We start from the raw sequence: 57275 nt of genomic DNA on the forward strand, positions 1-57275 counted from the left end.
CCGGCGGCGCGCTCATCGCTTTCCGCGCATTGCAGGGCGTCGGCGCCGCCGCGATCGTCCCAGCCTCCCTGGCAATACTCTCCCTCATCCATGATCGCTCCGCCGACCGGGCCCGAGCCATCGGCCTGTGGGGAGGAGCCGGTGGTATCGCCGCGGCCGTCGGTCCGGTGGCCGGGGGACTGCTCGTGACCTTCACCGGCTGGAGGCTCGTGTTCTGGGTGAACCTTCCCCTCGTCGCAGCCGCCCTGTGGCTCACCGCCCGCAGCCTGCCCGCGCCGGAGACGCGGTCGCTGCGACGACGCGAAGGCGGCGACCTGCTCGGGCAGGTTCTCTCCGTCGCAGGGCTCGCGGTCGCCACCTACGGGATCATCGCCGCGGGCGAGCACGGGTGGAGCCCACCCGTTGTCGCTTCAACCCTCGCCGGACTGTGCCTGTTGGTGGCCTTCATCCTGGTTGAGCGCAACGCGAGCCGACCGATGCTGCCGACGGCGGTGTTCTCCCGACCGCGTTTCGCCGTGGCCGCCGCGGTCGGGTTCGCGCTCAATACCGGCTTCTTCGGCCAGCTCTTCATCCTGGCTCTGTTCCTGCAGCGCTACCTGGGCTATGAGCCATGGCTCGCCGGTCTGGCCCTGGCGCCGCAGGCGTGCAGCGCCGTCGTCGCCTCCCCGATGGGAGGCAGGATGACCGCCAGAACAGGGGCGTTCCCCACGATGCTGACGGGCCTGCTCACCGGTGCGGTCGGGTTCTTGGGGCTCGCTGCCGTCACGGCCTCGACGCCGTACCCGCTGGTGGCGGCCCTGACCTTCCTGGGCGGTTTCGGCACGGCACTGACCATGCCCGCCGCAACCTCGGCCGCCGTCGCCTCCGCGCCGGTGGGCTACACCGGCATCGCCGGCAGCGTCATCAACGCGGCCCGGCAGACCGGCAGCGTCGTCGGTGTGGCCGTTCTTGGCAGCCTGATCGCTTCAGGCGACTTCCTGACCGGCTTCCACCGGGCAGTCGTCGGGGCGTCGGCCGTCTTCGCGGTGGCCGCGATCCCCGTCGCCATCGTCGTCCTCAGGGCTACCGGCCGCCCGGAGCGCGAGGACGCACCGTAAGCCTCGACCACTGCGTCCCAGGGGGCCGCCCGCACGCCCTACAGTGCGTCCTCGGGCCTCCAGCAGGCCGCGAGCGGGCACGGTCCCCGAGGCCTTGGCGGCGCCCAGTTGCTCTTCAGTCGATGTCGGCGGGCCGGGGCTTGGTGGCGCCGACGACCTGGGCGACGAGCCTCCCCTGGGCCAGGACGCCCTCGATGAGGTCGCCCTTCTTGACGTCCTCGGCGCTGGTGATGACCTTGCCGCCGGGGGTGCGCAGAATCGTGTAGCCGCGGTCCAGGACCCCCTGCGGCGACAGTGCCGTCAGCCGGGCGTGGTCGGCGCGCAGGTCCGCGGCCGCCAGCGACAGACGATGCTCCACGGCCCGGCGCATCCTGTCGCGGGCCTGACCCAGCTCGATGACCCGGTCGCGCACGATCGAGGTGGGGTCGGCCATGACCGGCCGGGCCCGCAGCTGGTCCAGGGCCGCCTGCTCGGCGTCCAGCCGCGAGGCGAGCACGCTGCGCAGGCGCTCGCGGGCCGAGTCCAGGCCCACGGTCTCCTGAGCGAGGTCGGGGACGATCCGGCGGGCGGCGTCGGTGGGGGTGGAGGCCCGGTAGTCGGCCACCAGGTCCAGCAGGGGGCAGTCGGTCTCGTGGCCGATCGCGGAGACCAGCGGCGTGCGGCAGGCGGCCGCGGCGCGCACGAGGCCCTCGTCGGAGAAGGGCAGCAGGTCCTCGACGGCGCCGCCCCCGCGGGCCACGACGATGACGTCGATCTGCGCATCGGCGTCGAGCTCCTGGATGGCCCGGGTGACCTCGCCGACGGCGCGCGCCCCCTGGACGGCGACCTCCCGCACCTCGAAGGGCAGGCCGGGCCAGCGCAGGCGGGCGTTGACCAGCACGTCGTCCTTGGCCTTGGCCTGGCGCCCGCACACAAGACCCACCTTGCGCGGCAGGAAGGGCAGGGGCCGCTTGCGCTCGGCGTCGAACAGGCCCTCAGCGGCCAGGATGCGGCGCAGCTGCTCGATGCGGGCCAGCAGGTCGCCGACGCCGACGGGCCGGATGTCGTCGGCCTGCAGCTGGAGCGAGCCCCGCTTGGCCCAGAAGGTGGGCTTGGCGCGCACCACCACGCGGGCGCCCTCGCCGAGCTCGGCGCCGGTGCGGGCCAGAACGGCGTCGAGGACCCGGGCGTAGATGGACACCGACATGGAGATGTCGGCCTCCGTGTCCCTCAGGGTGAGGAAGGCCATGCCGGCGCCGGGGCGGCGGTTGAGCTGAATGACCTGCCCCTCCACCCACACCTGGCTCATGCGGGCCACGTACTGGTCGATCTTGGAGGACAGCAGCCGCAGCGGCCACGGGTTCTCCGCGGTGGTGAGGTTCGCTCGCGGCGCCAGCTCCCGGGGGCCGTCGGGGCTGCCGGAGTTGCCGGGGCCGCCGCCCGCGTCGAGACCGGACGCACGGCCGGCACCGGGGGAGGGCTGCGGGCTGGGCTGGGAGGGGCTCTGGCCTGTCACATGCACCACTGTGCCACGTCCACCACTGGGGACCTGGGTCCCACTGTGGCACAGTGGTGACCGTGACGACCATCGAGCTCGCCAGTGAGCACACCGACGCCGCGGCCCCCTCTCCCAAGGGCGGCAAGCGGATCCTCATGGCCTCCCCGCGCGGCTACTGCGCCGGCGTGGACCGCGCCGTCGACGCCGTAGAGCAGGCCCTGGCCCACTACGGGGCGCCGATCTACGTGCGCAAGGAGATCGTCCACAATAAGTACGTCGTGGAGACCCTCTCCAAGCGCGGCGCCATCTTCGTCTCCGAGACCGACGAGGTGCCGGTGGGCGCCCGCGTCGTCTTCTCCGCCCACGGCGTCTCCCCGGCGGTCCACGCCGAGGCCGCCGAGCGCCGGCTGGACACGATTGACGCGACCTGCCCGCTGGTGACCAAGGTGCACAAGCAGGCGGTGCGCTTCGCGGACAAGGACTACGACATCATCCTCGTGGGCCACACCGGCCACGAGGAGGTCGAGGGCACCCAGGGCGAGGCCCCCGACCACATTCAGGTCGTCAACGGCCCCCACGAGGTGGACCAGGTCGAGGTGCGCGACCCCTCCAAGGTCGTGTGGATCAGCCAGACCACCTTGAGCGTCGACGAGACCCTGGAGACGGTGCGCCTGCTGCGCGAGCGCTTCCCGGAGATGATCGACCCGCCCGGCGAGGACATCTGCTACGCCACCCAGAACCGTCAGGCCGCGGTCAAGAAGATCGCCCCGAGGGTGGACCTCATGATCGTGGTCGGCTCCGGCAACTCCTCGAACTCGGTGCGCCTCAAGGAGGTGGCCCTCGAGGCCGGTGCGGGCGCCGCCCACCGGGTGGACTTCGCCAGCGAGATCGACCCGTCCTGGTTCGACGGCGTCGAGACGGTCGGCCTGACCTCGGGCGCCTCGGTGCCGGAGATCCTGGTGCGCGAGGTGGTGGAGCGCCTGGCCGAGTTCGGCTTCGACGACGTCGAGGAGGTGCGCACCACCACGGAGAAGATCTCCTTCTCCCTGCCCAAGAACCTGCGTGCCGACCTCATGGCGGCCCAGGGGGCCGCCTCGGCGCACAAGCGCCGCGAGCCGGCCGCCGACCACACCTGCTGAGGCTGCGCCGCCCGCCCCTTCCGCCCCGGCCGCAGGGCCTTCCATAGGGCTGGCCGCAGGGCCGGCCGTGAGCGTCAGCACACGCCCGGCTGCGTGAGACAGGCCGAAGGTGAACGCCGGGTTGCATGCGTGACGGTTACCCTCAGTCGGGTGACACACTCTCATGACGAGTCGGCCCCCAGTGGCCATGCCCCCGCTGCGTCGGGCGGGCGGCCCGGCACCAACGGCGCCGATGCTGCTGACCCTGTGACCTCCGCAGACCCCGTGGGCGCGGTGGTCTCCGGCGCCTCCGGCCAGGTCTCCAACGAGGCCCTGGAGGAGGACGGCGGCCTGCACCGGAGCCTGACCAGCAGGCACATGCAGATGATCGCCATCGGCGGCGCCATCGGCACGGGGCTGTTCGTGGCCTCGGGCGCCACGGTCTCCACGGCCGGCCCGGGCGGAGCCCTGGTCGCCTACGCCGCCATCGGCCTCATGGTGCTGCTGCTCATGCAGTCCCTTGGCGAGATGACGGCGCACATGCCCGTGGCCGGTTCCTTCCAGACCTACGCCACCCGGTTCGTCAGCCCCTCCTTCGGCTTCGCCATGGGCTGGAACTACTGGTTCAACTGGGCGATCACGGTGGCGGCCGAGCTGGTGGCCGCCGGAATCGTCATGGGCTACTGGCTGCCAGGGGTGCCCTCGTGGATCTGGGCGGCACTGTTCCTAGCACTGCTGACGACGCTCAACGCCCTGTCCGCCCGCGCCTTCGGGGAGGGGGAGTTCTGGCTGTCGGCCATCAAGGTGGTCACGGTCGTCGTCTTCCTCGTGGCGGGCCTGGCCATGATCGCCGGCATCATCGGTGGGACGTCCCCGGGCTTCAGCAACTGGGTCGTCAAGGACGCGCCCTTCCACGGCGGGATGCTGGCCATTGTGTCGGTGTTCATGGTGGCCGGGTTCTCCTTCCAGGGCACCGAGCTGGTGGGCGTGGCGGCCGGTGAGGCCCGCAACCCGCGCCGGGACGTGCCCAAGGCGATCCACACGGTGTTCTGGCGGATCATGATCTTCTACATCGGGGCGATCACGGTGGTCGGCTTCCTGGTTCCGTACACCGACCCCAACCTGCTGCGCTCGGATACCTCCGACATCTCCTACTCGCCCTTCACCCTGGTCTTCGAGCGGGCGGGGATCGGGATCGCGGCCGCCATCATGAACGCGGTCATCCTCACCGCCGTGCTCAGCGCCGGCAACTCGGGCCTGTACGCCTCGACCCGCATGCTGCACTCGATGGCCCTGCAGGGCCAGGCACCGGCCTGGTTCGCCTATGTCAACCGCCACGGGGTGCCGGTGCGGGCCCTGGGGGCGACGGCGCTGGTGGGGGCCGCCGGCTTCCTGACCGCCGTGGTGGGACAGGACACCGCCTACACGTGGCTGCTCAACGTCTCCGCCCTGTGCGGCTTCATCGTGTGGTTGGGTATCGCCGTGTGCCACTTCCGCTTCCGGCGCGCCTACGTGCTCCAGGGCAACGACCCGGCCGACCTTCCCTACCAGGCGCCCTGTTTCCCGCTCGGGCCGGTCCTGGCCTTCACCCTGTGCGCCCTGGTGATCCTGGGCCAGAACTACGAGGCGATCTTCAAGGGCCAGCTCGTGGAGGTGCTCTCCTCCTACATCGGCCTGCCGGTCTTCGGGGCCATCTGGCTGGGGCACCGCCTGGTGACCGGGTCGCGCGTCGTGCGCCTGGAGGAGGCCGACGTCTCGGGCGCCGTTGTTCGTGAGAGCCACTGAGCCCGGCTCGTACCAGCTGAGCCCGGCGTCTGCCGGGCTCATGCCCTTCACCCCATGACCGATGTCGGGGCACCGATCATCTGACCGGTGCCCCGACGTCGACTCGTGCTGGAACCTGCACGAGGCTGGAGCTGCTGTGGGGCTGGTGCCTACAGCAGGGACTGGACCCGCACCGTGACCTGAGGCGCGCTCTGCTCCCCGACGTCGGAGGAGTCGGAGCCCTCCCGGGCCTCGGAGGGGGCGCCCGACTCGCCCGCCTGGGACAGGGAGCGGATGATGGTCTCCTGGACGTCGCGCACGATGTCCTTGATGGGCCGCGAGCCATCGATACCGATCTCGATGACGGCCCGGCTCGAGCCCTCCTCGACGATCACGCCGAAACGGGCCTGTTGAGGATCCTGCTGGCGCATGTGGCTACCGAGCGCCCTCAACGTGCTGCCGATCCCCGGCTCGATTGCTCGGACGCCGGGGACAGCAGTGACCAGGTGGGCCAGCTCGGCCGCTGAGAGGCTAGTCGTCATCGTGGAGATCCTCGATGTGGACGTTGACGGTCGGGGACACCCCAAGGTTCTCATGGCAGGCGGCTCGAACGGCGTCGCGGACCTCCTGGCCGAGCTGCGGCAGGTTGGCCACGCTGAGGTGGGCGGAGATCCGGCAGGAGATGGTCTGCGGAACCCCGAGGCCGCGGTGACCCTCGCCTGAGGGCGCGTGCTCGAAGGTCGAGCGCAGGGCGCGTGCCCCGGGCACGCCGTCCACGGTGCGGCGGATGAGTGCCCGCAGCGAGAACTCGGACATGCTGTACGGCCCCAGGTCGGTCGCGGGCATCTCCACCTGGGCGCCGTGACGGGTCTCGGCGAGGATGGCGTCCATCAGGTGGCGCTTGGGCATGACCGAGGCGCTGGCCTGAGACTCCAGCCGATCCCACTCCTCGTGCAGGGAGGCGATCAGACGCTGGTACTCGCGCGTGTCGGCGTCGTCCTGCTCATGAGACCGGGCGAAGGACTTGGAGGCCGACGCCGTCGCGCGTCGGACGCTGTGTGAGAGCTGGTTGACGGTGCTCATGCCCACTCCTTCATCTGGCGCATGACGAGAGAACGGGCGCGTGCCAGCCTCCCTCGGACGGTGGACTCGGTCAGGTTCAGGGTCTGGGCGATCTCTTCGTAGGACATGTCGTCGACCTCTCGGAGCACCCAGACGATGCGCAGCTCGGGCTGCACGGAGGCCAGGAGGTCGGCCAGCGCCTCGATCTGGGCGTTGACCTCGCTGGACTCGGCCGGGTCGGCGGTGCTGCTCGACGTCGTCTCCGCGATGGCGCTCGCAGTCTCCAGGCCTTCGGCGTCGTAGGGGTCGGTGGCCCGGCGCTGACGCTTGCGCGTCATGCTGGTGGCCTTGTTGGTGCAGATCCGCATGAGCCAGCCTCGGAAGGCGGCGGGTTCCCTGACGAGGTGAAGACTGCGCCAGGCCTGGATGAGAGTGTCCTGGACGATGTCCTCACTGTCGTGACGGTTGCGCACGATCATGTAGGCGGTGCGGAACAGGCGCCCCTGGTAACGCTCGACGAGCTGCTCGAAGGCGTTGATGTCCCCGTCCTGGGCGCGCAGGACCAGGCAGCGGTCCTTGTCGGGCGACGCGCCGGACGAGGCGCTCGGTTGTGCGGCGTGGTCTGGACGCGGGCGAGGCGCCGCCGTGGCCTCGTCCCGCGTCTCACGCGCCATCGCCGTTCCCGATGGTCTTGGGCGAGTGCTGCCCCGTGATGGTCTGCGAGACGCTGCGCTTGCTCGTGGAGCGCTCCAGCCCCACCAGGACGTCGATCTGCCGGGGGCGCGTGCCCAGGGACGTGGTCACGTCATCCTCGAGCCGGCCCCTGAGCTCCGCCACGGCCCATGCGACCTCGCAGTCCTGGGACACGGTGGCGTCCGCCTGCACCCACAGACTGCTCGGGGAACCGGTGACCCACACGGCGCACTGCTCCACCACCCCGGGAACGTCCTCCGCCCGCTCGGACAGGGCCTGTGACAGGACCTCGGGGGCAACGGTGGCCATGAGGACTCCCTCGGAGTCGCTGAACCTCAGGGGAGAGGCGGCCGCCTTGCGGGGGATCTGCATGGCGAGTAGGACCAACCCGGCGATGACGGCGAGCACGGAGACCAGCGCGGCCACCGGCAGGAGCCAGTGCGCCTGGGCTGCGATGAGGCTGCCGACTCGGTCCTGCGCCGTGGCCAGGTAGGGGGCGGCATCGGGCCAGGACCGACCGGCACTAAGGCCGGAGGCCAGGACCCAGGATGACGCCGCCGCGATGAGAAGCCCGCAGCCGGCCAGGGCCGTCCGGTTGAGGACACCAGAAACTGAACGCATGATCGTATCTCCTTCAGCTCGTGCGCTTGATCCGCACGCGGCTGCGCGTGATGCCCGCGGGCTGGAGCGTCTCCAGGGCCTCGTCGGTCGTCTTACGGGCGGCTTCCTGCACCGGCTCGAGGTCGTCCAGGACACTGAGGACGACGACGTCGACCCGGGAGCGACGGGTGGTGACGGTGGCGGAGTGGACGCCGCCGATCTGCTCGACCTGGTTCCTCACCAGGGTGGCCAGGTCACGGCGCCTCACCGCGGTCTGGCCCGGGACGGTGTCGGGCAGGAGCGTGACGCGCTCGGGCAGCCCAGGCCACAGGGCCGCGAGGATCATGGCTAAGGCGCAGGCTGCGGCGATCCCGGCGGCGGCGAGCACCGCGACGGAGCCGAGGGCGGTGGAGCCAATGGTGTCGAGCGTGGTGACGGTGCGGTCCGGCCAGGTGCCGGTGACGATCCGGTGCCCCGTCAGCCAGGCCCCCAGGCCTCCGGCCGTGAGCAGCAGCAGTGCCAGGAGGACACTGGGCGTGCTGCGAGAGGGGCGACGAATGAGTTTCGGGACGGGTGTTCTCATTTCAGGCTCTTCCTGACGTGGCTGCTCGGATTGAGCCAGGAGATCTCGATGGTGATCTTGCCGACGCTCAGCCCGGTGAGGTGCTCGACGCGGCCGCGCACGTGCGCGCGCAGATCGTCAATGGTGGAGGACAGTGGCGTGGGAAAGACCAGGCCGAGGTCCAGGTGGAGGACGGCGACCCGCCCGTAGAGCTCGCACTGGGCCTCGGGCCGGGAGGCGAAGTTGCGGCGGGCGCCGATTCCCAGGAGCCCCCCGGCATTGGAGCCGACGTTGCCGGTCTCATAGGCGGCCTGGGCGGCGATCTGGGCGACGACCTTGGCCGGAATGGTGGTGGTGCCGCGTTGCTCCCAGGAGGAGGCCTCGTCCTGGGCGGGACCCGGCTGCGTGATGGCGGGCTGGGTGGCGGTCGCCATCGTCACTTCTTTCGCCGATCCAGGATGCTGTGGACATCGACCCGGCCCTCCAGGTAGAGACCCACCCCCAGTCCGGCCGCGCCGCACAGGGCCACCAGGACGAAGTCGGCGAAGGAGCCGAAGGCGAGAATGGTGCCAAGGAACAGGCCCACCAGGAGGGCCAGGTACGTTGTCTTCATTGAGAGCTCCTCAGATCAGGGCGTCAGGATGGGTCACTTGAGGTCGGCGGCCTCGGAGTTGTTGGAGTCGTCGTCGGGCAGGTGGACGTCGGTGACGTTGATGTTGACCTCGACGACTTCCAGGCCGGTGGTGCCCTCGATCTGCTCGATGATGTTGCGGCGGATGGCGTCGGAGACCTCGACGATGGAGACGCCGTACTCAACGACCACGGTGACCTCGACGGCGGCCTGGGTCTCGCCCTTCTGGACGCTGATGCCGCCGGCGACGTTGGTCTGGGCGTTGGGGATGCGGTCGGTCACGGCGCTGAAGGCGCGGCGAACGGCGTTGCCCATGTCGTAGACGCCGGGCACCTCACGAGCAGCCATACCGGCGATCTTGGCGACGACGTTCTCCTCGATGGTGGTCACGCCGTGCGAGGTCTGGAGGGGGCCGCGGGGGGTCTTGTCCTCCTCGGCCTGCTCGTTGCGCTCGCGCTGCTGACCGGTCTGGGGGATGGCGTTGTTGCTCATTGGAGCCTCTTTCGTTAATCCGTGAATGGATGGTGACGGGATGTGTGGTGCGCGGCCCAGCAACTGGTCCGTCACGGCGCCGTAGTGGCTGCCGTGGCCCGCTCGCGTGAGTGGCCGACGTGACTGACTGGTATTGCTACCCGTCTTGATTGCCGCGCTGTAGGTAGGACGCCGCAGGCCGGGGAATCCTCACGGCCCCAACCCATGGCTTGCGTCACAAAAATTGAAGCGGGTTCCGCGGAGGCGGTGAGTGCCTCTGCGGAACCCGCTTCAGGGCGTTAGAGGGCTACTTGCGGCCGGTGACGCCCAGGTAGACGGAGATCGCGACGATGGCGGCGATGAGGGACAGGGCCCAGCGGATCCAGTCGATCCCGTCGGTGTGGGCGACGCCGAAGAGGCTGGCGACCGCGCCTCCAACGAGTGCGCCCACGGCGCCCAGCACGATGGTCCACAGGACCGAGATGTTCTGCTCGCCCCGCATGACGAGGCGGGCAAGGGCGCCGAGCACGGCGCCGGCGATAATCATTCCGATGAATGACAGCATGATGTCTTCCTCCGAGAAGGTCCGATGAGGGGAGGCATCCGCCCATCGGGTATGGAAACGTTCTGGCAGCGTGTCAGCTAGTCATGAGACAGCAGGCAACGCTGCCTGATAGACGCCATGGAAGCGTCAATCGTCACGGACTGAGAGTGTGGCATGCGTTACGCCGTGGTGGAGGCCGGGTGCCTGTCGGTGGTGAGTTCGGGCGCTGTGAAGGTGCGTACCTGGGCGGCGTCGGCACTGATGAGCGTGGGGGAGTCCACCTGCTCCCCGAGAGTCTCCAGGGAGCGGGCGGTCACCAGGAGACGGTTCTCCATGGAGCCGACCGCCTTGTTGTAGGCGGTGACGCTGCGCCGCAGGGCCCCGCCCAGGGCGTCGAGGTGACCGGCGACGGTCCCCAGGCGCTCGTAGAGGGTGCGACCGAGCTCCAGCAGCTCGCGGGCGTCGTCGTTGACGGCGGTGCGGGCCCAGGCCGTGGCGCAGGTGCGCAGCAGGGTCAGCAGCGACACGGGTGAGGCCAGGGCGACGCCGCGCCCCAGCGCGTGCTCCAGGAGCGCGGGGTCCGCCTCCAGGGCGGCCGAGAGCACCGCCTCCGCCGGGACGAAGAGGACCACGAGCTCGGGGGAGTCCCCCAGGGCCCGGTCGTAACGGCGCGCGGCGAGCTGATCGACGTGCCCGCGCAGCGCCCGGGCGTGAGCCTCCAGAAGCCGCCCGCGCCGCTCCTCGTCCTCGGGGCCGGAGCCCTGGACGGCGGTGGCCGCCAGGTAGGAGTCCATGGGCGCCTTCGCGTCCACGGCGAGGTAGCCCTCCCCGGGCAGGTGGACGACGACGTCCGGACGGGAGCGGCCTGCCGCCCCCTCACCGGCGGCCGAGCCCACTGAGCCCGCTGGGACCGCTGAGCCCGGTGGGCCGGCCGAGCCGCCGCGCCGCTGGACCAGCGCTCCGATGGTGCGCTGCTCGGAGAAGTCCACGTGCCGCATCATCCCGGAGGCCTCCAGGACCCGGGCCAGCTCGACCTCACCCCACATGCCGCGTGCCGAGCGTGAGCGCAGCGCCCCCTCCAGAGAGGCTGTGGAGCGGGCCAGGTCCTGCTCGCGCAGGGCGGTGGCCCTCAGCTGCTCGGCCAGGGCCGCGTGCTGCTCCGCCCGCTGCTTCTCCAAGGACTCCACCCGGGCCCCCACCTGCTCCAGCTGGCTGCGCACGGGTGCGAGCGCCCGCAGCACGGAGCCGTCCCGCTCGGCGCGCTCCTCGGCCACCTGGGTACGCGAGGACAGCTCCTCGGCCCGGGCCTGCCACTGGGCGGCCTGCGCCCGCAGCTCGGCCACCTGCTCGCCGTCCGACTGGTGCGCGGTGGTGCGCCGGGCGAGCGCACCGAGGTAGCCGATGACCGCTCCGATCGCCAGGCCGACGAGGAGCAGCAGGATGGGAAGCAGGACCGCTGAGGAGTTCATGAACCAATGGTGCCCGTTAGGTGCGACATCTATTCGGTGCCCTTAAGCCCCACGGAGTCCCGCTGGCGCAGATCGCCCCGGCTGGCTGGTTCGGCCGGCCCGTCCGCCCGCCGAACGGACCGGCACGACCCCGCCTCGCCGATCCGGCCCACCGGTCCTGTTCTGCTGAGCCTGCCCACCGGCCCGCTCCGGCGTCGTCGTCGGGCATATTTCTCCCGGGCGTGCGGAAATCGACCGTTCGGACCTGGGGCGACAGTCCTGCTTCCTGCCCGATCCTGCCTACGGCGGAGGGGAGGAGACCAAGAGCACGGTCCTTCTGCGACTTCTGGATGATGGGTATGTGGGCAGGTGGTGCCATGCTTATCGGACGTGAGCCTCTTGCGCAGCATCCCGCTGACCAGCCTCCGAACGATCGCAGTCGTGCTGGTCCTTGCCGTTCTGACCACCCTTGTCGCCGCGGTTCTTCTGCCGCGAACTGTTCCGGCCACCACGCGCGCCAGCAGCGCGGACCGGCCCACCCGACTCGCCCGCCCCACGCTGCGCACGGTGCTGCGGGCGGTGGGCCGCTATACGGCGCGTACCGTCATGGTGGGCGTGCCGGTGGTGCTCGTCATTGTGCTTGGGGGCCTGCTCATCAACCGGCCCATGCACTACGTGCGCAACGTCGGCGATGTCGTCAAAGCCCTGGCCCCTCGCACTCAGGTCACCTCGCGCATTGCGCCCCTGCCGCAGGCATCCGCCTACGATGCCGTGCCGGCCGCGGCCTGGAAGGCTTCTTTCCACGACGTCGGCGACGGCTCGCAGGAGGCCACCTGGACCGGCCCGGTCAGCGGCATCAAGCTGCCGGTGCGTGTCGTCGTGCCGGCGGGCTACCGGCCCGATGACGGCCGCACCTACAACGTCCTTGAGGGGCTCCACGGCTGGGTCGGCGACCCGCAGTCCCTGGTGACGGGCATCGCCTCACCCCAGCGGCTCCAGGAGGCGATCGACGCCGGCCGTATCCCGCCGTCGATCCTGGTGTTCCCCTCGCTCAACGTGGACGGCGGCCAGCCCGACTGCGTCAACATCGCCGGCCGCCCGGCCGTGGGGACCTGGACCGCAGAGGAGATTCCCCGCATGATCCAGGCGACCTTCCCCAACGTCACCACGCAGCGGGCCGGCTGGATGATTATGGGGATCTCGGCGGGCGCCTACTGCGCGGCCCGGACCGCCTACGACGTCCCGCAGCGCTTCGGTGCGGTGGGGGTCATGTCCTCCTACGACCTGCCCGGTGAGGGTTCGCTGGCGCACAGCGGCAAGACGCTCCAGGCGCAGAACGGGCTGTCCACCATGCTGGGGAAGCGCGAGCCCGACGGCATGCGCTTCTACGTCCTGGGGGCGCAGGACGACTCCTCCGGTGCGGCCCGGGCGGCCTGGCTCATGGATGACGCGGTGCGCAAGCCGGACTCGTTGACGGTCGATACCCCGGCCTCGGGTGGGCACTCCTGGACCCTGTGGAACAACTATTTCCCGTCGCTGCTGACGTGGTGGGGCTCGGACCCGGCGGTGTTCAAGGCGGCCGGTGTCACGGCGCCCCAGGGCGATACGTGGGCCAAGGCCACCGCCGCCGGCGTGAAGCCCCTGTCGGAGACGCCCAAGGACCAGCGCGTGGTGGGGTCAGTCTCGCCGGTGCGCGCCAGGCCCTTCGAGATCAACGGCCTGGGCACGATCATCGTGGCCGTGGTCGCCTCGCTGGGGGCGCTGGGGGCGGTCATGTTCTGGTCGCCCCGCTGGGGCCGACGGCGCGACGGTGGTAAGCGGTCGGTGGCGCGGCTGGGCGGCGCGATCCTGGGGCGGGTCGTGGTGATCCTGGTGGCTGCGGGCCTGGTTGCGGTGACGGCCGGGATCGGGGCCAACGCCAGCGGGGGCTTCTACACCTCGTGGCGTGATCTGCGGGCCTCGGTCCGGGTGAACGAGAGGGCCGGTAAGTAAGCGGGGTTGCCGACGGCGTGACCCGGCCTTGGGGGCGCCGTCGGGGCGCACGGTGTCACAGGGGCCGTCTAAACTCTGCTGCGTGGCACTTACCATCGGAATCGTCGGACTGCCCAACGTCGGCAAGTCCACCCTGTTCAATGCTCTGACCCGCGCGACCGTCCTGGCCGCCAACTACCCGTTCGCGACCATTGAGCCGAACGTGGGGGTTGTGCCCCTGCCGGATGCGCGCCTGGACAAGCTCGCCGAGCTGTTCCACTCCGCGAGGGTGGTGCCGGCGACGGTCTCCTTCGTGGACATCGCCGGGATCGTGCGCGGCGCCAGCGAGGGTGAGGGGCTGGGCAACCAGTTCCTGGCTAACATCCGCGAGGCGGATGCCATCTGCATGGTGACGCGCGCCTTCGAGGACCCGGATGTGGTCCACGTGGATGGGAAGGTGGAGCCGGCCGGGGACATTGAGACGATCAGCACCGAGCTGGTGCTGGCGGATATGCAGACCCTGGAGAAGGCGATCCCGCGCCTGGAGAAGGAGGTGCGGGGTAAGAAGACGGAGCTGGTGGTGCTGGAGACGGCGCAGGCGGCCCTCAAGGTCCTGGAGGAGGGGACGCTGCTGTCCGCCGGGGCGGAGGCTGCTGGGATCGACGCGGAGGTGCTCAAGACCTTCCAGCTCATGACCACCAAGCCGTTCATCTACGTGTTCAACATGGACGACGCCGGGATGAGCGACGAGGCCCGCCAGGCCGAGCTGCGTGAGCTGGTGGCGCCGGCGGAGGCGATCTTCCTGGACGCCCAGTTCGAGGCCGAGCTCGTGGAGCTGGAGCCGGAGGAGGCGGCGGAGATGCTGCACGACAATGGGCAGGAGGAGTCCGGCCTGGACAAGCTGGCCCGGGTTGGGTTCGACACCCTGGGGCTGCAGACGTACCTGACGGCGGGGGAGAAGGAGTCCCGCGCGTGGACAATCCGTAAGGGGGCAACGGCGCCCCAGGCGGCGGGCGTCATCCACACTGACTTTGAGCGCGGCTTTATCAAGGCCGAGATCGTGAGCTACGACGACCTGGTCCAGTACGGCAGCGTTGCCGAAGCCCGCGCTCACGGCCGAGTGCGCATGGAAGGAAAGGACTACGTCATGGCAGACGGGGATGTGGTGGAGTTTAGGTTTAATGTGTGACTGTATGATTGGGGAGAAAGGTTCAATGACAGAAAGGTAAACTGTTTATCGGCGAAGCGTGCGTCTCGCTCTGTACCGTAATTTTGTTGGGTTAAATTAAAGTTCAGTTACGTCGGACGATGAATGAAGTGAGTTAGCGGCATTAAATCTGACGCAAAAGTTTGTGGCACAAGCGAGACGCTCAGCATGTCGAAAAGTTGTGGCGATTAACTGCATCAGCCGCTGATGAAAACAGCGATATGGGAGTGCTCAGGAAGAAAATGTTATTAATGATGGAATTGGGTTAATATGTATTCGGCAAGTAGTTTACAAATTAAAGGAACTAGACTTCTATGTTCAGGCAAGCCATTGCTCCATAAAGGTCGTGACGTGTTTGTGAAATACAGATTTCAACAAGAACTAGGTCGTGGAGCTAGTGGAATTGCATATAAGGTAGAGCATGTAAGCCTAAAATCGGAGATGGTTGTAAAAGTATACCCCTTTGTGGGCAAAAAATGGCGATCCTATAAGCTCTCGAAACAAAAAGCCACTTTAGAGTCAATTAAAAATGCAAACGTAGGTTTGCCGGAGGTTGTCCCGCAGGTTTTTGATTTCGGCCAGTATTCGTCGCCAATAAAGGGCGTATACTCGGTAATGAACCTCCTTGATTGCGACACGTCGATCCGTGATCTGGTTTCGGAAATTGTGTTTCGGGAGGAAGGGATTAGATTCGATGACGAAAATGAGTTTGTTCAGTGGACTCAGGAGCGCCGTGAGTCTAAATTTAGAAGGCTGCGCTTAGATGCAACTGCCGGGTTCTTGCTGTCATGCTGTCGCTTGTTCAGTGTAGTCGATACTCATGGTGACCTGAATTCAGGTAATGTGTTTTTTCATGTTGCACCTAAAGTTTATGACAGCTCACAAGGGTGTGGGAGGGGTGGGGTGGGAGTATTTTCTCCTTTAAAGTGTCAGTTGATTGATTTGGGTACCAGTCAATTTTCTCAAGCTAGACCAGAGGTGGGGGTATTTCGTGATATTCATATGACTCTTTTGAACTTTCAAAACCTACTATTCCCTCGTAGGATGATTGCTCCTAGTTTTACAGGTAAAGATGAGGCTGGTTTCTCGACTCGTTTAAGCGAAAGGTTCTCCAGGTGGCTACTAATTCAGTTGGATAACCGTAATCGCACCATAATGCATAAACTTAGTAATGAGTGTCTAGAGCTTGGTGGCGGTAGTTGTGGCAAGAATAAAATCCTTATTGCGCAACTCACTAGGTTGTTGTTGTGTGTTAACTATCTTGCAGAGTTAGGGAGAAGTTATTCCGATGAAGAGTATGTGTTAAGCAGTGAAGATGTGGAGGTGCTCGAGTCGTATGCTTATGACCCACACATTTTCCCCAACTCGGGAGATGAGGGTTTATCGGAGTTGATTGACGCAGTGAACGAGTTTGAGGAGTATCCAATTGGTATGATTGATTGGCCCGAGGTTTTTTGTGCTTTGATTGATATGAATCCTCAGCTGAAATTAAATGGGAATTAACGCAGTCCTTGATTCTGGTTTTGAGAAAGGTAAACAATACGCCTGGTGGCGGCGGGGATTATTTTCGCATAGTTTTTCCGAACGTTTGTGTCTTATGGTTGTGATGATGATGAGTTAGCCGCCACCACGTAGTCTCCGTTGTCTGTAAGGGTTGCCTCCTGGAGGCTACATAATATTCTCAGGTTTAGGGTGATCTGGCAATGTTGATTGACTCTTGGGGGTCATCGCCGGGCTGAGCCACTATGAATTGTGGTCTGTGGAAGTTCGGTTAGAAGAATTCGTCGGTGCTGTACCCAATGGCTAGCTCATCTTGCGGTGGCTCATGATGTGTGGGTGTGTGCTGACTGGCCTGTAGATTGTTGCCGGTGGTTCGATGAAGGGGGCCATTCTGAGTTTTAGATGTATTGACGGTGCATTACTGAGGGCAGGCGCTGCTCCCAATCGTCTGTGTTAGCTGCTCGGAGACCGATAGGTCTATCGGTGGTTGCGGGATCTTTGGTGAATGTCACCTATGACATCATGTCGACATTGTGGAATACAGCACTATATTTGGATGCATTGTAGATGATGTAAGAAAGTTATTCGTATTGGGTCGAGGCGCCTGGTAAGTCTCTCTGAGACTTACCAGGCCGATGGAGGCTTGAGCATTGGTTTCCACTGTCTGCTTGAGAAGAATGTGCGGGTGCCGATGTGAGGCTAGGGATGGGTCGTGCTCCTCGCGGGTTCGCGTTTCATAGATTGCGATGACATGCACGTTGGTGTTGGAGGTCGGGGGGCAGCCCAGTATCCTCAAGTCAGATGCGACTGCGGAGAGCAGTCGACCGAGCCGTTGAGTGCCCGCACTGGAGCCATACCTGTTGGTGTTAAGACCTGACTCGTGACACCTTAGTGCCCTGGGGACTGTAGGGATTTGAGGATGCTGGCTGCGGTTGGGGTGATTTGGGGTTGGGCGGTGATCTTATGGCCGTTGAGGTTGATGGTGACGTCCTGGAGGGGCTTGAGGGCGCGGATGATGCGTTTGATGCTGATCCCGGTGGTGTCCTGGAGGTGTCGGGCGATGGCCAGGGCGGCCATGACCACGGTCAGGTGCGCCTCGATGGCGTCATGGGTGTGGTGGAAGACGGGGCGGGCTCTCAGGTCGTGCTTGCTCATCGGCGAAGGACTGCTCGACGTGCCACAGCTCGTGATACGAGGAGACCACCTCACCGGCGCCCATCAGGCGGGACGGAATGTTGGTGACATACCCCTTGAGTCCCACCAGCGACCTGGCCCGGGCCAGGGACGCCTCATCGAGGACCTGATCGCCTTTATGGGTGGTGACGAACCGCGTGCCCTTGGGGCGCTTCTCGCCGGCGACGGATGGCCCGGGCGCGGTTGGCCTGGGCGGTCAGGGTCTGGTTGTCCCTGGCGGCGCGCTTCTTGGAGTAGGCCCACACCGCCCGCCACGACCCCGGGTGAGTGTCCGGGTCCCAGACGGGCTCAGCCCTGAGGCTCTTATCCCGCTCGGTGTTCGAGCCCCTCTTGGGGGTGATGGTGTCAATGAGCTGCCCATCAGTGAAGGCGTCACCGGCCCAGTGGAAGTGGGCCTCCAGGTCGCCTGGGGCCCGGGTGGTGCGGGCCCCGACGATGAACCGCAGCCGGGCGTCGTCCAGGGTCGTCAGGTTGGCTGCTGAGAGCATGCCGGCGTCGGCGACGATGATGAGCTCCTCGATGCCGTGGGCGGCCTGGAAGGCCTCCACGATGGGGATGATCGTGGTGGTCTCAGCCTTGTTGCCCTCCCAGCAGCCGACCTGGAGGGGGAAGCCGGCCCGGTCGACCAGCAGGCCGACGATGACCTGGGGATCGACCCGCCTCTCCTTGGAGTAACCGACCTTGCGCAGGTCGTCCTCACGCTCGGCCTCGAAGTAGAGCGTGGTCACGTCGTACAGGCACAGGGCCAGACCCCCACCAGTGTTGGTGACGTGCTCGAACAAGGCGTTTGAGAGGCTCTCGCGGTAACCACGCTCCTGGGCCCGGGCCAGGGAGGCGTACAAGGTGTTGCGGTGGGCCGGGGCCGGCCAGCCGATCTCGACAGGACCCGGGGAGTGTCGGCCTTGGAGGTCGGCTCGATCAGGCGAGCGGCGACCATCTGCTCAAAGGCCCGATCACCTCCAACCGCCTCCCCCAGCCCCAGACGCCTGTAGGCCGAACGGAGGGCCTCGATCAGCCAGGCCGACCTGCGCGAGATGATCTGCGGCCTTCGCACCGCACCACCGTCACCGGGTGCCTGACCACCCACCTCGTCAGCGTCGTCGTTGAGTGCTGGCCCCAGGTCCAGGACCTGCTGGCCGGCCAGGAGCCGCTGGCGCCCCAGACGCATCAGCGCAGCCAGCTCGGCCTCGTCATGGGCCGACCCCAGGTGCTCCACGATCCGGCGCACACCATGGTCCTTGGCCACGACCTGCACGGCCGTGGCCCCCGAGGCTGTCTTGACCTGACGCAGGTACGGACTCACCCACCAGATCCTACCGCCGCCTTAGTGCCCCGAAACGACCACCCCACCCCCAGAATCCCGACGAAAAACCCCACTCTGAAACACAAACCACCCCAACCTGTGCAACTCAGGACGGGACCCGGTGAAACCGTCCATCGCTACCACCTCGACCCGCCCACGCCATTCCTGGTCGCGCTGGGAGAGCCAGGTCTTGTATGGCCTTCTTGGAACGGCCCGGGACCACGTCCAGCAGGCGGGCCGGACCACTGCGGTGGCGTACGGGGGGCAGGTCGATGATGACGGTGACATAGCGGTCGCCCCACCTGGTGTGGCGCCACACACAGGGGGTACCTCCCACACGAGAGCGAAGCGCGCGGGGGAATCGTCGACGCCGATGGACCTTCACACCATCAAAGCGGTCAGGGTTGCCGGTGAAGGTCTGCTCAGCCCGAGTCAGGATTGCGTTGTTGGCGGTGTGCCAGGAGACTCCCAGGGCGGCTGCTACCCGGGAGACGGACATGGACTCCAGGGCAAGGGCCCGCAGCCCCCACTCCTCCGCCGAGCAGGTCAGCCGCGCCCTGGGCTCAGCCAAGGTGGAGGTGTCCTGTCTCCGCACCCGGCGGCAGTGGGTGCAGGCGAAGCGCCGCAGGCGCACCAACAGCTGCGTGGGCTGCCACCCCACCGGCGCGTGGGCCAGGCTCTGATACACCTTTCCACGAGCCTGCCCCTCGGCACCGCAGGCCTTGCAGAACGGCTCCCAGACCCCGGCTGCATGCCATGGCACTCCCAATGGCTCTTGTCGGTATGAGGTGCCGGTTTACCACGGTCGGTCCCAGGGCGTCCAGGCCCAGGAAGGTCGTCAGATCAGGGCAGGCGAAGGTAGTCTCAGGCACGTCGAGGTCCCTCTGATGGTGCGTGTAGCAGCTCCTATCATCGGGGGATCGTGGCCGCTACCCATTGCGACGACGCTCCCTGTCCATGCATTTCAATAGGCCCCACCTAATAAGCCCTCACACGTGAAAAGTCCCTAATAGGCAGTATTATTAGATGTTTGCGGCCAGTTTTCTGAGATGCTACACTATTCTTGCGATTATGTTCCTTCGCCTGAAAGGTTAAGAGAATGGGTGTGTTCGAGTTTCTCCTAAAGGGGGGCTGCTCCGATGAAGAGGGGCGGTTGTCTGATGTAAAAGAAAAGTGTGAGGTGTGTGAAGAAGAGTTTATTCCTGAAGAACTCTATGAAGATGGCGTGTGTTCCAGGTGTGCAGAACTGTCTGGGGGGCCAAAATACTGTTGTGGTGTGATATATGAGAACGATGAAGATGTGTGTGCAAGTTGCGGCGAGCTACTTTAGTGGGATAGTGGAATTCGACATCAATTAGCGGTGGCGGTGTTTTAAGTGTTAATTCTGATTGGTTGCAGACTGTTAAGAGTGGTGGTGAGAGCGGGGTGATCTTCTCGCATTTTCTGCGTCGATTTTAATCTGCTGTTTTTGGGTCTGGCGATGTTTTCCGTTCGTAGCGTGAGGACTTTAGGGATGGTGCATATAAAATTGAGGTATCTGCAATCCTTTGTGAGGTGATCGGGTCGACTAACTCTTGACCAAGTTCTTCTGGCGTTCCCTTGGTGTCTCTATGTTGTGTGTCAAGCGGCTGCGGGTAGCTGTGTTGATGGTTGTGGGTTGTAGAGGGTGTTGTTGTGGATCGTGGCGTGCGGGGTCAGGATGCGGCGGTGGGCCAGGGCGAGGACGGCCTGGTTATGGCGTTTGCCTTGGTCGCGTTTGCGCTGGTAGTAGGCCTGGCTGACGGGGTCGGAGGGCAGTAAGGCGAAGGTGGATAGGAACGGAGCGCTTGAGCCTCTTGTTGCCGTCGTGGGAGATGTGATCGCCGCGGATAGATGAGCCCGATCTCCTGGTTACCGGTGCCAGGCCGGAGTAGGAGGCCAGTTGGGCTCCGGTGTCTGGAGGTCTTGCCTAGGGTCTCGTCCTGGAAGACGGTGGCGGCCGGGACCCCTGATCCTGGACATGGAGGTCAGCGCCTATTAAAGAAAATGGGCCTGTACTAGTGTCTCGACCTTAATCGTGCTCTCACTCGGCATCTGGATGTGATGAAGATTTCAGTCGATTCGCTGTCCTACAAAGCGGAATGCCTTCGACGGCAGGAATTCAAGCAGGTAGTTGCGGGCGTTGTTTATTCCGAGAATCGGCAGAATGAAACGCTGGAGGTCCACAACTGTTTTATTTACCTCGACCGTTACTTCCTCATCTGACAGTAGAGTGAGGTTGGGTTCGGAATTGGTGGGATGGTTTTAGGGGTGTTGTCTCAATGGGGGTGTGGCTCAGAGCGTGGGCCTGGGTGTGGGGGTGTGTGGCGTTGTTCGTCGTGAACTGCAACTTTCTGACATAGGTTAGTCGGTACGGGTGGGTGTTGGGGGCTCATGAAGTGTGGCCGCTTACTCGGTCTTATTCTATCAATTGCTGCATATCGATTAAAGTAATCAAAGTATGCATATTTGTGTCTTGGGGTGCTGCGACGTCGCTTGGTAATGTTCGTGTTCGAAGCGGGCTGGGTTTCCAGCGATCATTATTTTCAGTGAGGTGACATCATGGGCATGGAGATGGCTTCGGTGGCTACGTGGACCTTCTTGGCGGAGGTTCCGATCCCTCAGGACGTCCTTGGTGTTCTCGTCCAAGGGGAGCAGCCCTACGCTGCCTTCAAGACGATGCGCGACTCGGCTGTGTTCACCTCGAAGCGGTTGATCGTCCGCGATGCTCAAGGTCTGACCGGTCGGAAGGTAGAGATCTACTCGCTGCCCTACAGTGCTATCAACATGTGGTCGACCGAGAACGCGGGAACATTCGACATGAACTCTGAAGTCGAACTGTGGACGCGGGCGGGCCACATCAAGATTAAGCTTGGGGCTCAGGTCGATGTCCGCAAGATCGATAGGCTTATCTCGGCCTGCGTTCTCACGTCTCACTGAGTATCGACACTTGTAAGATGGTGGGTATCAACAGTGCGGGAGGCCTCCACATCGTCTTATGGCTGAAGACCATCAGTGCCTGCGGGACGAGCGCGCTGAACTGCCTGGAGAACGTCGGGCGGAGAGTTGGGCTGCGTCAGCCGACCTTGTGGACGGTCCCGGTGGATAGGTGCGTCGATCGCCGGTAGTTCTGCAACCACCGCGTAGTCGCAGCTGATCGCACGGCTACCAGAGCCACCTGCTCCGGCGTCGTCACCCTGCTCAGGACAAGGACACCACCAGCCGATTCTCGCGGGGCTGGATCGCCACGGAGTCAGGGCCTTGGAAGGCCGGTTGGAAGGACTCGCTCGAGCCGCGGCCAATGAGCGATCCCATCTTGAAGCAGTCCTTGACTGCAGCTGCAGGTTCGCCGACCAGCAGATCGCCGCCTGCGGGGCAGTGGAGGTCGACCGCTGGTAGCAGTTCAGAAGCATCCGCGGGCTGTCAGAGGGCGGGGTCGTTGTTTGGATCGGTGGTGGCGACTGGCTGTTGAGTGTTGCGGCAGAGGGGAAGACCCTGCGACCAAGTTTCGTATACGATATTGCTATGGGTGAGCATCTTCTCCACGGACGTCGCGTGAGCGACGAGCAGATCCAGGCCTGGGCTGACGAGGCTGAGGCTGGTTACGACCTCCAGCAGCTGCCCCGCCCGACCCCTGGGCGGCCCCCAGTCGGGCGGGGGCCCGGCACGGTTGTGACTGTCCGACTCGATGAGGAACTTCTTGACGCGTTGCTGAAGCGTGCCGCTGATGAGGGGATTACGAACCGGTCGGAGGCCGTACGAGCGGCTGTCAAGCAATGGGCTCATGACGCAGCCTGATATCCATCGGTCTGCCCGCAAGCACTATGCGAAGGACCATCTCGGCGATGAGGATCTGTGGCACGCTTACGGTCATGTCCTGAACTCGCGCCCTCTGGACGATGAGGATGATCCGCGTCGATGGCTTGTTCTTGGCGTCGATGAGTCCGGAAGAGTGCTGGAACTCGTGGTCCTTGTTTTCGACGACGGCTATGAACTGCTGATACATGCCATGAAGGCTCGGAAACAGTTCATGCATGAGATTCACTCAGGTAGTGCCGATCTCTCTGTGATCTGACCGAATCAGGTCGGCTTCTACGATGCCGATTGCACGGCTACCGGAGCCGCCTTCTCTGTCGTCGTCGCCTCGCTCAGGACGTCACCACCACCGGCTGTCCCTTGCTGGGTTGGGCCGCCACGCCCTGCCCCTGAACCGCGAGGTTGGACAGCCTGCCGGCGAACGGCCCAGGCGTCTGGGGAGTGATCTTCAGTTGCCGGAACCGTTGTCCTCTCCAAGCTTGCTGAACCATACGACTAGCAGCATCGCCATAACCCTCAGTTCAGGCTACAATGGTCGTCATAGCGAACGGAGGGGCATGTCGGGCTACAGGATCAACCGTCAGGTGACGGAGTTCGGAGAGCACGTGCGCGGGTGGCGCATGGTGCTCGGCCTGACCGCGCAGCAGGTCTCCGAGCGAGCTGGCATCACCCGTGACACCCTGCGCAAGATCGAGTCGGGCAACCCCAACGTCAGCTTCAACAGCGTCACCCAGGTGCTGCGCGCCCTGGGCATTCTCGACCAGCTTGTCGACGCGGCAGATCCCCTGGCCAGCGACATCGGCCGCCTCCGCGCCGGCCGCCTCACCAGAAAGCGCGCCCGATGACCGCCATCGAGATCGTCTCCGATGCCAATGGCTCCCACCGCCTGGTCGGCCAAGCGCACGTCACCCGCTCGCGCGGCCAGGTCTCCACCACCTTTCTCTACGACCCCATCTACCTCGCCGACGGTGGGATGAACATCGACCCAGCTCTGAGCCTGGTGCCCGGCGCTCAATATCAGTCTGGGCTCATTAGAGCCTTTGCTGACAGCGCGCCTGACCGCTGGGGCCGCAACCTCATCCGCAAGGCCGAACGATCACGAGCCCGCGATGAGGGACGCGTTCCCCGTCAGCTGGACGACCTCGACTTTCTCTTGGGCGTCAGCGACGACACCCGACAGGGCGCCCTGCGCTTCCGGCCTCCTGGGAGCGACGAGTTCCTGGGAGAGCCCTCGCGCGTTCCGCGGCTCGTCGCTCTGCCTGAGCTTCTGCACGCCAGCGACGAACTGGCCTCCGACGATGACCCCTCCGACGCCGTTAAACGACTTCTCGACACAGGGACGACGGGCCTCGGCGGTGCGCGGCCCAAGGCCTCAGTTCGGCTCGACGACGGCAGCCTCGCCATTGCGAAATTCCCTCACTCCAGCGACTCCTGGGACGTCATGGCCTGGGAAGCCACCGCTCTCGACCTCCTTGCCACCGCGGGCGTTCGCACACCCCAGCACCAGCTCACCCAGGTGGGCAATCGAAGCATCCTCATCTTGCGGCGATTCGACAGAACCCGCGATGGAGCGCGTATCGGCTATATCAGTGCGATGACGGCCACTGGATCGTCCGACGGCGACCAGAAGGACTACGCCGACCTCGCCGAGGCGATTCGTGATCTCTCTCGCTCGCCCGTGCAGGATCTCCATGAGTTCTACGACCGAATCATCGCGAGCATCGCCCTCGGAAACACCGACGACCACCTGCGCAACCACGGGTTCCTCACCGACCGCGGGCTCTGGAGACTCAGCCCCGTCTTCGACGTCAACCCGAATCCCGACCCCAGTCGGCCCCGTGCGACGTCGATCATGGGAGCAGACGCGATGCCCGACGAGATCGACGGGCTCCTGGCTATCGCAAACGACTACCGGCTCACTCAATCGGAGGCGCGGGAGCGAATCAGACGCATCACTGCGTCCCTGTCAGGATGGCGGGGCCAGGCGCGGGCGAACCGAGTCCCCGAGCGGGAGATCACCATGATGTCCGAGTCCATCGAGCCTCGCCTGGAAGCCCTCACCCGAGCCGCGCACGCCAAGGATTGAAACGGCGTCTCGTGAGGCGAATCGACTATCCCCAGGAGCACTGAAGGAAGCGTCTGTAGGCTGCGCCCGGCTTAGCCTGGCCTGGACCTGACACAGGCCTGGCCCCAAGCCGGGCTTGACTGCACCCCTCTCCCGGGCCGGCCGCAGTCAACCCGCCACACTCGTCCCAGGAAGGGAACCCGGCAGCCCCATGACCATCGAGATGATCGTCGCCCTCATCGGCGCCTCGGTTGTCGCCTACGCGATCGCCAACAGGTTCCGCCTCATCGCCCCGGTACTTCTCATCGTCGCCGGCGTGGGAGTCGCGCTGCTCCCAGTGGGGGAGGAGATGAACCTGCCCAGCACCGTGGTGCTCACGATCTTCCTGCCGATCCTCCTGTACTGGGAGTCACTGTCCGTCTCCCTCAACCGCATGCGGCGAAGCCTGCGCGGCATCATCCTCAGCGCCACAGTGCTCGTCGCCATCACGGCCGCCCTCATCACCCTCATCGGCGTCCTCACGGGGCTGAGCGTGGGAGCCGCTCTCCTCATCGGTGCCTGCCTCGGCCCCACCGACGCCACCGCCGTCTCCAGCCTGGGACGAGGCATCAACCCCTACAGCCGCACCATTCTTCAGGCCGAGTCGCTACTCAACGACGGCACCGCCCTGGTCATCTTCGCCATCGCCCTCCAAGCCGCTCAGAACTCCTCCGGCGTCACCTTCGGTCTCGTCACACATCAGCTCCTCCTGTCCTTCGGGGGAGGAATCGGGGCAGGAGTCCTCGTCGGTGCGGCAGTCACGAAGATCGGTATCCGGGTCCGCACCATCACCGACGACCCCATGCTGGCGACGATCACCGCCCTGGCCACCCCGTTCCTCACCTTCTTCATCGCCGAGGAGATCGGCGGCTCGGGCGTGCTCGCCGTCGTCACCTGCGGCATCGTCATCTCCCGCTTCGCCGCCCCGCACATGTCCCTGGGCTCCCGAGTCCTCGGCATCCCCTTCTGGACGATCCTCACCCACATCCTCAACACCATCCTCTTCGTCATGGTGGGTGTGGCACTCCCCGGCATCGTCGCCGAGCTCCCTCGCGCCGACCTCGTGCGCGGCCTCATCCTCATCCCCATCATCTACATCGCCATGGTCGCGGGAAGATTCGCAGGCCAGCACCTCATCATCTACTCCATCCGCGCCCTCGACCGCCGCCCCGAGCAGCGCCTGCGCCGCACCAACATCCGTGGCCGCATCGTCTCCACGGTCGCCGGCTTCCGCGGCGCGATCTCACTGGCGATGGCACTGTCCATCCCGACCTCCTTCGACGGCGCCGCCTACACCGAGCGCAACCTCATCATCCTCGTCGTCGCCGGCGTGACCCTCCTGTCCCTCCTCATCCAGGGCCTCGTCCTGCCCTACGTGGTCCGCTGGGCCAACGCCAGGCCCTCGGCCGGTACGCAGACCGCCGAGTCAGTCGAGTCGCAGGAGACCGAGGTCCTCGCCGAGGTCCTCGCCGACACGATCAGTCAGCTCGATGCCATCGCAGAACGCGCGGGTGTCGCCGACGACGCAGCCATCGAGGCGGTGCGCGCCGATTACACACGTCGTCACAGCTCCGTGAGCAACGTCAGCGCAGAGGAGGAGGCGAGCGTCTACGGTGACCAGGAAAGCGCCCTGCGGCTCGCCGTCATCGAGCACCTGCGCGAGCGCGTACACGGCCTGCGCTTCGCCGGCCGCATCGACGACTCCACCGCCTCGCGAGTCAACCGGCGCTTCGACGTCGAGACCCTCCACATCAACGGCCCCCTCGACGTTGAGTAGACCGACTGCCTTGCATTCGGCAAGGCTGCCTCCGGAGGGGATCACGTTCCGATGACGGCGGTATTCCAAGGATCTGGGCAGGCGTAGTCTTGCGTCGCCCCAACTCTCGAACATCCCAGAACGGAGCCCATGCGATGACGCATGATGAGTCCTCCTCCAACCCGCTCGCGCCTGCCGACGACGCCGTCGAGTCCTCGACCAGCGACGACGAGACCCTCTCCGACATTGTGTCCGAGCAGGACGAGCAGGCCCAGAAGTTCGCTGCCGAGTTCCTCAAGATGGCCATCCGACTCCGCGGCGTCCAGATCGACCGGGACGACTACCTGCGTCAGGAACTTCGCAAGCTCGGCACCGACGACGACACTATGGCCCTGGCGCTGGAGACCACCCCGGTCCAGGCCGGCCTCACCCCGGCCCAACTCGATCAGCTCGCCGTCGCCACCATCGCCTTCGAAACCCGTAAGTCCGCCGCGATCTCGTTCGCGGCCGGGCTGCCGGGAGGTTTCGCGATGCTCGCAACCATCCCCGCCGATGTCGCCCAGTACTACGTCCACGCCTTCCGGGTTATGCAGAAGCTCGCCTACCTCTACGGCTGGAAGGACTTCCTGGGCGACCTCAACGAGATCGACGACGAGACACTCGGCAAGATGAGTCTCTTCCTGGGCGTCATGTTGGGGGTCAGTGGGGCGGCATCATCCCTGACGACCTTCGCCAAGCAGATTGCCCGCCCGGCACTCCAGAAGCAGATCGCCAAGCGGACCCTGACCAAGACCGCCTGGTACGGGCCCATGAAGCAGGTGCTCAAGCACGTCGGCATCAGGATCTCCAAGGACTCCTTCGCCAAAGGTGTCACCAGGACGGTGCCCGTGGTTGGCGGCGTCATCTCCGGTGGCATGACGCTTGTGACGCTTAAATCCCAGTCAACCTGCCTACACAAGCACCTTCGTGAGATACCCCCGCCGGGTGTTGACGCCGCTGAGTACCTCGCTGCACTTGACGACCTGGGCGTCCAGGTCGATGATCCCCGTGTGCTTGCCGCTGCACAGGAGAAGGTTAAGGGTGCCACCGGCGAGGTGTCCGCCTGGGTCAAGGGGGCAGGCGGATCGCTGTTGCGCAAGGTCCAAAGACAGTCTTCCGACCAGTGACATCGATCGCCTCCCCGCCGTTCGCTGTGCCGAAGCGGGCCCGATGAGGCCGGGACGGCTAGCCACTCCAGCGGAGGCTGGTCAACCTAGGCTTAAACCGTGCGAGGTCAGCTCGCCGGATGCGCGCATCGGTCATGCACGCCGGCGTTGCCTACGCCACCGACTGCAGCGGCACAATGCTCTCGAGCTGCTCGCGCATTGCCCGGCGCTCAAGCCTGAGCTCGTAGTGACTCTGCAGGTTCATCCAGAGCTCGGCAGACGTACCGAAGTACTTCGCCAGTCGCACAGCGGTGTCCGCGGTGATGCCGCGCTTGCCGTGCACGATCTCGTTGATGCGGCGCGGGGGCACACCGATGGCCGTGGCGAGCTTGTTCTGGGTGATCCCGAACCCTTCGATGAAGTCCTCCATGAGGACCTTTCCCGGGTGAATCGGGTCGATCCGGTCAGGGTCAGTGGTAGCCGACGAGCTCGACATCATCCGCACCTCCTCAGTGTTAGCCCCTCTCAGGAAGTACCCTGGTGAATGCTCCTGAGGTCGTTGAGGTCCAGTAGGTGGCTGCTCGGACCGTGTGAGGGAGTGAGAGAGACTACAGCCTATCGTGTCGGATGGTACCGTACTCTGGTACCACCAGAGAGAAGAGGTGCTCTCATGTCGATCAGTGCAAGCGAGGCGCGCAAGACCTTGTACCCGCTCATCGAGCGGGTCAACGCCGATCATGACGCCGTTGAGATCGTGTCGCGTAAGGGCAGTGCTGTTCTTATGCCCGCTGACGAATACGCCGCTTGGCAGGAGACTGCCTACCTGTTCCGATCACCTGAGAACGCGCGACGCCTTCTTGATGCGTATGACCGGGCTCGTGCGGGCCACACGGAGATGCATGACCTCGACCGGGAGGACTGATGCGTCTCGTATGGGACCCGTCGGCTTGGGAGGACTACACGTACTGGCAGAAGGCGGATCGCCGGATTCTCAAACGGGTCAACACGCTCATCGATGCGGCCCTTCGCGATCCCTTCGGAGGTATCGGCAAACCCGAGCAGCTCAAGTACGGCGCCTCAGGTGCGTGGTCGCGGAGGATCACTGACGAGCATCGCCTCGTGTATCTCATCGCTGGCGATGACCTGGTGATTCTCCAAGTTCGCTACCACTACTGATAGTGAAGGCGGTCGTGTCGTCTCGAGTAACGGCTGTGCTGTCCTCATGCCGGCCGACGAGTACGCGAGCTGGCAGGAGATCGCCCACCTCTTCCGGTCACCCAAGAACGCCCGGCGTCTGCTCGACGCATACGACCAGGCTCTCACGGACTCTCGCGCTCGAACCTGACCGCATTGCAGGGGCGCTGGAGAGCGTCGGTGTCCAAATCGGATACAAAGGAGCCCCGATGTCGCCGGCCCAGGAAACGAAACGTTGGAATCATGCGGTTTCTTCTCGCAGGTTCTGTCCCGTTCTAGGCCTTTGTGTCCGATTTGGACATCGCCGGGCGTTCTGCGCCTGAGGAAGGTCGGGCTGCGCTGCTGAGGCGGTCAGCGTCGCCGCGCGGAACAGCACTGAGGGGTGGGACGCGCCGGCGTCCCACCCCTCAGTCAGTGCTCAGAGCCGGAGCCGGCTCATTGCGTGTTCAGTTCTTCGAACGGCGAGCCCGCAGCAGCAGGTACCCGCCGACAACCGCGACACCCGCAAGGCCCAGGACCAGCAGCGCGTTGGTCCCTGTGCGAGACAGCCTGCTGCCGGCCTTCGCCGCCTGCGTCGGCGCGGCGCTCGGCGCGCTGGCACCACTGGTCGGCTGCGCCATGGCGCCGTCAGACGGCCGATCAATCTCATCGGGCTCCATACCCGCCTTCGACGGCACCGCCGCGCTCCGGCTCGGTGCCGGGCTCGCGCTCGACGACGCCTTCCCCGACGGCGCCGCGGTCGCCTTGGGGTTCATCACCGACGGCGCCCGACCCGTCGCACCCGGCTTGGGGGCCGAGCTCGGCTGCGCTCCCGGCTTCTCCGACGGCGCAGCGCTGGGCTGCGTGCTCGGCACCTGCGTGGGCTCAGCAGAAGGCGCCACCGTCGGGGCCTGCGTCGGTTCGGCGGCCGGAGCAGAGGACGTCTCCGGTGCGGGCACAGCGGTCGGCCCGTCGGTCTGCTCAGGCGCGGAGCTCGGCGCCGGGGCCGGCGTGGGCTCCGTGCTCGGAGCGGTCGTGGGCTCCGGCGCCGGGGCGCTGCTCGGCTCAGGTGCAGCACTCGGCTCAGGCGCGGAGGACGGTGCGGGGGCCTGCGTGGGCTCAGCGCTCGGCGCCGCCGACGGGGCCGACTTCTCCGTCGGTGCCGCCGAGGGTGCCGCCGTCGGCGACGGTGCCGGGCTCGGCTCCACCGGCTTCTGGCCGCACTGCTCGCCGAGCCAGTTCATCGTGAAGTTGCGGTACCAGATGCCGCCGTAGTCGGCGCCGTTATGGGCGTCCTCGCTGAGCAGCCCGATGCTGCCGTCGGACTGCACGGCGATCGTCGTGTAGCCGACGAAGGGCTCGTGGAACACCTTGCTGGTCGTCCAGGAGGCGCCGTCGTCGCAGGACATCGAGATGGTGCCGCGGTCGCGCGACCACGGCTTCGGGTTCGGCGAGTGGCTCAGCAGCAGCACCTTGGCGCGCGGGTCGTCCGGGGCGGCGTTCGGGAAGGCGCGGATGATCTGGGCGTTGTCCACCGAGTCGGGCAGGTTCTGGTCGGACACCGGCTCGCTCCAGGTCTGTCCGCCGTCGGTGGAGTGGGCCACCTTGCGGAAGCCGGAGCCGTCCGAGGCGCGCGAGTTGAGCATGAGGGACCCGTCGGAGAGCTCAACGACCTTGTTCTCATCCATGCCGGTCCCGATCGGCGTGCCGGCCTGCCACGTCTTCCCGTGGTCGTCGGAGTAGACCGAGACGGCCTGCACCGCGCCGCCGGCGGTCCTGATCGTGTACTGCTGCACCAGGCGCCCGGCGTGAGGGCCATGCTGAATCTGGATGCCCTGGCCCGAGGCCGCGAAGCGCGCGGTCCACGGCTTGTCCTTCGTGATGTCCGCGGTGATGGTGCGGTGCGTCCAGGTCCAGCCGTTGTCCGTGGAGGTCGACACCTCCGCCTGGATGACGCCCCGGTTCTCCGGGTCGGTGCCGGCCTGCGAGCCGCCCCAGCCCTGGTCGTAGGACTTGACGTGGAAGTTGAAGATCGTGCCCGTCTGGTGGTCGACGACGTAGCTCGGGTCGGAGTAGCCGACCTTCTTGCCGGTCTCCGTGCCCTGGTGGATGTAGGTGGGCGCCGACCAGGTCTTGCCGCCGTCGGTGGAGCGGCGCTGGACGATGTGGTTCGGGTTGGGGGCGTCGCTGCCGCCGTTGCCGTTGTCCTTCGGGCGCTCGTCGTAGGAGATGAGCAGGTCCCCGTTGGGGGCGGTGGTGATCGCCGGGATGCGGTAGTTGTCGGTGGCCGTGTTGGGGGCCACGTGCTGGGCCTGGCTCATCGAGGCCGGCAGCTCCGTGCTCGCGTCGGGCGCCGGCGCGGGCGTGGCCTGCGGGTGGTCGCCGACGACGTTGATCGGGTTGCCGGTGGCGGTGAGCGTCTGGAGGGCGGCGCCGTCAATGCCGGTGGCCGTCAGGGTGATCGACGGCGTCCAGCGGCCGGCGTCGACGTCGGCCTGCGTGATCGTGTGGGTGAGCGGCTTGCAGTTGTAGACGGCGCCCTTGCCCGGCTTGAGGCCGCCCCAGTGGCACTGGCGGCCCAGGTCGTCGAAGGAGGACTCGGTGGCGGCGACGTTGATCGTCTTGTCCGACACCGAGCGCACGCGCACCGTGTAGGTGACGGTGTCGCCCAGCTTGTAGTACTCCTTACTCGACGACGGCGTGATCGACTCGACCCGCAGCGAGTTGGCCTTGACCGGGCTCGTCGCGCCGCTGATGGTCTCCGGGGTGCTCAGGGCCTTCCCGGCGTACTCCACGGCCTTGACCTCGTAGGCGATCTGCGGGGTGAAGCCGCCGGCCTTGAGGTCCTCGGCGGTCACCGTGTGCGTGGCCAGGCCGGTGCAGTCGGTCTTGGTCGTCCCGGCCGGGACGTTGCGCCACCGGCACTTGGAGACGTTCCCGGACAGGTTCGTCGAGGCCGGGGCGTAGGAGTGGGCCTCGCCGCTGGTGTTGGTGAGGGTGATGTTGAAGGTCATGACATCGCCGACGGAGTAGAGGCCGTCCGCGGGCGCGTTCACCTGCGTGATGGTGACGTCGGCCAGGCCGTCAGACGTGGGGACGGCGTGCGCCGGGGGTGCGGCGGCGATCAGGCCGGTGGCGGCCAGCGGCAGGGAGCCCAGGAGGGCCGGCAGGTGCCTCCGGGAAAAAGGACTGTGCGATGTCATAGGTGTTCCGTTCTAGGGTGCCGAGGCGGCCTTGCCTTCAACAGGAGATGTAGACGGCGGATGTCAGACGTCTCACGATAAGGTAACGGAACATCTCGATTCTGCAAAGTCGGGCGAGTCGCCTTGGCCGACCGCTCGGTCCCTGATGGCCCGACCGCTCGGTCCCCAACGTCGCGACCGCTCGGTCCCTGACGGCGCGGTGCGCGACGCACACTTCGACAGAATCTTCAGAATCGACCCGGAGCCGCGTCGTTTCTGAAGTTTTTGTCGATGTCTATGCGCCGGCCAGGAAGTCGCGCAGGATCGCGTCCATCTGCTCGGCCTCGATGAGGAAGCCGTCGTGCCCGTGCAGGGAGCTGATCGTCTCGCGCCTCGCGTCGGGGATGCCGCCGGCCAGCTCCTCGGCCTGGGCGGGCAGGAAGAGCCGGTCGGAGTCCACGTCCACCACGAGCGTGCGCGCCTGCACCCGCGCCAGCGCCGCCTCGATGCCGCCGCGCCCCGTGCCGACGTCGTGCACCATCATCGAGTGGGTGACGATGAGGTAGGTGTTGGCGTCGAAGCGCGCCAGCAGCTTGCCGGCGTGGTAGTCCAGGTAGGACTCGACCTGGTAGCGCCCGCCGACCGCCGGGTCCTCCTCGCCCTGGTGACGCCGTCCGAAGCGCTCGTCCAGCTCGGCGGCACTGCGGTAGGTCGTGTGCGCCAGCGCCCGCGCCAGCCCCAGCCCCCGCACCGGACCCACCGAGTGGGAGTAGTAGTCGCCGTCGAAGAAGAAGGGGTCGGCCACGATCGCCAGCTCCTGCAGGTGGCACCAGGCCAGCTGGTCGGCGGTCGTCGAGGCGCCGGTGGCCACCAGCGCCAGGTTGCGCACCCGCTGCGGGTGGGTCACCCCCCACTCGATCGCCCGGTGCCCGCCCAGCGAGGCCCCGATGACCAGGTGGAAGACCTCGATCCCCAGGGCGTCGGCCAGGCGCGCCTCGGCCTCGACGGCGTCGCGCGTGGTCAGCCACGGGAAGCGCGACCCCCAGGGGCGCCCGTCCGGGGCGGTCGACGACGGACCCGTCGAGCCCTGGCAGCCGCCCAGGATGTTGGCGGCCACCACGAAGTAGCGCTCGGTGTCGATGGCCCGCCCGGGCCCCACCAGGTCCGCCCACCAGCCCGGCGTCGGGTGCCCGGGCCCCGCCTCACCGGTGACGTGGGAGTCGCCGGTCAGCGCATGCAGCACGAGCACCGCGTTGTCGCGCTGGGGGCTCAGCTCCCCCCAGGTCTCGAAGGCCAGGACCGTGTTGGGCAGAACCTCCCCGGACTCCAGGGGCAGGTCCCCGATCTCCAGGAACCGGCGGTGCCCCGGCTCGTCGCCGGGCCGCCAGGCGCCCGTGGGGGAGCCGGCCTTGCGGTCCACCAGCTTGGAGGAGGCCGTCCCCACGCCGTAGGCGGCCGGTTCGGTCTCGGCGCTGCCGCTGGAGACGGGGTAGGAGGAGGACGTGGTCGCACTCATAGCACGCCGCCTCAGGCCCCGGCCGCCGCGCTCGGCTCGCCCGCCCCGACGGCCCGGGCCGCCGCCAGGCCGCGCTCGAGGTCGGCCAGGATGTCGTCGATGTGCTCGATCCCCACACTCAGGCGCACGGTCCCGGCGCTGATCCCGGCCGCGGCCAGGCCGGCGTCGTCGAGCTGGGAGTGCGTGGTGGTGGCCGGGTGGATCGCCAGCGAGCGCACGTCCCCGATGTTGGCCAGGTTGGAGAACAGGCTCAGGGCGTCGATGAAGGCCGCCCCCGCCTCGCGCCCACCGGCCAGGTCGAAGGTGAGGATCGAGCCCGCCCCGCGCGGACAGTACTTGCGGTGACGCTCGTAGTAGGGGCTGGAGGCCAGCCCCGAGTAGCGCACCGAGGCGACGTCGTCGCGCCCCTCCAGCCAGGTGGCCACTGCCAGGGCGTTGTCCACGTGCCGCTCCATGCGCAGCGAGAGCGTCTCGATGCCCTGGGCGATGAGGAAGGCCGAGTGCGGCGCCAGCGCGAAACCGAGGTCGCGCTGGCCCTCGGCGCGCGCCTTGAGGATGAAGGCCAGGTTCGCGCCCAGCGGGCTGCCCACCCCCAGGTCCCGGGCGTAGACCAGGCCGTGGTAGGACTCGTCGGGCGTGTTGAAGCCCGGGAAGCGCTCGGGCTGGGCCGCGAAATCGAAGCTGCCGGAGTCCACGATCACGCCCGCCACGGAGGAGCCGTGCCCGCCCAGGAACTTCGTCGCCGAGGCCACCACGATGTCCGCGCCCCACTCGAAGGGGCGGGTCAGGAAGGGCGAGGCCACCGTGTTGTCCACGACCAGCGGGATGCCCAGCTCGTGCGCGGCCGCCGAGATCGCCTCGATGTCCAGGATGTCGCCGCGCGGGTTGGGGATCGACTCCCCGAAGAAGGCGATGGTCCGCTCGTCGGCCAGCGCCGCCCAGGCGGCCGGGTCGCCCGGATTCGCTACGAAACGCGTCTCAATGCCCAGGCGCGGCAGGGTGTGGGTGAGCAGGTTCGTGGTGCCGCCGTACAGGGAGGGCGAGGCCACGATGTTGTCCCCGGCCCCGCCCAGCGTCACGAGGGCCAGGGTCGTGGCTGCCTGGCCCGACGACGTCAGCAGTGCCCCGACGCCGCCCTCCAGGGCCGCGATCCGCTGCTCGACGATGTCATTGGTGGGGTTGGTCAGGCGCGTGTAGATCGGGCCCAGGTCGGTCAGGGCGAAGCGGGCGGCCGCCTGCTCGGCCGACTCGAAGACGTAGGAGGAGGTCTGGTAGATCGGGATGGCCCGGGCGTGGGCGGGCTCGGCCAGGGGGTCGTGCCCGGCCTGGACCTGCTTGGTCTCGAAGCGCCAGCCCGCCGGGCTGGTGGGGGAGGGGGTCGGCTCCGCGCTCTGGGGGGCGACCTGGGCGGGGGTGGGGTGCTGGTCGGTCATGAGGACTCCTTGGTGATTCCCGGTGACCGGCGGCGATGTCAGCGTCACGAACGGTGCCTGCCTCGCGCCGGCGAGTGCGGCGCGCTGGTGGGCGGCTGCCTGGGGCCCGCTGGGCTCGGCGTCGGAGCCGGCCAGTAGGAGGGGCGAGGAGTCGTGGCACTGAGTCGTCCGCCGTCACCGTTGCTGCAACTTCTGTGAGGGTGCGGGTGAGGGCGGGGACGCGCACGTGGGCCGACGGCGGCGTGCGCGTCAGCTGCGCATTCGCCCCGTGGTGGGGGTGTCCGGCCGAAGGGCCTCAGGACGACGGAACATGCTCCGACTTTAGCGGTTTCCTCCGCATGTGGTCCAAACGGGCGTCCGCCATGCGGCCGCGGTGAGAGCTCGGTGCGGGTGCGGCGTCGGTGCGGTGCCCCCCGCGGCGCCCCCTTGCTGTGGGGCTGGGGTGGCGCGGTTGAGCGTCTTCCCTTAGTGACGGGTCCGGCCGTTTAAACCCGCAGTGACCTGCACAAACGGTCATTTGTGCCGGATGCCATATCGGTCACAGACATATGACGACGGCTGGGAGCCCCGCCAATGCAGGCACAACCCGCTAACTACAGGGGCGTAAGTTACGATTGTGAATAGTGTGAAATCTGTTTTCAGATGGGACCAAAGCGACTAGTGTGGCTTTGTCGCATCCGGGCTGACGCTGCCTGCCGTCTTCGTCCCCTGATCCGCTCCGCGCCCCCTGATTCCGCGGAACGGATCCCGACGGCGGGCCGACGTCGGTCCCCGGGTGAGGCGTCATCCTCACGTTCAGCCCCATCACGACGGAGAACCCCTGTGAGCCCGATCCCCTCAAGACGGCACGGACACGGTGTCGTCGCCACCGCAGTCGTGGCCTTGGCATGCACCCTGGCGCCGTCGGTGCTCGCCGACCCCGTGGACCAGAGCGACATCGATCGCTCCAAGGCCTCCGAGCGCTCGACCTCCACCTCCATCGCCTCCCTGGAGGCGCGGCTCGCCCAGGAGAGCAGCAACCTGGAGGAAGCCCAGATCAAGGCTCAGTCCGCCAACGAGGACTACCTGGCCGCCGTCGACGAGCTCAACAAGGCCACCAAGGACGCCCAGACCGCCCAGGCCAACGCGGACTCCGCCGCCTCCAGCACTACGTCGGCCCGCTCCGACCTCGGCTCGATCGTCGTGCAGACCTACCAGGAGAGCGGCAACCCGCTCGACCCGCTCACCCCGTACCTGACCAGCGAGTCGCTGGCGGACCTGGCCGACGCCGACGTCGCCCTGACCCGGGCCGGGGAGAAGAACAACGCCAAGGTCCAGAACGTCGAGGCACTCGAGGCGGTGGCCACGAGTATGCAGACCATCGCCGACCAGAAGGTCAAGGCCAAGGAGGCCGCCAAGACCTCCGCCGAGACCGCCAAGACCGACGCCGAGGCCGCCGCCAACGAGGCCCAGAGCGCCGTCACCACCACCCGCACCAACCGCCAGAGCCTCATCACTCAGCTGGCCGCGCAGCGCAACACCACCGTCGAGCTCGAGACGAAGTACCAGAACCAGGTCGAGTCCGAGCGCAAGGCCCGTGAGGAGGCCGCCGCCCAGGCCGCAGCCAAGGCGGCCTCAGAGAAGGCCGCCGCCGACCTCGCCCAGAAGCAGGCCGAGCAGGCCGCCGCCCAGCCTCAGGAGTCGGCCCCCGCTCCCCAGGAGCAGGCGAGCCGGCCCAGCCCGGGCCAGCAGTCCTCGGCCCAGGAACCCGCCACCACCTCCCAGCCGGAGCCCGAGGCAGCCGAAGAGGAGACCGCACCTGCACCTGCACCCGCACCGGCCCCGGAGCCTGCGCCCGCGCCGGCGCACTCCGGGAGCGCCGCCTCCACTGCCATCAACGCGGCCATGGGCTACCTCGGCACCCCCTACGTGTGGGCCGGGGAGTCGGCCGCGGGCCTGGACTGCTCCGGGCTGACGATGGTCTCCTACGCGGCCGCCGGCGTGGAGCTCACGCACTCCTCACGCGTGCAGTACGGGGAGGGCTCCCTGGTTCCGCTCGACGCCGCTCAGCCCGGGGACCTGGTCTTCTGGTCCTCCGACGGCAGCCAGTCCGGCATCTACCACGTCGCCATCTACCTGGGCGACGACATGATGATCGAGGCGCCGACCTTCGGCATGACCGTGCGCGTCACCCCCATGCGCTACTCCGGCATCATGCCCTACGCGGTGCGCCTCTAAGGCTGGGCGGGCGGTACGCCGGCGTCATGCCCTACCCGGTGCGCCTCTGAGGTGGGGCGGGCGGTACACGCGCTCTCGGCTACCATCCGCGCCGCTCGTTCCTCGCGGCGCTCCCGCCAGACCCGCCACGCCTTCGAGCACGTATTCCGCCCGCCCCGAATGTCGGGGCGGGCGGTTCGTCAGTCGCGATCTGTGGGGTCGGTGCGGAGCATATGTGCCGCCCCGCCCCGTGCGGTTGGTGCGTGTCAGTGGCCCTCGCGGGCGACGCGGTCAGCCTCGCGCCGGAAGGACTGGCGGATCTCCTCCTCGGCCTCCTCGCGGCCCACCCAGTGGGCGCCCTCGACGGACTTGCCGGGCTCGAGGTCCTTGTAGACCTCGAAGAAGTGCTGGATCTCCAGGCGGTGGAACTCCGAGACGTCCTCGATGTCGGTACGCCAGGAGGCGCGCTGGTCGGCGCTGGGCACGCACAGGACCTTGTCATCGCCGCCCTTCTCATCGCGCATACGGAACATGCCCAGAGCGCGGCAGCGGATGACGCAGCCGGGGAAGGTCGGCTCCTCCAGCAGGACCAGCGCGTCCAGAGGGTCGCCGTCCTCACCGAGGGTCCCGTCGATGTAGCCGTAGTCGTCGGGGTAGCGCGTCGAGGTGAAGAGCATGCGGTCCAGGCGGATTCGACCGGTCTCGTGATCGATCTCGTACTTGTTGCGGTTGCCCTTGGGGATCTCAATCGTGACGTCGAACTCCACGGGGAGCCTCCTTCGCTCGTGTCTGCAGCTCGTTGGGCGCTGGAGCGGCGCCTGGTGGTCGGCGTCGATCCGGCGGGGCGGGTATTGATGGCACTAGTGTGGCGCACGACAGCGCCTGAGGTCGGTAAACGCGTACTCTGCACGTCGGTGCACGGGTGGCAGTAACCTCCTGGGCGCCCCACCTACTTGATATACAGGCCATCCCAGCCTGTCCACAACCCAGTCCGGAGGACGTATGCGCAAGGTCCAGACCGCTGCCCTGACGGCGGCGAGCCTGCTGGTGTTCAGCGGCTACTACAGCCTGGGCGATGCTCTCGACCTGCTGCCCGGCCCGGTGACGGTCGCCTACGCCGACGTCGCCCCCCGGCCCTTCCCGACGCCGGCCGCCCCCAGCGCCAAGACCGCCGCCCCCTCCGGCCTGGACCAGGGGGCTCCCACGCCCTCCAAGAATGCCCTGAGCGGCTACATCCAGGGTGTGGTCTCCGACGCCGCCCTGACCGGGGGGAATGTGACGGCCTCCGTCGTCGACGTCGCCACCGGCGAGGAGCTGCTGGACCGCTCGGCCGCCTCCGGGGTGACGCCGGCCTCCACCAACAAGGTGCTCACCGCCTGGGCCGCCCTGTCCTCCATGGGCCCGGGCCACACCCTCCAGACCAAGGCCGTCCTGGAGGGGCAGACCCTCACCCTCGTGGGCGGCGGTGACGTGCTGCTGGCCGAGAACGAGGGCAACCCGAGCGCCACGGCCGGTCACGCGGGTCTGGGCGACCTTGCCCGCGCCACCGCCGAGAAGCTCAAGTCCCAGGGGACGACGTCGGTCTCCCTGAGACTGGACGACACCCTGTTCACCGGCCCCCAGTGGAACGAGAAGTGGGAGGCCGGCAACGAGCAGTACGTGGCCAAGATCCAGCCGATCATGGTGGATGTCTCGGCCACCCAGAACCAGGGCTACCCGGAGGACCCGGCCATGGAGGCCGCCCAGGCCTTCGCCAAGCACCTGAGCGAGGCCGGCATCACGGTCGACGGCGAGCCGACGCGCGCCGCAGCCTCCGGCAGCGCCCGGGAGGTGGCCTCGGTCTCCTCCGCCCCGCTGTCCGACATCCTCGCCGTGTCGCTCAAGAACTCTGACAACACGATGACCGAGGTCGAGGGGCGGCTCGTGGCCGCGCACGCCAAGGAGACCACCGACTTCGCCGGGGCCTCCAAGGCCGTGCTCGCCCAGCTGAGCAAGGACGGCTTCGACACCTCCGGGGTGACGCTCCTGGACTCCTCCGGGCTGGCCAAGGGCAACAAGGTCCCCGCCCGGCTCCTGACCCAGATCATCACCAAGGCCGCCGGCGGCGAGGGCGGCTCGGCCGGACGCACCCTCATCGCCGACCTGCCCGTCGCCGCCCTGGACGGCACCCTGGGCAAGCGTCTGCACGACACTGCCGCGGCCGGGACGGTGCGCGCCAAGACCGGCTCGCTGGAGCAGACCGCCTCCCTGGCCGGGGTCGTCACCACCGCCGACGGGCGCCAGCTGGCCTTCGCGGTCATGACCAACGGCTTCCCCACCAACGGCGGTGGGGCACCCGCAGCCGCAGCCGCGATCGACAACCACTTCGTGGCGCCCCTGGCCTCGTGCGGATGCTCCTGAGGGGTGCGGCGGCGTGTTCAGCGCAGCGGCGACAGGCAGGGGCTCAGACAGCCCGGTGAACTCGGCGAGAAAGGTGTCACGGTGACGACCCAGGGCACAGCGGCGGGACTCGTCGACTGGCGCACGGTGGAGCGCCTGACCGCGCTCATTCCGGCGGGCCCCAGCGCCTCGCGCTCGGCGCGCGCCAGCTCGGTGGCGGTGCTGCGTCGCTCCGCCCAGGAGGCACCGGCCTGGGTTGCCAGGATCACCGGCCTGAACCGGGCGGCCCAGCAGGTCGCCGAGACCACGCGGGTCAGCGTCGTCGACCGGGCCGGGCTCGTGCGCGCCTCCATCCGGGCGCTGCGCGGCCTCATGGAGCAGGTGCCCGCCCCGCCGGCCTCGGAGGCGGTCCAGCTCGTCGGGGCCGCCGAGGTCGCCGGGGCGATGAGCCTGCTGGCCACCCGGCTCCTGGGACAGGTGGTGCCCGCGGCCCCGAGCGGGACCCGCGGTCACGGGGGCGGTAGCGCCGGCCCGGCTCACCCCTCCGGTGAGGGGGATGGCGAGGGCGACGACGTCGTGACGCCCGGTACCGGGCTGGCCCGTGACGTGACAACAGGTGGAGGCTGGGATGGGGCGGCGTCGCCGCACCTGCTGCTCGTGGCCCCCAACGTGCTGGCGGTGCGCCGCCAGATGGACCTGGACATGCTCGACCTGCCCGCCTGGGTCTGCCTGCATGAGATGACCCACGCCGTCCAGCTGGCCGCCGCTCCCTGGCTCGGCCCCTACCTGTCGGACTCCATGCGCATGGTGATCGGCGCCGTCGTCGAGGCCGCCTACGGCGGTGCCGACGGTGCCGGAAGCGCAGGCGACGGGAGTTCGCGAGGGCGGGGGAGTAGGCCGCGACGAGGCCGGATGGTGCGCCTTGCGGCGCGCGCCGGCCGCGGGCGGGTGCTCGAAGGTCTGATGAACGTCACGGATCGCGCCGAGGTCGCCTCCCTGGCGGCCGCGCTGACATTCCTGGAGGGACACGCCGAGGTCGTCCTCGATGACGTGCACCCCAACCGGATGCCCTCGGTCCACCGGCTCCGGGCCGTGCTCTCGCGCAGCCGCGCGGCCGACGGCGGCATAGGCCCCGGCCCCGGGCTGGGCTCCCTCCTGCTGCACCGGCTCATGGGCCTGGAGGCCAAGGAGGCCCAGTACGCCGACGGCGCCGCCTTCGTGCGCAGTGTCGTGACCCGCATCGGGCACGAGGGGCTCAACACCGTGTGGACCGATCCCGAGCTGCTGCCCACGCCGGCTGAGCTCGCCCGCCCCGACGTGTGGGTACGTCGCGTCAGCTGAAGTGCCAGGCCGGGGCCCGTTGTGGCAGGCTTATGGCGTCGGCGCGGACCGGTGGCCTCCCCGGCCCCGGTGAGCCCGCGCAGCCATGACGAGACATGAGGAAGGCAGGGCGTATGGACGCCACGGACATGGGATCGGACCTTCAGCAGGTTCTCATCACCGAGGAGCAGATCGGGCAGCGCCTCGATGAGATGGCCGCGCAGATCGACGCGGACTACGCCGGTCGCGACCCACTGCTCGTCGGCGTGCTCAAGGGGGCCGTCTACGTCATGGCGGACCTGTCGCGCCGGCTGCACATGAGCGCGCCGATGGACTGGATGGCGGTGTCCTCCTACGGCTCGGGCACCAAGTCCTCCGGCGTGGTGCGTATCCTCAAGGACCTGGACACCGATGTCACCGACCGGCACATCCTCATCGTTGAGGACGTCATCGACTCCGGGCTGACCCTGTCCTGGCTGGTGGGCAACCTGTCCTCCCGCGGCGCAGCCTCGGTGGAGATCGCCACGCTGCTGCGCAAGCCCGACGCCGCCAAGGTCGAGGTGGACGTCAAGTACGTCGGCTTCGATATTCCTACGGAGTTCGTCGTCGGCTACGGGCTGGACTACGCCGAGCGGTACCGCAACCTGCCGTTCATCGGTACGCTGCGCCCTGAGGTCTACGGAGGCTGACTGACCCAGGTCAACCTTGACAGAACCTGAGGGTAATACGGAAAAATAACGGGATGTGGCACCTAGACGCCGTCGTCGGACGGTGCTCAAGGAGCCCTGGAACTGCGACGTGCCCCCTTTTCAAGGTGGTCGGAGTCGCGTACGTTACGTTAAGATAACAAGCGCAGGTCGCCGGTGGATGTCCCCTCCCGGCGGGTGATGTGGAAGGACTATTGGTAACAGTGAAGAAGGCTGTGCGTCGACGCGCCCCGAGGCTGGTCGGCCTCGCCGGCGCGGTGGTGCTGTCGTCCTCGCTGAGCATCCCCATGATGGCTCCGGTGGCGGCCGAGCCGACCCCCGGCGACACGTTTAACACGGTCGCTGAGATGGCGCAGGTCAGCGGGGCTTCCGGCACCCTGACCACCCTCGGCGACGAGGCGCCCGGTGACGGCGGTGGCCTGACCTACAACGTGGAGAGCACGAGTCCCGAGGGCGCGTTGGGTGCCGTCTCGGTCATACTGGCCGATGGCCAGTGGGCTGTGCCGCAGGGTCTCCCAGCCGGCCCGGCCGTTGGCGCGGACGGTACCGCCGCCAACGACGTCGTGGCCCGGACCCAGTCCTTCGTCAACGCCGGCGGGTCCCTGATGTCGGACGCGTCGCGGCCCACGCCGCTGTCGGGAGCGAACGTGCGTGCCGGCGGCTCCGCCCCGTACGCGATCACCTCCTCAGCGCTGGTGGGCATGGTCCTCTCCGGCTGGGATTACTCGCACACCACGTATGCGGCGGACCAGAACACTCAGGTCGGCTACCGGGCCGACGTCGGGCAGGACCTCTCCGGAAGCTGGAAGCCGGACGACCTGGCCGGCTGGTTCCACTCCCAGGGGCGCCTGTGGCTGAACACGGACGGCTCGATCAGCCCCGGGGACATTGTCTTCTTCTCCAACCCCTTGCCCGGGGGGCAGGGCGAGTCCGGCTCGGCTCCCGCCCAGTCCACGGTGTTCGGGAACGTCTACGACGTCGGCATTTACGTGGGTAACAACCAGGTGGTGCGGGCCTCGACGGGGACCGCCCAGGCGCAGACCCTGGACGCGCAGACGATGGCCGAGGTGGCTATGGTGGCGCGCCCGCAGTGGTCCGCCCCCGCTGGTGGCGCGCCCGCCCCGGCGGATCAGCAGCGCGCCGGCGCTGGTGGCGGCAGTGCGGGTGCCGGGGGTGGCGCTGCGACGCCGGCCCCGGAGGCCTCGGCGTCGGCCTCGTCTCAAGCGAAGCCTCAGCAGGGTCCGGCTGCGGGGGCCCCGTCCTCCAACGGCGGCTCAGTGCCGGACGGCGCGAGCGCCGGCTCGCAGTCCTCGAGCGGGGCTGGGAGCAGCGACCACAACGAGGTTGTGGTGGGTGCTGGTAGCAGCCAGGACGCGAAGGGGCGCACGAGCGCCGCTGAGCGGCCTTCGGCCCAGAGTGTCCGGGAGCGGTGGCTGCCGGTGACGGGTGTGGCGATCGGCGTGCTGTCCGTGGCCGCGATCCTGCTGTCTGCCGGCCTCGTCATCTTGCGTCTGCGCCGCGCCTGAAGCGGGGGCGGGGCGGCTTGGTCGGCCCGCTCGGCCGGATCTTCCCGGCCACGCCCGGCGCGAACGTGAGCAAGCGCAATGGGACCTTTGCCGTGCTATCCGCTAACGTCTGAGGAATCAGTATGTTGAAGGGACCTACCGCACGATGAAAGATTCTGGGCGCGAGCCCGGCCGCAAGGACTCGGGGAAGCCGGGCAAGGCCGGTAAGAACGACCGCAACAAGCGCGACCGCAAGCTCCGCGACACCCTGGGCAACCCGTTCCTGTGGTTGGTGCCCTTCCTTCTGGTCGTCATCCTCGGCTGGGCCGTCTTCTCCTCGATGTTCGGCTACCGCACCATCGACACCTCCGACGGCCTGACGCTCCTGCGGGACAAGCCGGACACGATCAAGTCGATCACCGTCGTCGACGGCAACCAGCGTGTCGAGCTGGACCTCACCACCACCTATGTCCAGCCCAAGAAGAAGGGCATCGAGTCGCGCCCGGTGGGCAAGAAGGTCGAGTTCTCCTACACCGACGCCCAGGCCGAGCAGGTCGACCGTCTCGTGCAGGCCGCCGCCCCCAAGGAGGGCTTCAACTCCGTGGTGCCCACCACCAGCTGGTGGTCCTCCCTCATCCAGCTGCTCGTGCCGGCCCTGCTGCTGGGCGGCTTCATGTGGTGGATGCTGAGCCGCATGGGCGGCGGGCGCGGCGGCGCCATGGGCTTCGGCCGCTCCAAGGCGAAGGTCGGCTCCAAGGAGATGCCCGACGTCACCTTCGACGACGTCGCCGGCGAGGACGAGGCCGTCGAGGAGCTCGAGGAGATCCGCGAGTTCCTCTCCGAGCCTGAGAAGTTCCGCGCCGTCGGCGCCAAGATCCCCAAGGGCGTCCTCCTGTACGGCCCGCCCGGAACCGGTAAGACCCTGCTGGCCAAGGCCGTCGCCGGCGAGGCCGGCGTGCCCTTCTTCTCCATGGCCGCCTCCGAGTTCGTCGAGATGTTCGTCGGCGTGGGCGCCTCGCGCGTGCGCGACCTGTTCGACCAGGCCAAGGAGAACGCCCCCGCCATCATCTTCGTCGACGAGATCGACGCCGTCGGCCGCCACCGCGGCTCGGGAACCGGCGGCGGGCACGACGAGCGCGAGCAGACCCTCAACCAGCTCCTGGTCGAGATGGACGGTTTCGACGCCAACACCAACGTCATCCTCATCGCCGCCACCAACCGCCCCGACGTCCTGGACCCGGCCCTCCTGCGCCCGGGCCGCTTCGACCGGCAGGTCAGCGTCGAGGCCCCCGACATGGCCGGGCGCGCCGCCATCCTCAAGGTCCACGCCCAGGGCAAACCCCTCAACGACGACGTCGACCTCGACCTCGTGGCCAAGCGGACCCCCGGCTTCACCGGCGCAGACCTGGCCAACGTCCTCAACGAGGCCGCCCTGCTCACCGCCCGCTCCAACGCCCACCTCATCGACAACCGGGCCCTGGACGAGGCCATCGACCGCGTCATCGCCGGCCCGCAGAAGCACTCGCGCGTCATGCGCGAGCACGAGAAGCGCGTCACCGCCTACCACGAGGCCGGTCACGCCCTGTGCGCGGCCGCCGGCGCCTACTCCGACCCGGTCACCAAGGTGACGATCCTGCCGCGCGGGCGCGCCCTGGGCTACACGCAGGTCATGCCTCAGGACGACAAGTACTCCACCACCCGCAACGAGCTGCTCGACCAGCTCGTCTACGCCATGGGCGGGCGGGCCGCCGAGGAGATCATCTTCCGCGACCCCACCACCGGCGCCTCCAACGACATCGAGAAGGCCACCGCCACGGCCCGCAAGATGGTCACCGACTACGGCATGACCAGCGCGGTCGGCGCCGTCAAGCTCGGCACCACCGAGAGCGAGACGGTCCTGGGGCTCAACGCCACCAGCCGCGACTTCTCCGAGCAGGTCGCCGCCACGGTCGACACCGAGGTCCGCTCTCTGCTGGATGCCGCCCACCGGGAGGCCTGGGAGATCCTCACCCGCAACCGCGCCGTGCTCGACCAGCTGGCCGAGGAGCTCCTCAGCCGTGAGACGCTCCTGGAGAAGGACCTGGAGAGGATCTTCGAGGGCGTCGTCAAGCAGCCCGAGCGGCCCCTGTGGCGCAGCGACGAGTCGCTGCCCGTCGTCGAGGCCGCCCCCGCCAGTGACCAAGCCGGCGGTGAGTCCGATGACTCCCACGGTGCTGGCGACTTCTGGGGCTACAACCATTGAGCCGGCCCGGGCCCGGTGGGCCCGGCAGGTGCGGAGAGACAGAGGCTGACCATGAGCTACGACGCCGAGGGCGTGCGGCGGGCGGTGCACGACCTGCTCGTCGCCATCGGGGAGGACCCCGAGCGCGACGGGTTGCGTGATACCCCCGAGCGCATGGCGCGCGCCTACGCGGAGATGTTCGCCGGCCTCGACCAGGACCCGGCCGAGCACGTCGAGCGGGTCTTCGACGTCGGGCACGAGGAGATGGTCCTCGTACGCGACATCCCCATGTACTCGGTGTGCGAGCACCACCTGCTGCCCTTCCACGGGTCGGCGCACGTGGGCTACATCCCCAGCGAGGACGGGCGCGTCACCGGCCTGTCCAAGGTGGCGCGCCTCGTGGACGGCTACGCCCGGCGCCCCCAGGTCCAGGAGCGGCTCACCCGGCAGATCGCCGACGCCCTCGTCGAGCGCCTCCAGTGCCGTGGTGTGCTCGTGGTCGTCGAGGCCGAGCACCTGTGCATGTCGATGCGCGGCGTGCGCAAGCCCGGCTCCAACACGGTCACCTCCGCCGTGCGCGGCATCATGCGCAACGCCGCCACCCGCTCCGAGGCCATGAGCCTGGTCCTGGGCCGGCGGTCCTGAGCGCGGGCCGCAGCTATCGCCCCTCACTCTGGACGGTCTTGGGCCGCCGCCGGGAGTGCTGGGGGATGTACTGCTGAGATCTGAGAGTGTTCCTGGCCGGCACATGGCGCACTTCACTCGGGCTGGCGATTGCGCTGCGCGCTCGATCCCTGGTTGGCAGGGCCGGAGAACCGTGAAGTGAGGGGCTGAGGCTCTCGCCCAGCAGGCAGCACATCCTGAGTCTCTGTCTGCGGTCGAGGGCTACACTCCTAGAATATGATGAGGAGTGCTGATCGTGGTGAAGTCGATGTGGACGCCCGCGTGTACCGTTCTAAGGTGCGGATCGCTGAGGCGCTCTTTGAAAAGCTTGCGGTTTATGAGCTTGATGAGATCTCTGTATCAGAGGTAGTGGCCAAGGCGGGTGTATCTAGAAATACATACTATCGCCACTTCTCCACGAAGAGGTCCGTCTTGACATTCTATATTGAGGAGTTGTTGAGAGAGTATCTCCAAGGTGTTGAAGAGCGCGGCATATCGGATGTTGAGGGAATTCTCAACTATTATTTCTCCTTCTGGGGGGATCGCAAAGAGTATGTTATCCTATTGAGGAGGCGTCAGCTTTTGGATCTGGCGCTTGATGTGCAGCGAAAAAAGTTCCTAGAGGCGCTGCCGCACTCCGACCTTCCCTGGCATGGAGTCTCCGGAGTTGACGAAACTCTCGTGGATCTGCTGTTCGTTGGTGGAATGTGGAATATTCTCCTGCATTGGCTCGATCGTGGTATGGACCCGAAAGCTTCGGAGGTTGTCCGGACGTTTCTCGAGGAATTGTCGGTTTACGCTGAATGCTTGCCATAGTCGACTCCATCCTGAGGTCTTGATGCCTGTGAGCGGCCCGCATTGAGAGGTGAGGTTGACCTCCCTGTTATGTGGTACAGATTCTGCGAATCTGTGCCACAAGTGCTGTGTGAGTGGAATGGGACGTGATTCCGGCATACAGTCCTCATCGACTGATGGGTCATCACTGGGAGGAAGAATGTCGTTTCTGCTCGGCTACTGGGCGCTGCCGATCCTGTTTATTCTGCACGATTTTGAGGAGATGGTGCTTCTGCCTCTGTGGAAGCGGCGGTCGAAGTTTCGGGCGCTCCCCAATCAGGCAGATTATTTTGGGGAAACCAGAGATGGTTCGGCGTTTACGGTGGGGGTGCTGGAGGAGTTTGTTATTCTGTTGACTGTTTCTTATGTGTGTTCGTTGACGCGAGGTGACGAGTTGTACTTGTGCTTCTGTGTGGCGTACAGCCTCCACTTTCTTATCCACTATAGAATGTGTTTCCGGTTCAGGGGGTATGTCCCGGGGGTTGTGACTGTCACTCTTCAGGTTCCGCTGATGTGGTTTATTATCTCCCACTACTGGAGGGTCAATATGTTGACAGTAGCATGTTTCATGCTGGTGATGGTGGTGGTCTACGGGAACCTGTACGTCATGCACCGTTTGATGCCGAGAATCGAGCGGCGCTTCGTCGGATACGCCCAGGGTTAGTCGACGAAAATGTCGCCACAATGTAGGGATGTATGTATGGGCTCCACGTATAAGAAATTGCTGGTGGCCGTCGATGCCGGGCTGCTGCTCTACTGGGCGGCCGTCTTCCTCAATCTCATTCCCGAGCACCTGCGTTTCAAGGACTACTCCAACCAGGTCATCCAGGCCTGGAACTGGTCCTTCTTTCCGCTCGACGTGGCCGCCGCGCTGACCGTCTTCCTCGGCGCCCACCTGACGCGGGTGGGCAGCAGGATCGGGGACCTGGTGCTGACGGTCGGACTCATGCTCACCTTCTGCGCCGGGTTCATGGCGATCTCCTTCTGGTCCTTCTACCGTGACTTCGACCCGCTGTGGTGGGGGCCCAACGCCCTGCTCATGATCGTCCCGGCGCTCGCCTTCGGCTCCATGGTCTGCCGGCGGCTCGAGACCGCGGAGAACCGGGCGTGACGGTCAAGGACGTGCTCTGCCTGTCGACGTGGGGGAGCGTATGCCGCCCGGGCGCGCCCACAGGCCGGATGGTGCTCGGTGCGCTGAAGGAGCGCCCGGGGACATCGGGCCGTGGCGTGTGCGCCTGGCCGGCTCTCGGAGGCGCCATCATCTCCGAGGTGTCGGCGACCCTCGCCTTGCGCCAGGCCCTGAACCAACCGGGCTTCTACGTCATGGTTGGGATCGGGTACGCGCTGGCCTTTATCCTCCTGTCGCTGACGCTCAAGGCCGGCATGCCGCTCGGCGTCGCCTACGGGATCTGGGGTGCCCTGGGTGTGGCGCTGACCGCCGTGCTGTCCATGCTTGTCTTCGGTGAACCGATCACGGTGCTCGTCGCCCTCGGTATCGCGCTCATCATGGCCGGCGTGCTCCTCGTCGAGGTCGGGGCGCAGCGCGCAGGCACGCAGGACAAGGACGGTGAGGCGTCATGAGCGGGGTCTACCTGGTAGCGGCCATCGCCTCCGAGACCACCGGCACACTCTCGCTCAAGCTCGCCTCCGACGGCAGAGGGCTGCGGTGGTACGGCGCCGTCATGGCCGGCTACCTGGGGGCCTTCGCCATGTTGACCCTGGCCCTCAAGGAGGGGCTGGGGCTCGGTGTCGCCTACGGGATCTGGTCGGCCGGGGGAGTGGCCGTCACGGCAATCGCCTCAAGGTATCTCTTCGGTGAGCCACTGACCCGCATCATGGTGGCCGGCATCGCGCTCATCATGGCCGGGGTGCTCCTCGTCGAGCTCGGCAGCGCGCACTGACAACGCACCGAAGGCGATCACGGGCCAGAATGTCCAAATCGGTGACAAAGGGCCGTCGGCACTCCTTGGCCGACCATGTGAACCGCGGAATCATGCGGTTTTCTTTCGTCAGTGTGTGTCCGTTCCGAGCCTTTGTCACCGATTTGGACACGATCGGCTTGTTCCTGTCCCGCGCGGACTGGCCGAGCGGCTCCTGAGGTACGTGGCGTGGGCAGAAGGCTCTCTCGGCCGGGGACATTCGACATCGGCGGGTGCAGTCCACGCGTTCGGGGACAGGACGGTTGTCCCCGAACGCGTGACATGTCCTCGGCCGGAGTGGTTTGCACCCGGCCGCGCGGAACGTCCCCGTCGGGAAACCGTGGTTGCACGACGTATCAAGCCATGGCGCCGGGTGGGTCTTTCAAGAGACCGCCTGGAAGGGGACGCTGAAGACCGTGGTCCAGCGGCCCTCGCCCTGACTCACGCTCAGGCTGGCGCCCATGGCCTTCATACGGCGCTGCATCCTCTCCATGCCCGGCTGCGGAGGCCACGGCAGCGACGAGGTCGGAGAAGTTCAGTGCCCTTGCGGGGCTAAGACGAATCCGAGCTGGGCGGTATCTTGCCAGATGCGAGTCGATGTTGAGATGGATGCTCTTGCGGATACGGCATAAAAAAGGCAGTTCCCTTGATGTTGCCCAGGTTCATGTGGGCGGCATCAAGGGAGCTGCATCGTGAGGTGTTGGCGGCTATCGCATGTGGTTCGAAAACGAACGATGATCGACTATCTGCGAATAGTACCTATTTTCCGAAGAACAGATGTGGCTTCGGTGGCATATGTGGTTAGAGTTTGCAAGTGGTGAATATGCCTGCTAGGTCTACGCAATTTACTTTCGCTGGTGCGTGAAAGGCGATAGGTTCATTGTGGGTATGTGCAGAGGTGAGGGTGGCGTGTGAAGACGGACACAGAAGTAGTGCTCCTCCGAGGATGGCGGCGGAGAGTGTGGAGGAAAAGGCCTTGCGCATGTTTGACTCCTTGTGGTGGTGGGGTGATGGCTTAAGTTTGGCCTGCTTTCCGGGACGATAACAGTCTTCTTATGGATGAAATCACATACGACTTTCTGCGGATGTCAGTCGCTTCGGCGTGCTCAAAGGTGGAGGTGGTTGGCGTGTCAGTCCGTGGTTGTCGGCGGTGTGCGGTGGAGGGGGATGGTGAAGATGGTGGTCCAGCGGTTGGTGGTGTGGGTGGTGTGGAGGGAGCCGCCGAGGGATTCGACGCGCTGCTGGGCTTGGATGAGGCCGAGCTGGGACGAGGTGGCGGTACTGGTGGGTCGGTTGGGGTTGATGGGGTTGGTGCACATGCACTCGAGGGTGTTGTTGTCGGTCTCGATGGTGAGGGTGGCGGTGCTGGAGGGGGGTGTGTGCTTGGCGGCGTTGTTGATGAGCTCGGCGATGATGCGTACGAGCTGTTGGCGGATGCCCGGGCCGATGCTGGGGTTGTCGAGTAGGTCGGTGCCGTGGGTGGTCAGGTGGGCGTCTCGGTGCGCGAGGGCTTCCTGGGCGGTGCGGATGGTGTCGGTCAGGGGTGGTGGGGGTGAGGCGGCCAGCAGGAGGAGGGAGTCGTCTCCTTCGGCGGAGCTCATGGCTTTGAGGCTGCGTCGTAGCTGTTCGACGGCGGTGCGTACGGGGGTGATGATGGCTGTGAGCTCTTGGTTGAGGCGGGCGTTGTGGGGGTCGGCCAGGCGGGCTTGCTCGGCGATCATGACGGCGTGGCTGAGGTCGCGTACGACGGTGTCGTGGAGCTCGGAGACGACCAGGCGCCGTTGCTGGTCGAGCTTGCGCCGGCGTTCCTGCTCGGCGACGTTGGCCTGGAGGCGGTGATGGCGGACGACCTCACCGATCACCACACAAGGAACACCGAAAGTCGCTGTTTGGACCAGCCCTAAATGCCACGTTGGTGCTGCTGAGAGGTGTGCCAACGTCGTTGCGAAGGCGAGGACGTAGATCATGTCGCGTCGGAGGCCTCGGCCCAGGAGCATGATGCAAAGCCCCCACGGCAGTACCACGGCAATGCCGCCAAGATCGTATGGGGAGTTGGCGGCGAACCAGGTGACAGCCAGGCTTGCGGCTGCTCCTGCGGCGGGAAGCCGGGATGCCAGAGGCAGACAGGCCAGGCTCATGGCGGTGGCCAGGAGTGCAGAAGGAGTATGAGGGACTCCCAATGCCACCGGTGCGATGGTGAGGAGGAAGATGGCAACTCCTGCATGGAGCAGGTGGGTGCGTCGCGTGGGGTGCCATGTGAAGGATGTCTGAGTGTCGGAGGCAAGAAGAGACATACGAACCGCTCTCGGGTCGGGCAAACTCAGTATCATTCTTCCATGCGGACAGATGCTCTCTCGAATAGTTTAAGCGACAACAATGACTCGGAGAAGATCCGGGTCGTCGTCGTTGATGATGACCCCTTTGTCCTGCAGGCTCTGAGGGCCTACCTGAACGAAGCGCAGGAGATCGAGGTGCTCAGCACCTTCGGGGCTGCAAAGGACGCCTTCGGCTTCCTGCGGAACTACCGGGTCGACGTGCTCATCACCGATGTGCGGATGCCGGGAATGGACGGTCTTCAGCTCCTCACCAAGGTCAAGCAGGGGATGCCCGAGGTCGCCGTCATCGTCCTCACCTCCTTCGATGACGATGAGGCCATGCGGACCGCGTTGGACCGGAAGGCCAACGGCTTCCTGCTCAAGGACTCCTCGGCGGAGGAGGTGGTCCGGGCCGTCATCGCCGCCCACCACGGCGGAACGACGATCTCCCCGGCCACCACCTCCCGCCTCGTCTCCCAGTACCTGCGCCCCATTCCAAGCTCGCACCCCGGTGTCACCGAGGCTGAGCAGGCTGTGCTGGATCTCCTCTGCGAGGGGTACTCCAACGCTGAGATTGCCGACCAGCTCTTCATCTCGGAGGCCACGGTCAAGAGCCACGTCTCCCATCTCATGAAGAAGTACGGCGTGTCCTCACGCCTCAAGCTGGTCGTCGCTACTCATCAGGAGAGGTGAAGGTTCTCCTGATGAGTAGCGACGGTCGATTGCGTCACCTGGGTAGCCGGAGCGCTCCAGCCCCGTACCAGGTGTTGCCGCCGCCTGTGAGGGGCTCGCATGCCAGAGCCTGCTTCTCTCTTGGGCATGAGATCGGGGTTGCCGACGTCGTCAGCTGCTTCTTGACGTCACCCGCCGGTACTCCGCGAGACCTGAGTTCCGCGGCCGCGGCCGCGACCTGGGGTGCCGCGAACGAGGTTCCGATCTGGTACCAGTAGTACCTGCAGGAACCCCCTCCTGAGGGGCAGTCGCTCAGGACATCGTCGGTTCGAGGCGATCCGTCGTCGTTGAGCGCGCCTAGTCGACGGAGCCTGTCCGGCGATGCTGTGGTGAGGATACCTAGCTCCGGTCCTTGAACCACGGCACCGCCCGGCCCTGCCAGAGGCGGCTCGCCCCCGAATGCGACGATGTCAATCGCGGCGCCAACATTGGAGTAGTCGGTCCGGTTCCCCGTCTTAGTGATGGCCCCAACGGTGATGACGTCGTCGGACTGGGCGGGCATGGTGACGCACTGATCGGTGACGGGGCGCTCTGCCTGACCGGACCAGCCCGAGCTGTACGGGTCCGATGTGCCGTGGTCGAGATCGTAGGCCTCGTTGCCGGCGGCGGCCACGAGGACCACCCCGTGATCGGCGGCGTACTTCAGCGCCGAGGTCACCTTCTCCAGGTCGGCCTTCTGCTGTGCCCGCTGCTCGGCCGTGTCGGCGGGCGCGTTGTCGCAGTAGCGGAACCAGGGGTCGACGGTGAAGCTCATGACGAGGACGCTGAGATGCGCGTCCGCCCCGTACCGGATCGCTTGGCTGACGGCGTCGGCGGAGAAGGTGCCCGTCCGGTCCCCGGCCTTGAGACTGACGATCCTGGCCCCGGGAGCGGCCCCGACAGTGCCGTGCCCGTCCGCTGCGGCCGCGATGATCCCGGCGACGGAGGTTCCGTGACCGAAGCCGTCATGGGCGGGATCGTCACAGGCAGTGTCTCCGTTGCAGGAGTCCCCCGACAGGAAGGACTTGCTGCTGGCGGAGTCGTATGCGGCGGCCAGATCGGGGTGAGAGGCGTCGATACCGGTATCGATGACGCCCACGGAGGCGCCTTTGCCGGTGGAGGGTGAGCCCGGGCGGTCCTGCCAACTGAGGTACCACTGCTTGGACTGGAGGGGATCGCCCGGAAGCAGTGAGCCGTGAGAAGATGAATCGACCGAGGCGGCGCCGGCCGTCGTGCTCCCCGCGCCCAGGAGCAGCAACAACGTAGCGCAGACGGCCAGTGCCCTCCTGCGGCGACGAGGTGAGCTTGCGGGCGCCTCGATGCTCACCACCGGGCCACCTCCTCGTAGAGCTCGCGAACGGGAGCAAGGGTCAGGACCACTGAGCCGTTGTGCTCGATCCAGGATAGGAAGCCCGCCTCACCGTTGTACGGAGCGCGCTCCCTACCCACGACGAGGTCGACCGTGTGTCCACGACGGCGTGCGGCGGTCACCAGGGCTGCGTCCTTCTCGATGTCTCCGGACAGGGCGTCGCCGTGCTTCTCCAAGAGGCTGCGCAGTGCGAGGAGGTCGGCCTCGACCGAGTCCCGGTTCTCTGTGGAGGGCTGATCGGTGCGGGGAATCCACCCCGTCATTCCGGGCTCGTTCCGGGAGGCCAGGACAGTCTGGACGGAGTCTTTGATGTCGGAGCGTTTGATGCGGTTCATGATGGTGTTCCTTAGGTCGTGGCTGATTATTGGTGATGGGACTGCTGAGGGGATTAGATGCGCTCACTCATCCAGTTCTCCTCCAGGCGACGGCGATCCACGATCGACTGCCGGGAGCTGAAGACGTGACCCTCGCCGGGGAAGACGGACAGGGTGACGTCGGCGTCGGCGACCAGGAGGTTCTCGTACAGGTAGAGCGACTGCTCGGGAGTCGTCGCCGAGTTCTCATCGGAGTCCCCGCAGGTCAGCAGGAAGGGGATATCCCGGTGTGCGCGAGTGCTGGGAAGGATGGTCATCATGCTGTACAGGTTGGGATCGGAGGCGGCGGTGCGCCGGTCGTGCTCGAATCCCGACGGCGTCGTGTACCGGTCATATGCGCCGCTGCGCAGGAGCACCCCCCGGGGGGAGGACGTGCCGCGCAGCACCGAGACTGCCGCGAGCGCCGCGCCGAAGCTGTGGCCACCCAGGAAAGGTGGGATCGGGGACTTCGGCAGCTCGGCGGCGATCACTCCTAGGGCGGCCTCCCAGGCCAAGTGCAGCTCGGCCAGGATGTCGTCTGCGCGGACCTCGGCCAGTGCCTGGTAGTCGATGCCCACCCGCACTACGGGGCGCGAGCCCGCGTGGCACCACCGGACGCTGTCCGGCTGCAGCGAGCCCAGGTCGATGGGAGCGGGCTCGGAGGCCTCGATCGGCAGTGCCCAGGAGCTGTCGAACCAGACCAGCGGAACCGACCCGCGTGTCGACTCGGTCAGGGTGATGTCGACCGTACGCTCGGGAAGGACTCGGGTGATCACGGTTCCGGAGACGTTGCCGGTTGGATCGTCCGATGAGGGGCACCACAGAATCGGGGATGAGGAGGCCTGAGGGGCGTCGGTTGCCTCGGCTGCTCCGCCGATTCCCACCAGCCGGTGGGAGCCGTCGGCGGTGATGACTTGGACGTTGTCGTCGGCCCCGCCGGGAAGGATGCGGTCGATCGAGCTGTCACTGGTCCAGGAGCCTCCTGCCCACCGCAGGACGTGGGGTGTACCGAGCTCGACCCATACCCCAGTCAGTCCGGGGACCCCCGTGTAGTGGCTGACGCCGTCGGCGACGGTGGCGATCACCGAACCGTCCTCGGCGGAGTAGGAGATCGTCTCATCGACCAGGCGCTCGGTGAAGACCACCGTGCTGCGCCCGCCCAGGGAGCGGTGGGCCACCGATCCGCGGGGCAGGTCACCGATGAGGGATACCGACGACGGCGATTTGCCTTCCCGGTCTTCCCTGCTCTTTCCGTCGTGGAGGTCGACGAGGTAGTGGGGGACATGGTCCTCCCGCATGAAGGCGGCCAGTTCCTCGGGCGTGCTGGCCACTCCGATGAGGAAGGGGGAGCCGGCCTCGAGGAGGACCACCGAGCCCTGAGGCACCCCGGGAAGCGGTGCGTCGTCGAGCATGACGGTGCACAGGGAGGAGGTGAAGAACTCCTCCACCAGGGCGTCCGGCCACGGCTCGGCGTCGCCGCTGTGACGAGTGACGACCTCGGAGGGCTGGTACTTCTGACGCAGCCACACGACGTGGTCTCCGAAGCGCCACAGGCGGGTCGAGCCGGCCGGGTTGGGTCGAAGCCCCAGAAGGGAGCGCGTGCTGGTTCCCCACCGGGATGCGGTGGTCCCGACCTCGTCGCAGGCGCTGACCTCGACGCGCCCGTCGTCCTGCCAGGTGGACAGGACCCAGCCCCGTGGACCGAAGGGCAGGGGCAGTCCGTCACCGCGCTCGGAGAAGAGGAACGGGTGGCCGGCGTTGACGGTTCCCAGGTAGCCGTGTGGCACCGGGGAGGAGACGACATCGCCGGACTGTCGGTCGTAGGTGACCCCCCGGTAACGGAGCAGGTTCATGCGAGTCCTGGGAGAGGTGCGGAAGACCGGGGCCTCCAGCACCGCTCGGGTGCCGGTGCGATGGTCCACCAGCGTGTGGATGCTGAGCCGGTTGATTCCTTCTCTCTGGTGCTCGATGGGAAGGGGCGTGACCGTCGTGCTCATGCGGGCACTCCTTTCTCTACTCGGGCGAGGGTCGGTGTGGGCACCTCGCGGAGCCTGCCGAACTCCATGCGGTAGGCCCGGTCGGTCATGGCGAAGAGGCGGGCGTCGTGGGTGGTGACGACGATGCAGTGATCGCGTTTGAGGTTGAGCAGCGTGGCGATGAGGTGATCGGTGGACTCGTCGTCCAGGGCCGCTGTGGGCTCATCGAGCAGGAGCACTCGCGGGTTGAGGGCGAGGGTTCGTGCGATCGCCAGACGCGCGCGCTCTCCGCCGCTGATGCGTGCCCCGCGCTCCCCGAGCATCGTGCTCGTTCCGGAACGGTCCCCCAGGCGGGACAGATCGAGGCCAACTCTGCTGCACAGTTCGTGGATTCTGGCCTCGCTGATGCCGGGGCAGACCGCCTCGAAGTTCTCCTTCAGGGTGCCGCTGCGGAAGAACGGCTCCTGGGGGCAGTACTGAACGATGCTGTTCCAGGCCTCTGTACCGGTGACGACGGGCGAGAACCCGGCGACGGTGATACTGCCCTGTGAGGGGTGGTTGGCCCCGGCGATCAGGCTGAGGAGGGTCGACTTCCCACTTCCGGACGGGCCGACGATGGCGACGATCTCTCCGCACCGAGCGGTGAGGCTAACCGAGTCGAGAAGCACGGTGCTGCTCGTCCCGGCGGCAACCGAGTAGTCGGTCTCCCGGACCAGGAGCGCTCCGCCGTTGGGGACGTCGACCGGCACCGGGGGAGCCTCGTACCACTCCTCCTGCGACTCAAGGAAGCCGCTCACGCGAGACAGCGCGGACCATGACGTCGCCAGGCCCGTGCGAACCCCGGATGCCGCCTGGAGCGGGGCGTAGAGCTGGGGGGTGAGGGCGGCCAGGGCGGCCAGGGCGCCGGGAGTCATGTCTCCCTGCACTACGGAGTGTCCGCCGATGATGAGCACGGCCACAGTTCCCAGGGCGCCGACGAGGTCCAGTGACGAGGAGAAGGCGCTGTTGAGGGTGATCATGCGGGTGAAGGACGTGCGTACTCCGGCGGCCGCTTCCTCGGCCTGACGTCGGTCCGTGGGGATGTCGGCCGCTGTACGGGAGAAGAGGTGGCCGGTGACACCGACCCGCTCCACCACGGTGCCGCTGAAGACGGACATGGCGTCGAGCATGCGGTCGGTGGTGGCACTGAGCGTCCGGGAGACCCGCTCAGTGGGCACGGCCAGGATCAGTGCCAGTGCGAGGACTACCAGGGTGATGGTGAAGGATCGGGTCCACATGATGCTCAGCAGGAGCCCCAGTCGGGCGATGAGGCCGAGGGCTTGCGGCAGGATGGTGGACACGAAGGTCTGAGCCTGGGCAGTGTCGTTCGTGATCTGTGAGAGCAGGGAACCTCCTGGCGCCGCGCTGACGGTGGATGAGGACAGCCGGGTCAGCTTGCTGAGCATGAGGACCCGCAGGCGCTCCTGGAAGCGCTGTCCGGTGAACGCCGTCATACGCTGCGAGGCCACGCCGACTGCTGTGCTGGCGACGGCTGCGCCGGCGGCCAGAAGGCCCGGGAGGAGAACACTGGCCGTCGAGGGGTTCTGGGTCAAGCTGTCGATGATGCGCTGGAGCATCAGCGGGGAGACCGTGCTCAGGCCCGCCTGCGCGGCGACGAGGATCGCTGCGATGATGATGGAGGGGGTAGAGGCTCGCAGCACCCGGCCGCATGACGAGCCCAGCACGCGCCGCGCGGAGGTTAGGCCTGAAGGGCGAGCTGCCGAGTGCGCCATGACTGAAGCACCTCCCTGCACTCGCGTAGGCCTGACTGCACGTGGGCGTTGGACGGGTCGGCGGAGTTCATCGAGACGACGGCGGGGTAGGCGGAGACATCGACTCCAGCCTCACGAAGCGAGGCGATCTGCTCGGAGTCGCGGTCCACCCACAGAATGGTTCCGTCGAGCTCGGAGTCGTCGACGTCGTGGTTCTCCATCACCTTGAGCGCGGAGCACGCGGTGCACGTCGGAGACAGAACGATGAAGA

General features: G+C 66.8%; 52 protein-coding genes and 3 pseudogenes (2 of these 55 only partly in view). 30 read left to right on the top strand and 25 right to left on the bottom strand.

Features of this window, described 5'->3' with window-relative positions; translation table 11 throughout:
• On the top strand, positions 1-1097 hold the 3' portion of the coding sequence (locus tag FK267_RS11515; protein ID WP_075377943.1) for an MFS transporter. 283 nt of this gene lie to the left of the window's left edge; the window shows 1097 of its 1380 coding nt (coding positions 284-1380); its start codon lies beyond the left edge, outside the window; the stop codon is at positions 1095-1097.
• Between the two features lie 115 nt (positions 1098-1212).
• On the opposite strand, the gene xseA is transcribed toward FK267_RS11515, so the two are convergent.
• Positions 1213-2601 carry an exodeoxyribonuclease VII large subunit gene (gene xseA / locus FK267_RS11520; protein WP_075377944.1) on the bottom strand — a complete coding sequence of 463 codons (1389 nt, stop codon included), beginning with the start codon at positions 2599-2601 and terminating at the stop codon, positions 1213-1215.
• 44 nt (positions 2602-2645) lie between these two features.
• On the opposite strand from xseA, the gene FK267_RS11525 reads away from it, so the two are divergent.
• Positions 2646-3713, top strand: coding sequence for a 4-hydroxy-3-methylbut-2-enyl diphosphate reductase (locus tag FK267_RS11525; protein ID WP_075375717.1), 1068 nt, complete (start codon positions 2646-2648; stop codon positions 3711-3713).
• 150 nt (positions 3714-3863) lie between these two features.
• Entirely contained in the window at positions 3864-5477 is a 1614-nt protein-coding gene (locus FK267_RS11530; RefSeq protein ID WP_141407272.1) for an amino acid permease, read from the top strand.
• Between the two features lie 149 nt (positions 5478-5626).
• Here FK267_RS11530 and FK267_RS11535 read toward each other — a convergent pair whose 3' ends face one another.
• From FK267_RS11535 to FK267_RS11575, 10 genes are all read right to left on the bottom strand, one after another.
• The gene (locus FK267_RS11535; protein WP_141407273.1) at positions 5627-5998 is read right to left on the bottom strand and encodes a transcriptional regulator; all 372 of its coding nucleotides are present in this window, start codon (positions 5996-5998) and stop codon (positions 5627-5629) included.
• The gene (locus tag FK267_RS11540; RefSeq protein ID WP_141407274.1) at positions 5988-6539 is read right to left on the bottom strand and encodes an Asp23/Gls24 family envelope stress response protein; all 552 of its coding nucleotides are present in this window, start codon (positions 6537-6539) and stop codon (positions 5988-5990) included. Before FK267_RS11540 ends, FK267_RS11535 begins: the two co-directional genes overlap by 11 nt.
• On the bottom strand, positions 6536-7192 hold the full coding sequence (locus FK267_RS11545) for an RNA polymerase sigma factor (protein ID WP_141407275.1): 657 nt from the start codon (positions 7190-7192) through the stop codon (positions 6536-6538). The genes FK267_RS11540 and FK267_RS11545 overlap by 4 nt, the downstream gene beginning before the upstream one ends.
• Positions 7182-7832 (bottom strand): hypothetical protein, encoded by a 651-nt coding sequence (locus tag FK267_RS11550; protein ID WP_141407276.1) that lies wholly within the window; start codon positions 7830-7832, stop codon positions 7182-7184. Before FK267_RS11550 ends, FK267_RS11545 begins: the two co-directional genes overlap by 11 nt.
• Positions 7833-7845: 13 nt before the next feature.
• Positions 7846-8394, bottom strand: a complete 549-nt coding sequence (locus FK267_RS11555; protein ID WP_141407277.1) for a DUF6286 domain-containing protein — start codon at positions 8392-8394, stop codon at positions 7846-7848.
• Complete coding sequence (locus FK267_RS11560) at positions 8391-8807, bottom strand: hypothetical protein (protein ID WP_141407278.1); 417 nt, start codon at positions 8805-8807, stop codon at positions 8391-8393. The genes FK267_RS11555 and FK267_RS11560 overlap by 4 nt, the downstream gene beginning before the upstream one ends.
• A gap of 2 nt (positions 8808-8809) precedes the next feature.
• Entirely contained in the window at positions 8810-8986 is a 177-nt protein-coding gene (locus FK267_RS13440; RefSeq protein WP_003789010.1) for a hypothetical protein, read from the bottom strand.
• A gap of 33 nt (positions 8987-9019) precedes the next feature.
• Entirely contained in the window at positions 9020-9496 is a 477-nt protein-coding gene (locus FK267_RS11565; protein WP_141407279.1) for an Asp23/Gls24 family envelope stress response protein, read from the bottom strand.
• A gap of 286 nt (positions 9497-9782) precedes the next feature.
• Complete coding sequence (locus FK267_RS11570; RefSeq protein ID WP_141407280.1) at positions 9783-10040, bottom strand: GlsB/YeaQ/YmgE family stress response membrane protein; 258 nt, start codon at positions 10038-10040, stop codon at positions 9783-9785.
• A gap of 158 nt (positions 10041-10198) precedes the next feature.
• Positions 10199-11488: a DNA recombination protein RmuC gene (locus tag FK267_RS11575; protein ID WP_141407281.1), complete on the bottom strand. Its 1290-nt coding sequence runs from the start codon at positions 11486-11488 to the stop codon at positions 10199-10201.
• 420 nt (positions 11489-11908) lie between these two features.
• Between FK267_RS11575 and FK267_RS11580 the strand changes: the two genes are divergently transcribed.
• The 3 genes from FK267_RS11580 to FK267_RS11590 all read left to right on the top strand — a co-directional run bounded on the left by FK267_RS11580 (position 11909) and on the right by FK267_RS11590 (position 16148).
• On the top strand, positions 11909-13459 hold the full coding sequence (locus FK267_RS11580) for an alpha/beta hydrolase (RefSeq protein ID WP_141407282.1): 1551 nt from the start codon (positions 11909-11911) through the stop codon (positions 13457-13459).
• Positions 13460-13541: 82 nt separating this feature from the next.
• A complete protein-coding gene (gene ychF / locus FK267_RS11585; protein ID WP_141407283.1) occupies positions 13542-14627 on the top strand; it encodes a redox-regulated ATPase YchF in 1086 nt (361 codons plus the stop codon).
• Between the two features lie 369 nt (positions 14628-14996).
• A complete protein-coding gene (locus tag FK267_RS11590; RefSeq protein WP_141407284.1) occupies positions 14997-16148 on the top strand; it encodes a hypothetical protein in 1152 nt (383 codons plus the stop codon).
• 885 nt (positions 16149-17033) lie between these two features.
• Here the strand turns inward: FK267_RS11590 and FK267_RS13855 are convergent.
• Positions 17034-18642, bottom strand: a pseudogene (locus tag FK267_RS13855) (IS1634 family transposase).
• A gap of 106 nt (positions 18643-18748) precedes the next feature.
• Positions 18749-19213, bottom strand: a complete 465-nt coding sequence (locus tag FK267_RS13860) for a helix-turn-helix domain-containing protein (protein WP_373693217.1) — start codon at positions 19211-19213, stop codon at positions 18749-18751.
• On the opposite strand from FK267_RS13860, the gene FK267_RS13680 reads away from it, so the two are divergent.
• A complete protein-coding gene (locus FK267_RS13680; RefSeq protein ID WP_232622436.1) occupies positions 19140-19325 on the top strand; it encodes a hypothetical protein in 186 nt (61 codons plus the stop codon). The two genes, FK267_RS13860 and FK267_RS13680, sit on opposite strands and share 74 nt — an antisense overlap.
• Positions 19326-20262: 937 nt before the next feature.
• On the opposite strand, the pseudogene FK267_RS13505 reads toward FK267_RS13680, so the two are convergent.
• Positions 20263-20575, bottom strand: a pseudogene (locus tag FK267_RS13505) (transposase); the annotation flags it as partial.
• Between the two features lie 653 nt (positions 20576-21228).
• Here FK267_RS13505 and FK267_RS11610 point away from each other — a divergent pair.
• The 7 genes from FK267_RS11610 to FK267_RS11640 all read left to right on the top strand — a co-directional run bounded on the left by FK267_RS11610 (position 21229) and on the right by FK267_RS11640 (position 27502).
• Positions 21229-21600 carry a PH domain-containing protein gene (locus tag FK267_RS11610; RefSeq protein WP_141407321.1) on the top strand — a complete coding sequence of 124 codons (372 nt, stop codon included), beginning with the start codon at positions 21229-21231 and terminating at the stop codon, positions 21598-21600.
• A gap of 585 nt (positions 21601-22185) precedes the next feature.
• Positions 22186-22458: a ribbon-helix-helix protein, CopG family gene (locus FK267_RS11615; protein ID WP_141407286.1), complete on the top strand. Its 273-nt coding sequence runs from the start codon at positions 22186-22188 to the stop codon at positions 22456-22458.
• The gene (locus tag FK267_RS11620; protein ID WP_141407287.1) at positions 22445-22735 is read left to right on the top strand and encodes a toxin; all 291 of its coding nucleotides are present in this window, start codon (positions 22445-22447) and stop codon (positions 22733-22735) included. Before FK267_RS11615 ends, FK267_RS11620 begins: the two co-directional genes overlap by 14 nt.
• 298 nt (positions 22736-23033) lie before the next feature.
• Positions 23034-23321, top strand: coding sequence for a helix-turn-helix domain-containing protein (locus tag FK267_RS11625; protein WP_009395767.1), 288 nt, complete (start codon positions 23034-23036; stop codon positions 23319-23321).
• Entirely contained in the window at positions 23318-24562 is a 1245-nt protein-coding gene (locus FK267_RS11630) for a type II toxin-antitoxin system HipA family toxin (protein ID WP_141407288.1), read from the top strand. The genes FK267_RS11625 and FK267_RS11630 overlap by 4 nt, the downstream gene beginning before the upstream one ends.
• 190 nt (positions 24563-24752) lie before the next feature.
• Entirely contained in the window at positions 24753-26357 is a 1605-nt protein-coding gene (locus tag FK267_RS11635) for a Na+/H+ antiporter (protein WP_141407289.1), read from the top strand.
• A gap of 134 nt (positions 26358-26491) precedes the next feature.
• Complete coding sequence (locus FK267_RS11640) at positions 26492-27502, top strand: hypothetical protein (protein WP_141407290.1); 1011 nt, start codon at positions 26492-26494, stop codon at positions 27500-27502.
• A 151-nt stretch (positions 27503-27653) separates the two neighbouring features.
• On the opposite strand, the gene FK267_RS11645 is transcribed toward FK267_RS11640, so the two are convergent.
• The gene (locus FK267_RS11645) at positions 27654-27977 is read right to left on the bottom strand and encodes a HigA family addiction module antitoxin (protein WP_141407322.1); all 324 of its coding nucleotides are present in this window, start codon (positions 27975-27977) and stop codon (positions 27654-27656) included.
• Positions 27978-28151: 174 nt separating this feature from the next.
• Here FK267_RS11645 and FK267_RS11650 point away from each other — a divergent pair, with 174 nt between their 5' ends.
• The 3 genes and pseudogenes from FK267_RS11650 to FK267_RS13795 form a co-directional block, all read left to right on the top strand.
• Positions 28152-28403, top strand: coding sequence for a type II toxin-antitoxin system Phd/YefM family antitoxin (locus FK267_RS11650; protein ID WP_075410880.1), 252 nt, complete (start codon positions 28152-28154; stop codon positions 28401-28403).
• Entirely contained in the window at positions 28403-28657 is a 255-nt protein-coding gene (locus FK267_RS11655) for a Txe/YoeB family addiction module toxin (protein WP_141407291.1), read from the top strand. Before FK267_RS11650 ends, FK267_RS11655 begins: the two co-directional genes overlap by 1 nt.
• A 43-nt stretch (positions 28658-28700) precedes the next feature.
• Positions 28701-28826 (top strand): annotated as a pseudogene (locus FK267_RS13795) (type II toxin-antitoxin system Phd/YefM family antitoxin); the annotation flags it as partial.
• Positions 28827-29121: 295 nt separating this feature from the next.
• Here the strand turns inward: FK267_RS13795 and FK267_RS11665 are convergent.
• The 3 genes from FK267_RS11665 to FK267_RS11675 all read right to left on the bottom strand — a co-directional run bounded on the left by FK267_RS11665 (position 29122) and on the right by FK267_RS11675 (position 34785).
• Positions 29122-31857 (bottom strand): sialidase family protein, encoded by a 2736-nt coding sequence (locus tag FK267_RS11665; protein ID WP_141407293.1) that lies wholly within the window; start codon positions 31855-31857, stop codon positions 29122-29124.
• Between the two features lie 274 nt (positions 31858-32131).
• Positions 32132-33352 (bottom strand): homoserine O-acetyltransferase MetX, encoded by a 1221-nt coding sequence (gene metX / locus FK267_RS11670; protein WP_141407294.1) that lies wholly within the window; start codon positions 33350-33352, stop codon positions 32132-32134.
• 11 nt (positions 33353-33363) lie between these two features.
• Positions 33364-34785, bottom strand: a complete 1422-nt coding sequence (locus FK267_RS11675; protein WP_141407295.1) for an O-acetylhomoserine aminocarboxypropyltransferase/cysteine synthase family protein — start codon at positions 34783-34785, stop codon at positions 33364-33366.
• 822 nt (positions 34786-35607) lie between these two features.
• Here FK267_RS11675 and FK267_RS11680 point away from each other — a divergent pair.
• A complete protein-coding gene (locus FK267_RS11680; RefSeq protein ID WP_141407296.1) occupies positions 35608-37002 on the top strand; it encodes a C40 family peptidase in 1395 nt (464 codons plus the stop codon).
• A 245-nt stretch (positions 37003-37247) separates the two neighbouring features.
• Here FK267_RS11680 and FK267_RS11685 read toward each other — a convergent pair whose 3' ends face one another.
• On the bottom strand, positions 37248-37748 hold the full coding sequence (locus FK267_RS11685) for an inorganic diphosphatase (RefSeq protein WP_003789087.1): 501 nt from the start codon (positions 37746-37748) through the stop codon (positions 37248-37250).
• 235 nt (positions 37749-37983) lie between these two features.
• Between FK267_RS11685 and dacB the strand changes: the two genes are divergently transcribed.
• The 11 genes from dacB to FK267_RS11740 all read left to right on the top strand — a co-directional run bounded on the left by dacB (position 37984) and on the right by FK267_RS11740 (position 48511).
• Positions 37984-39381: a D-alanyl-D-alanine carboxypeptidase/D-alanyl-D-alanine endopeptidase gene (dacB, locus tag FK267_RS11690; RefSeq protein ID WP_141407297.1), complete on the top strand. Its 1398-nt coding sequence runs from the start codon at positions 37984-37986 to the stop codon at positions 39379-39381.
• A gap of 81 nt (positions 39382-39462) precedes the next feature.
• Entirely contained in the window at positions 39463-40701 is a 1239-nt protein-coding gene (locus tag FK267_RS11695) for a zinc-dependent metalloprotease (protein ID WP_141407298.1), read from the top strand.
• Positions 40702-40814: 113 nt separating this feature from the next.
• Positions 40815-41369, top strand: a complete 555-nt coding sequence (gene hpt, locus FK267_RS11700; protein ID WP_003789094.1) for a hypoxanthine phosphoribosyltransferase — start codon at positions 40815-40817, stop codon at positions 41367-41369.
• A 221-nt stretch (positions 41370-41590) separates the two neighbouring features.
• Positions 41591-42913, top strand: a complete 1323-nt coding sequence (locus FK267_RS11705; protein WP_141407299.1) for a hypothetical protein — start codon at positions 41591-41593, stop codon at positions 42911-42913.
• Positions 42914-43058: 145 nt separating this feature from the next.
• Positions 43059-45134, top strand: a complete 2076-nt coding sequence (gene ftsH, locus FK267_RS11710; RefSeq protein ID WP_141407300.1) for an ATP-dependent zinc metalloprotease FtsH — start codon at positions 43059-43061, stop codon at positions 45132-45134.
• 51 nt (positions 45135-45185) lie between these two features.
• The gene (gene folE / locus FK267_RS11715; RefSeq protein WP_070513162.1) at positions 45186-45758 is read left to right on the top strand and encodes a GTP cyclohydrolase I FolE; all 573 of its coding nucleotides are present in this window, start codon (positions 45186-45188) and stop codon (positions 45756-45758) included.
• A gap of 315 nt (positions 45759-46073) precedes the next feature.
• Positions 46074-46592 (top strand): TetR/AcrR family transcriptional regulator, encoded by a 519-nt coding sequence (locus tag FK267_RS11720; protein WP_198498108.1) that lies wholly within the window; start codon positions 46074-46076, stop codon positions 46590-46592.
• A gap of 178 nt (positions 46593-46770) precedes the next feature.
• Positions 46771-47274 (top strand): HXXEE domain-containing protein, encoded by a 504-nt coding sequence (locus FK267_RS11725; protein WP_141407301.1) that lies wholly within the window; start codon positions 46771-46773, stop codon positions 47272-47274.
• Positions 47275-47310: 36 nt separating this feature from the next.
• Positions 47311-47721 carry a YvaD family protein gene (locus tag FK267_RS11730; protein ID WP_075372952.1) on the top strand — a complete coding sequence of 137 codons (411 nt, stop codon included), beginning with the start codon at positions 47311-47313 and terminating at the stop codon, positions 47719-47721.
• 116 nt (positions 47722-47837) lie between these two features.
• Positions 47838-48191: a DMT family transporter gene (locus FK267_RS11735; RefSeq protein WP_141407323.1), complete on the top strand. Its 354-nt coding sequence runs from the start codon at positions 47838-47840 to the stop codon at positions 48189-48191.
• Positions 48188-48511: a DMT family transporter gene (locus FK267_RS11740; RefSeq protein WP_141407302.1), complete on the top strand. Its 324-nt coding sequence runs from the start codon at positions 48188-48190 to the stop codon at positions 48509-48511. The genes FK267_RS11735 and FK267_RS11740 overlap by 4 nt, the downstream gene beginning before the upstream one ends.
• A gap of 1148 nt (positions 48512-49659) precedes the next feature.
• Here FK267_RS11740 and FK267_RS11745 read toward each other — a convergent pair.
• A complete protein-coding gene (locus FK267_RS11745) occupies positions 49660-50715 on the bottom strand; it encodes a sensor histidine kinase (protein WP_249039347.1) in 1056 nt (351 codons plus the stop codon).
• A gap of 150 nt (positions 50716-50865) precedes the next feature.
• On the opposite strand from FK267_RS11745, the gene FK267_RS11750 reads away from it, so the two are divergent.
• Positions 50866-51537: a response regulator gene (locus tag FK267_RS11750; protein ID WP_141407304.1), complete on the top strand. Its 672-nt coding sequence runs from the start codon at positions 50866-50868 to the stop codon at positions 51535-51537.
• A 34-nt stretch (positions 51538-51571) separates the two neighbouring features.
• Here FK267_RS11750 and FK267_RS11755 read toward each other — a convergent pair whose 3' ends face one another.
• The 5 genes in view from FK267_RS11755 to FK267_RS11775 are tightly spaced (at most 53 nt apart) and all read right to left on the bottom strand, a layout consistent with a single transcriptional unit that may run on beyond the window.
• Positions 51572-52882, bottom strand: a complete 1311-nt coding sequence (locus FK267_RS11755) for a S8 family peptidase (RefSeq protein WP_232622435.1) — start codon at positions 52880-52882, stop codon at positions 51572-51574.
• Positions 52879-53259 carry a hypothetical protein gene (locus FK267_RS11760; RefSeq protein WP_141407306.1) on the bottom strand — a complete coding sequence of 127 codons (381 nt, stop codon included), beginning with the start codon at positions 53257-53259 and terminating at the stop codon, positions 52879-52881. Before FK267_RS11760 ends, FK267_RS11755 begins: the two co-directional genes overlap by 4 nt.
• Before the next feature lie 53 nt (positions 53260-53312).
• Positions 53313-55274: an alpha/beta hydrolase family protein gene (locus FK267_RS11765; RefSeq protein WP_141407307.1), complete on the bottom strand. Its 1962-nt coding sequence runs from the start codon at positions 55272-55274 to the stop codon at positions 53313-53315.
• Entirely contained in the window at positions 55271-56953 is a 1683-nt protein-coding gene (locus tag FK267_RS11770) for an ATP-binding cassette domain-containing protein (protein ID WP_249039348.1), read from the bottom strand. Before FK267_RS11770 ends, FK267_RS11765 begins: the two co-directional genes overlap by 4 nt.
• A 38-nt stretch (positions 56954-56991) precedes the next feature.
• Positions 56992-57275: the 3' portion of a hypothetical protein gene (locus FK267_RS11775; protein WP_141407309.1), read on the bottom strand. It continues 508 nt past the right edge of the window; 284 of the gene's 792 nt are visible here — the last part of the coding sequence; its start codon lies beyond the right edge, outside the window; the stop codon is at positions 56992-56994.

Source organism: Actinomyces oris, assembly GCF_006546825.1.
GTDB classification, from domain to species: Bacteria; Actinomycetota; Actinomycetes; order Actinomycetales; family Actinomycetaceae; genus Actinomyces; species Actinomyces oris.

Bases quoted from the DNA above. Each gene is read 5' to 3' on its own strand.
- FK267_RS11535 (WP_141407273.1), bottom strand. From the start codon at position 5,998: ATGACGACTAGCCTCTCAGCGGCCGAGCTGGCCCACCTGGTCACTGCT.
- FK267_RS11540 (WP_141407274.1), bottom strand. From the start codon at position 6,539: ATGAGCACCGTCAACCAGCTCTCACACAGCGTCCGACGCGCGACGGCG.
- FK267_RS11545 (WP_141407275.1), bottom strand. From the start codon at position 7,192: ATGGCGCGTGAGACGCGGGACGAGGCCACGGCGGCGCCTCGCCCGCGT.
- FK267_RS11550 (WP_141407276.1), bottom strand. From the start codon at position 7,832: ATGCGTTCAGTTTCTGGTGTCCTCAACCGGACGGCCCTGGCCGGCTGC.
- FK267_RS11555 (WP_141407277.1), bottom strand. From the start codon at position 8,394: ATGAGAACACCCGTCCCGAAACTCATTCGTCGCCCCTCTCGCAGCACG.
- FK267_RS11560 (WP_141407278.1), bottom strand. From the start codon at position 8,807: ATGGCGACCGCCACCCAGCCCGCCATCACGCAGCCGGGTCCCGCCCAG.
- FK267_RS13440 (WP_003789010.1), bottom strand. From the start codon at position 8,986: ATGAAGACAACGTACCTGGCCCTCCTGGTGGGCCTGTTCCTTGGCACC.
- FK267_RS11565 (WP_141407279.1), bottom strand. From the start codon at position 9,496: ATGAGCAACAACGCCATCCCCCAGACCGGTCAGCAGCGCGAGCGCAAC.
- FK267_RS11570 (WP_141407280.1), bottom strand. From the start codon at position 10,040: ATGCTGTCATTCATCGGAATGATTATCGCCGGCGCCGTGCTCGGCGCC.
- FK267_RS11575 (WP_141407281.1), bottom strand. From the start codon at position 11,488: ATGAACTCCTCAGCGGTCCTGCTTCCCATCCTGCTGCTCCTCGTCGGC.
- FK267_RS13680 (WP_232622436.1), top strand. From the start codon at position 19,140: ATGGACTCCAGGGCAAGGGCCCGCAGCCCCCACTCCTCCGCCGAGCAG.
- FK267_RS11610 (WP_141407321.1), top strand. From the start codon at position 21,229: ATGGAGATGGCTTCGGTGGCTACGTGGACCTTCTTGGCGGAGGTTCCG.
- FK267_RS11615 (WP_141407286.1), top strand. From the start codon at position 22,186: ATGGGTGAGCATCTTCTCCACGGACGTCGCGTGAGCGACGAGCAGATC.
- FK267_RS11620 (WP_141407287.1), top strand. From the start codon at position 22,445: ATGACGCAGCCTGATATCCATCGGTCTGCCCGCAAGCACTATGCGAAG.
- FK267_RS11625 (WP_009395767.1), top strand. From the start codon at position 23,034: ATGTCGGGCTACAGGATCAACCGTCAGGTGACGGAGTTCGGAGAGCAC.
- FK267_RS11630 (WP_141407288.1), top strand. From the start codon at position 23,318: ATGACCGCCATCGAGATCGTCTCCGATGCCAATGGCTCCCACCGCCTG.
- FK267_RS11635 (WP_141407289.1), top strand. From the start codon at position 24,753: ATGACCATCGAGATGATCGTCGCCCTCATCGGCGCCTCGGTTGTCGCC.
- FK267_RS11640 (WP_141407290.1), top strand. From the start codon at position 26,492: ATGACGCATGATGAGTCCTCCTCCAACCCGCTCGCGCCTGCCGACGAC.
- FK267_RS11645 (WP_141407322.1), bottom strand. From the start codon at position 27,977: ATGTCGAGCTCGTCGGCTACCACTGACCCTGACCGGATCGACCCGATT.
- FK267_RS11650 (WP_075410880.1), top strand. From the start codon at position 28,152: ATGTCGATCAGTGCAAGCGAGGCGCGCAAGACCTTGTACCCGCTCATC.
- FK267_RS11655 (WP_141407291.1), top strand. From the start codon at position 28,403: ATGCGTCTCGTATGGGACCCGTCGGCTTGGGAGGACTACACGTACTGG.
- FK267_RS11665 (WP_141407293.1), bottom strand. From the start codon at position 31,857: ATGACATCGCACAGTCCTTTTTCCCGGAGGCACCTGCCGGCCCTCCTG.
- metX (WP_141407294.1), bottom strand. From the start codon at position 33,352: ATGAGTGCGACCACGTCCTCCTCCTACCCCGTCTCCAGCGGCAGCGCC.
- FK267_RS11675 (WP_141407295.1), bottom strand. From the start codon at position 34,785: ATGACCGACCAGCACCCCACCCCCGCCCAGGTCGCCCCCCAGAGCGCG.
- dacB (WP_141407297.1), top strand. From the start codon at position 37,984: ATGCGCAAGGTCCAGACCGCTGCCCTGACGGCGGCGAGCCTGCTGGTG.
- hpt (WP_003789094.1), top strand. From the start codon at position 40,815: ATGGACGCCACGGACATGGGATCGGACCTTCAGCAGGTTCTCATCACC.
- ftsH (WP_141407300.1), top strand. From the start codon at position 43,059: ATGAAAGATTCTGGGCGCGAGCCCGGCCGCAAGGACTCGGGGAAGCCG.
- folE (WP_070513162.1), top strand. From the start codon at position 45,186: ATGAGCTACGACGCCGAGGGCGTGCGGCGGGCGGTGCACGACCTGCTC.
- FK267_RS11725 (WP_141407301.1), top strand. From the start codon at position 46,771: ATGTCGTTTCTGCTCGGCTACTGGGCGCTGCCGATCCTGTTTATTCTG.
- FK267_RS11730 (WP_075372952.1), top strand. From the start codon at position 47,311: ATGGGCTCCACGTATAAGAAATTGCTGGTGGCCGTCGATGCCGGGCTG.
- FK267_RS11740 (WP_141407302.1), top strand. From the start codon at position 48,188: ATGAGCGGGGTCTACCTGGTAGCGGCCATCGCCTCCGAGACCACCGGC.
- FK267_RS11750 (WP_141407304.1), top strand. From the start codon at position 50,866: ATGCGGACAGATGCTCTCTCGAATAGTTTAAGCGACAACAATGACTCG.
- FK267_RS11760 (WP_141407306.1), bottom strand. From the start codon at position 53,259: ATGAACCGCATCAAACGCTCCGACATCAAAGACTCCGTCCAGACTGTC.
- FK267_RS11765 (WP_141407307.1), bottom strand. From the start codon at position 55,274: ATGAGCACGACGGTCACGCCCCTTCCCATCGAGCACCAGAGAGAAGGA.